At 44.2% G+C, this 57,671-nt stretch carries 53 protein-coding genes and 1 pseudogene; 35 read left to right on the top strand and 19 right to left on the bottom strand.

The genetic code is table 11. The annotated features are described in order from the left end of the window. The first annotated feature begins 5 nt into the window (after positions 1-5). The 4 genes from ABTQ23_RS00270 (at position 6) to ABTQ23_RS00255 (ending at position 3,663) form a co-directional block, all read left to right on the top strand. Positions 6-767 (top strand): DeoR/GlpR family DNA-binding transcription regulator, encoded by a 762-nt coding sequence (locus ABTQ23_RS00270; protein ID WP_408613614.1) that lies wholly within the window; start codon positions 6-8, stop codon positions 765-767. 39 nt (positions 768-806) lie between these two features. Beyond that, the gene (gene glmS / locus ABTQ23_RS00265; protein WP_408613613.1) at positions 807-2,639 is read left to right on the top strand and encodes a glutamine--fructose-6-phosphate transaminase (isomerizing); all 1,833 of its coding nucleotides are present in this window, start codon (positions 807-809) and stop codon (positions 2,637-2,639) included. A gap of 408 nt (positions 2,640-3,047) precedes the next feature. Next, entirely contained in the window at positions 3,048-3,335 is a 288-nt protein-coding gene (locus ABTQ23_RS00260; RefSeq protein WP_408613612.1) for a type II toxin-antitoxin system RelE/ParE family toxin, read from the top strand. Between the two features lie 10 nt (positions 3,336-3,345). Next, the gene (locus ABTQ23_RS00255) at positions 3,346-3,663 is read left to right on the top strand and encodes a HigA family addiction module antitoxin (protein WP_408613611.1); all 318 of its coding nucleotides are present in this window, start codon (positions 3,346-3,348) and stop codon (positions 3,661-3,663) included. Positions 3,664-3,929: 266 nt separating this feature from the next. Here the strand turns inward: ABTQ23_RS00255 and ABTQ23_RS00250 are convergent. Beyond that, a pseudogene (locus tag ABTQ23_RS00250) lies at positions 3,930-4,229 on the bottom strand (phage integrase N-terminal SAM-like domain-containing protein); the annotation flags it as partial. 269 nt (positions 4,230-4,498) lie between these two features. Here ABTQ23_RS00250 and ABTQ23_RS00245 point away from each other — a divergent pair. Together ABTQ23_RS00245 and ABTQ23_RS00240 are read left to right on the top strand one after the other, a co-directional pair. After that, a complete protein-coding gene (locus tag ABTQ23_RS00245; RefSeq protein WP_408613610.1) occupies positions 4,499-4,828 on the top strand; it encodes a hypothetical protein in 330 nt (109 codons plus the stop codon). Between the two features lie 291 nt (positions 4,829-5,119). After that, entirely contained in the window at positions 5,120-5,398 is a 279-nt protein-coding gene (locus ABTQ23_RS00240; RefSeq protein ID WP_408613609.1) for a DUF7660 family protein, read from the top strand. Positions 5,399-5,539: 141 nt separating this feature from the next. On the opposite strand, the gene ABTQ23_RS00235 is transcribed toward ABTQ23_RS00240, so the two are convergent. The 5 genes from ABTQ23_RS00235 to ABTQ23_RS00215 all read right to left on the bottom strand — a co-directional run bounded on the left by ABTQ23_RS00235 (position 5,540) and on the right by ABTQ23_RS00215 (position 9,547). Beyond that, complete coding sequence (locus tag ABTQ23_RS00235; protein WP_408613608.1) at positions 5,540-6,334, bottom strand: amino acid ABC transporter ATP-binding protein; 795 nt, start codon at positions 6,332-6,334, stop codon at positions 5,540-5,542. A gap of 2 nt (positions 6,335-6,336) precedes the next feature. After that, positions 6,337-7,005, bottom strand: coding sequence for an amino acid ABC transporter permease (locus tag ABTQ23_RS00230; protein WP_408613607.1), 669 nt, complete (start codon positions 7,003-7,005; stop codon positions 6,337-6,339). Between the two features lies 1 nt (position 7,006). Next, the gene (locus ABTQ23_RS00225) at positions 7,007-7,666 is read right to left on the bottom strand and encodes an amino acid ABC transporter permease (RefSeq protein WP_408613606.1); all 660 of its coding nucleotides are present in this window, start codon (positions 7,664-7,666) and stop codon (positions 7,007-7,009) included. A 15-nt stretch (positions 7,667-7,681) separates the two neighbouring features. Beyond that, entirely contained in the window at positions 7,682-8,623 is a 942-nt protein-coding gene (gene speB, locus ABTQ23_RS00220) for an agmatinase (protein WP_408613605.1), read from the bottom strand. A gap of 75 nt (positions 8,624-8,698) precedes the next feature. Further along, the gene (locus ABTQ23_RS00215) at positions 8,699-9,547 is read right to left on the bottom strand and encodes a transporter substrate-binding domain-containing protein (protein ID WP_408613604.1); all 849 of its coding nucleotides are present in this window, start codon (positions 9,545-9,547) and stop codon (positions 8,699-8,701) included. Between the two features lie 287 nt (positions 9,548-9,834). Here ABTQ23_RS00215 and ABTQ23_RS00210 point away from each other — a divergent pair, with 287 nt between their 5' ends. The 4 genes from ABTQ23_RS00210 to cqsA all read left to right on the top strand — a co-directional run bounded on the left by ABTQ23_RS00210 (position 9,835) and on the right by cqsA (position 14,288). Next, complete coding sequence (locus ABTQ23_RS00210) at positions 9,835-10,806, top strand: LysR substrate-binding domain-containing protein (RefSeq protein WP_408613603.1); 972 nt, start codon at positions 9,835-9,837, stop codon at positions 10,804-10,806. A 135-nt stretch (positions 10,807-10,941) separates the two neighbouring features. Beyond that, positions 10,942-11,271, top strand: a complete 330-nt coding sequence (locus ABTQ23_RS00205) for a HEAT repeat domain-containing protein (protein ID WP_408613602.1) — start codon at positions 10,942-10,944, stop codon at positions 11,269-11,271. A 154-nt stretch (positions 11,272-11,425) separates the two neighbouring features. Continuing rightward, complete coding sequence (locus ABTQ23_RS00200; RefSeq protein WP_408613601.1) at positions 11,426-12,868, top strand: sensor domain-containing diguanylate cyclase; 1,443 nt, start codon at positions 11,426-11,428, stop codon at positions 12,866-12,868. A gap of 256 nt (positions 12,869-13,124) precedes the next feature. Then, positions 13,125-14,288, top strand: coding sequence for an alpha-hydroxyketone-type quorum-sensing autoinducer synthase (cqsA, locus tag ABTQ23_RS00195; RefSeq protein ID WP_408614039.1), 1,164 nt, complete (start codon positions 13,125-13,127; stop codon positions 14,286-14,288). 27 nt (positions 14,289-14,315) lie between these two features. Here the strand turns inward: cqsA and ABTQ23_RS00190 are convergent, their stop codons facing one another. Then, positions 14,316-16,292, bottom strand: coding sequence for a hybrid sensor histidine kinase/response regulator (locus ABTQ23_RS00190; protein ID WP_408613600.1), 1,977 nt, complete (start codon positions 16,290-16,292; stop codon positions 14,316-14,318). Positions 16,293-16,615: 323 nt separating this feature from the next. Between ABTQ23_RS00190 and ABTQ23_RS00185 the strand changes: the two genes are divergently transcribed. From ABTQ23_RS00185 to dsbD, 11 genes are all read left to right on the top strand, one after another. After that, entirely contained in the window at positions 16,616-17,404 is a 789-nt protein-coding gene (locus tag ABTQ23_RS00185) for a thioredoxin domain-containing protein (protein ID WP_408613599.1), read from the top strand. Positions 17,405-17,670: 266 nt separating this feature from the next. Next, positions 17,671-19,605 (top strand): FTR1 family iron permease, encoded by a 1,935-nt coding sequence (locus ABTQ23_RS00180; RefSeq protein WP_408613598.1) that lies wholly within the window; start codon positions 17,671-17,673, stop codon positions 19,603-19,605. 24 nt (positions 19,606-19,629) lie between these two features. Then, complete coding sequence (locus tag ABTQ23_RS00175; protein ID WP_408613597.1) at positions 19,630-20,151, top strand: iron transporter; 522 nt, start codon at positions 19,630-19,632, stop codon at positions 20,149-20,151. A 58-nt stretch (positions 20,152-20,209) separates the two neighbouring features. Then, a complete protein-coding gene (locus ABTQ23_RS00170; protein ID WP_408613596.1) occupies positions 20,210-21,610 on the top strand; it encodes a Fe-S-containing protein in 1,401 nt (466 codons plus the stop codon). Between the two features lie 2 nt (positions 21,611-21,612). Beyond that, positions 21,613-22,899, top strand: a complete 1,287-nt coding sequence (locus tag ABTQ23_RS00165; protein WP_408613595.1) for an ABC transporter permease — start codon at positions 21,613-21,615, stop codon at positions 22,897-22,899. Further along, on the top strand, positions 22,886-24,022 hold the full coding sequence (locus ABTQ23_RS00160) for an ABC transporter permease (protein WP_408613593.1): 1,137 nt from the start codon (positions 22,886-22,888) through the stop codon (positions 24,020-24,022). The genes ABTQ23_RS00165 and ABTQ23_RS00160 overlap by 14 nt, the downstream gene beginning before the upstream one ends. Before the next feature lies 1 nt (position 24,023). Next, positions 24,024-24,701 (top strand): ABC transporter ATP-binding protein, encoded by a 678-nt coding sequence (locus tag ABTQ23_RS00155; protein WP_408613592.1) that lies wholly within the window; start codon positions 24,024-24,026, stop codon positions 24,699-24,701. Then, complete coding sequence (locus ABTQ23_RS00150) at positions 24,694-25,188, top strand: TlpA family protein disulfide reductase (protein ID WP_408613591.1); 495 nt, start codon at positions 24,694-24,696, stop codon at positions 25,186-25,188. Before ABTQ23_RS00155 ends, ABTQ23_RS00150 begins: the two co-directional genes overlap by 8 nt. 2 nt (positions 25,189-25,190) lie before the next feature. Beyond that, entirely contained in the window at positions 25,191-25,649 is a 459-nt protein-coding gene (locus ABTQ23_RS00145; protein WP_408613590.1) for a copper chaperone PCu(A)C, read from the top strand. A gap of 30 nt (positions 25,650-25,679) precedes the next feature. Beyond that, positions 25,680-26,456, top strand: coding sequence for an FMN-binding protein (locus tag ABTQ23_RS00140; protein WP_408613589.1), 777 nt, complete (start codon positions 25,680-25,682; stop codon positions 26,454-26,456). An 11-nt stretch (positions 26,457-26,467) separates the two neighbouring features. Then, the gene (dsbD, locus tag ABTQ23_RS00135) at positions 26,468-28,210 is read left to right on the top strand and encodes a protein-disulfide reductase DsbD (protein WP_408613588.1); all 1,743 of its coding nucleotides are present in this window, start codon (positions 26,468-26,470) and stop codon (positions 28,208-28,210) included. Here the strand turns inward: dsbD and deoC are convergent. Beyond that, positions 28,204-28,878: a deoxyribose-phosphate aldolase gene (gene deoC / locus ABTQ23_RS00130; protein WP_408613587.1), complete on the bottom strand. Its 675-nt coding sequence runs from the start codon at positions 28,876-28,878 to the stop codon at positions 28,204-28,206. The genes dsbD and deoC overlap by 7 nt on opposite strands. A gap of 193 nt (positions 28,879-29,071) precedes the next feature. On the opposite strand from deoC, the gene ABTQ23_RS00125 reads away from it, so the two are divergent. The 7 genes from ABTQ23_RS00125 to cyoE all read left to right on the top strand — a co-directional run bounded on the left by ABTQ23_RS00125 (position 29,072) and on the right by cyoE (position 35,408). Continuing rightward, positions 29,072-29,380, top strand: coding sequence for a putative quinol monooxygenase (locus ABTQ23_RS00125; protein ID WP_408613586.1), 309 nt, complete (start codon positions 29,072-29,074; stop codon positions 29,378-29,380). A gap of 52 nt (positions 29,381-29,432) precedes the next feature. After that, positions 29,433-30,086, top strand: a complete 654-nt coding sequence (gene nfsB, locus ABTQ23_RS00120; protein ID WP_408613585.1) for an oxygen-insensitive NAD(P)H nitroreductase — start codon at positions 29,433-29,435, stop codon at positions 30,084-30,086. A gap of 491 nt (positions 30,087-30,577) precedes the next feature. Beyond that, on the top strand, positions 30,578-31,543 hold the full coding sequence (gene cyoA / locus ABTQ23_RS00115) for a ubiquinol oxidase subunit II (protein ID WP_408613584.1): 966 nt from the start codon (positions 30,578-30,580) through the stop codon (positions 31,541-31,543). Continuing rightward, on the top strand, positions 31,543-33,546 hold the full coding sequence (cyoB, locus tag ABTQ23_RS00110; RefSeq protein ID WP_408614038.1) for a cytochrome o ubiquinol oxidase subunit I: 2,004 nt from the start codon (positions 31,543-31,545) through the stop codon (positions 33,544-33,546). Before cyoA ends, cyoB begins: the two co-directional genes overlap by 1 nt. Before the next feature lie 28 nt (positions 33,547-33,574). Continuing rightward, positions 33,575-34,186, top strand: coding sequence for a cytochrome o ubiquinol oxidase subunit III (gene cyoC / locus ABTQ23_RS00105; protein WP_408613583.1), 612 nt, complete (start codon positions 33,575-33,577; stop codon positions 34,184-34,186). After that, a complete protein-coding gene (gene cyoD, locus ABTQ23_RS00100) occupies positions 34,186-34,506 on the top strand; it encodes a cytochrome o ubiquinol oxidase subunit IV (protein ID WP_408613582.1) in 321 nt (106 codons plus the stop codon). The genes cyoC and cyoD overlap by 1 nt, the downstream gene beginning before the upstream one ends. 14 nt (positions 34,507-34,520) lie before the next feature. Beyond that, positions 34,521-35,408 (top strand): heme o synthase, encoded by an 888-nt coding sequence (gene cyoE / locus ABTQ23_RS00095; protein ID WP_408614037.1) that lies wholly within the window; start codon positions 34,521-34,523, stop codon positions 35,406-35,408. A 53-nt stretch (positions 35,409-35,461) separates the two neighbouring features. Here cyoE and ABTQ23_RS00090 read toward each other — a convergent pair whose 3' ends face one another. The 4 genes from ABTQ23_RS00090 to ABTQ23_RS00075 all read right to left on the bottom strand — a co-directional run bounded on the left by ABTQ23_RS00090 (position 35,462) and on the right by ABTQ23_RS00075 (position 40,662). Further along, a complete protein-coding gene (locus tag ABTQ23_RS00090) occupies positions 35,462-36,004 on the bottom strand; it encodes an MltR family transcriptional regulator (RefSeq protein ID WP_408613581.1) in 543 nt (180 codons plus the stop codon). Positions 36,005-36,028: 24 nt separating this feature from the next. Then, positions 36,029-37,180 (bottom strand): mannitol-1-phosphate 5-dehydrogenase, encoded by a 1,152-nt coding sequence (locus ABTQ23_RS00085; RefSeq protein ID WP_408613580.1) that lies wholly within the window; start codon positions 37,178-37,180, stop codon positions 36,029-36,031. An 80-nt stretch (positions 37,181-37,260) separates the two neighbouring features. Continuing rightward, positions 37,261-39,159: a PTS mannitol transporter subunit IICBA gene (locus tag ABTQ23_RS00080; protein WP_408613579.1), complete on the bottom strand. Its 1,899-nt coding sequence runs from the start codon at positions 39,157-39,159 to the stop codon at positions 37,261-37,263. An 867-nt stretch (positions 39,160-40,026) separates the two neighbouring features. Beyond that, positions 40,027-40,662 carry a TetR family transcriptional regulator gene (locus ABTQ23_RS00075; RefSeq protein ID WP_408613578.1) on the bottom strand — a complete coding sequence of 212 codons (636 nt, stop codon included), beginning with the start codon at positions 40,660-40,662 and terminating at the stop codon, positions 40,027-40,029. Between the two features lie 140 nt (positions 40,663-40,802). On the opposite strand from ABTQ23_RS00075, the gene ABTQ23_RS00070 reads away from it, so the two are divergent. The 4 genes from ABTQ23_RS00070 (at position 40,803) to ABTQ23_RS00055 (ending at position 46,707) form a co-directional block, all read left to right on the top strand. Next, positions 40,803-41,993, top strand: a complete 1,191-nt coding sequence (locus ABTQ23_RS00070; RefSeq protein WP_408614036.1) for an efflux RND transporter periplasmic adaptor subunit — start codon at positions 40,803-40,805, stop codon at positions 41,991-41,993. Between the two features lie 17 nt (positions 41,994-42,010). Continuing rightward, positions 42,011-45,133: an efflux RND transporter permease subunit gene (locus ABTQ23_RS00065; protein ID WP_408613577.1), complete on the top strand. Its 3,123-nt coding sequence runs from the start codon at positions 42,011-42,013 to the stop codon at positions 45,131-45,133. Positions 45,134-45,371: 238 nt separating this feature from the next. Beyond that, positions 45,372-46,061: a DUF2786 domain-containing protein gene (locus ABTQ23_RS00060; RefSeq protein WP_408613576.1), complete on the top strand. Its 690-nt coding sequence runs from the start codon at positions 45,372-45,374 to the stop codon at positions 46,059-46,061. An 85-nt stretch (positions 46,062-46,146) separates the two neighbouring features. Beyond that, positions 46,147-46,707: a hypothetical protein gene (locus tag ABTQ23_RS00055; RefSeq protein WP_408613575.1), complete on the top strand. Its 561-nt coding sequence runs from the start codon at positions 46,147-46,149 to the stop codon at positions 46,705-46,707. Here ABTQ23_RS00055 and ABTQ23_RS00050 read toward each other — a convergent pair whose 3' ends face one another. The 7 genes from ABTQ23_RS00050 to ABTQ23_RS00020 form a co-directional block, all read right to left on the bottom strand. After that, positions 46,708-47,175: a DUF2753 family protein gene (locus ABTQ23_RS00050; RefSeq protein WP_408613574.1), complete on the bottom strand. Its 468-nt coding sequence runs from the start codon at positions 47,173-47,175 to the stop codon at positions 46,708-46,710. Positions 47,176-47,510: 335 nt separating this feature from the next. After that, positions 47,511-49,592: a glycine--tRNA ligase subunit beta gene (gene glyS / locus ABTQ23_RS00045; protein ID WP_408613573.1), complete on the bottom strand. Its 2,082-nt coding sequence runs from the start codon at positions 49,590-49,592 to the stop codon at positions 47,511-47,513. Positions 49,593-49,601: 9 nt separating this feature from the next. After that, the gene (gene glyQ, locus ABTQ23_RS00040; protein WP_408613572.1) at positions 49,602-50,507 is read right to left on the bottom strand and encodes a glycine--tRNA ligase subunit alpha; all 906 of its coding nucleotides are present in this window, start codon (positions 50,505-50,507) and stop codon (positions 49,602-49,604) included. Between the two features lie 121 nt (positions 50,508-50,628). Continuing rightward, positions 50,629-50,880, bottom strand: a complete 252-nt coding sequence (gene tusA, locus ABTQ23_RS00035; RefSeq protein WP_408613571.1) for a sulfurtransferase TusA — start codon at positions 50,878-50,880, stop codon at positions 50,629-50,631. Between the two features lie 110 nt (positions 50,881-50,990). After that, positions 50,991-52,256: an ABC transporter substrate-binding protein gene (locus tag ABTQ23_RS00030; RefSeq protein WP_408613570.1), complete on the bottom strand. Its 1,266-nt coding sequence runs from the start codon at positions 52,254-52,256 to the stop codon at positions 50,991-50,993. A gap of 22 nt (positions 52,257-52,278) precedes the next feature. Continuing rightward, positions 52,279-53,718, bottom strand: a complete 1,440-nt coding sequence (locus ABTQ23_RS00025) for an ATP-binding protein (protein ID WP_408613569.1) — start codon at positions 53,716-53,718, stop codon at positions 52,279-52,281. Next, positions 53,708-54,424, bottom strand: coding sequence for a response regulator (locus ABTQ23_RS00020; protein ID WP_408613568.1), 717 nt, complete (start codon positions 54,422-54,424; stop codon positions 53,708-53,710). The genes ABTQ23_RS00025 and ABTQ23_RS00020 overlap by 11 nt, the downstream gene beginning before the upstream one ends. Positions 54,425-54,622: 198 nt before the next feature. On the opposite strand from ABTQ23_RS00020, the gene ABTQ23_RS00015 reads away from it, so the two are divergent. From ABTQ23_RS00015 to hemG, 3 genes are read left to right on the top strand one after another with little or no spacing between them, the layout of a single operon-like run. Further along, complete coding sequence (locus ABTQ23_RS00015) at positions 54,623-55,912, top strand: hypothetical protein (RefSeq protein WP_408613567.1); 1,290 nt, start codon at positions 54,623-54,625, stop codon at positions 55,910-55,912. 36 nt (positions 55,913-55,948) lie between these two features. Next, positions 55,949-56,575 (top strand): YigZ family protein, encoded by a 627-nt coding sequence (locus tag ABTQ23_RS00010; RefSeq protein ID WP_408613566.1) that lies wholly within the window; start codon positions 55,949-55,951, stop codon positions 56,573-56,575. A 2-nt stretch (positions 56,576-56,577) separates the two neighbouring features. Next, the gene (gene hemG / locus ABTQ23_RS00005; protein WP_408613565.1) at positions 56,578-57,096 is read left to right on the top strand and encodes a menaquinone-dependent protoporphyrinogen IX dehydrogenase; all 519 of its coding nucleotides are present in this window, start codon (positions 56,578-56,580) and stop codon (positions 57,094-57,096) included. The last annotated feature ends 575 nt before the right edge of the window (positions 57,097-57,671 follow it).

Below are 57,671 nucleotides of genomic sequence, written 5' to 3'. Positions count from 1 at the left end.
TTTTCATGGCAAAGCGTAATACTCAGCAACGACGACGTCTGATTATCGAGCAGTTAAATGCCTCGGGTGAATTAAAGGTTGATCAACTAGCTCAACAGTTTAATACATCAGAAGTCACCATTCGTAAAGACTTAGCTGAGTTAGAAGAAAATGGGTTATTGCTCCGTCGTTATGGTGGCGCGGTGCCTTTGCCAAGTGAACTGCTGATCGAAACAAACGAACAAGAAGTTTCGAAACGAAAGAAATTGATTGCAACTGCTACTGCTGGACTAATTAAAGATCACCATCGAATCATCTTGGATTCAGGCTCAACAACAGCCGCTTTAATCCCGGAATTATCAGCCAAACAAGGGTTGGTGGTGATGACCAACTCCTTGTCGATAGCCGCTGCACTGCGTGAGCTTGAAAATGAGCCCGTACTTTTGATGACCGGAGGCACTTGGGATCCGCATTCAGAAGCGTTTCAGGGCAAAGTTGCAGAGGAAGTGCTCAAGTCATATGACTTCGACCAGCTGTTTATCGGCGCCGATGGCATTGATGTTGAACGCGGCACTACCACGTTTAACGAACTGTTTGGTTTGAGCCGCGTGATGGCTGATGTTTCAAGAGAGGTCATCGTGATGGCCGAGTCCAATAAAGTGGGGCGCAAGATGCACAACCTCGAACTTTCGTGGCAGCAGATAACAACTTTGGTTACCGATCACCAAATCGCTGATGAAGACCGACAAGCCATTGAGGCTCAGGGTGTCCAGGTCATTTTAGCGTAACGAATTTAACGACAGAATTAACAGATTGAGGGTACGGATATGTGTGGAATTGTAGGGGCAGTTGCGCAGCGCGATGTCGCTGACATTCTGGTTGAAGGCTTACATCGTTTGGAATATCGCGGTTATGACTCAGCTGGTGTTGCCACCATTGATGCCAGTGGTGAGCTGCAGCGCGTTCGTTGTGTGGGCAAAGTTCAGGCACTTAAAGACGCGTTAGCCCAATCACCATTAAACGGTGGAACGGGTATTGCTCATACACGCTGGGCAACTCATGGCGAACCAAGTGAACGCAATGCTCATCCACATGTTTCATGTGGAACAATTGCGGTTGTGCACAACGGTATCATTGAAAACTATCAGCCACTTCGGCAAATGCTCAAAGACAAAGGTTATGAGTTTACCTCTGATACTGACACCGAAGTGATTGCGCATTTGATTCATGATCTGCTTAAAACTCATAGCTCGCTGCGTGAAGCTGTGCAAGTGGCTAGTTCTCAATTAGAAGGCGCCTATGGGATGGCAATCATGGATAAACGTCATCCTGAAAGCATTGTCGTTGCTCGTTCTGGTAGCCCGCTGGTGATTGGCTATGGGCTCGGTGAGAACTTTGTGGCTTCCGACCAATTGGCTCTTTTACCTGTGACTCGTCGCTTTTCTTATCTTGAAGAAGGCGATGTGGCGCAAATTACGCGTCAGTCTGTCACCATCTTTGATAAAAATGGCGAACTGGTTGAACGGGAAATTACCGAATCAAGCGCCTCTCATGACAGTGGCGATAAAGGCCAATATAAACACTTTATGGCCAAAGAAATTTTTGAACAGCCCCAAGCACTGCAACAGACTTTAGAAGGGCGCATTAAAGGCGGTAGTGTGCTCGATAGTGCCTTTGGCGCTCAAGCCGGGGAATTGTTGCCAAATATTGAACATGTGCAGATTATTGCGTGTGGTACTTCTTATAACTCAGGGATGGTTTCTCGCTATTGGTTTGAAGAGTTAGCCGGTGTTTCTTGTAATGTGGAAATTGCCTCTGAGTTTCGTTATCGCCGTTCATTTGTTCCGAAAAATAGCCTGTTAGTGACGCTTTCACAAAGTGGTGAAACAGCTGACACTTTAGCGGCCTTACGGTTAGCCAAAGATATGGGCTACATGGCATCACTGACTATCTGTAACGTTGCGGGCTCTTCATTGGTTCGTGAATCCGATATGGCTTATATGATGAATGCAGGCGTTGAAATTGGTGTCGCCTCGACCAAAGCCTTTACCGTACAGCTGGCTGCATTGTTGATGCTGGTGGTCGCTATTGGCCGTCATAAAGGACTCGATAAAGCTAAAGAGCAGGAAATTGTGCAAGGGTTGTTGAGTTTACCTGCCAAAATTGAGCAGACGCTGACCCTTGATAAAGAGATTGAACAGCTCGCCGAAGAGTTTGCCGATAAGCAACATAGCCTGTTTTTAGGTCGCGGTAGTCAGTATCCAATCGCGCTTGAAGGGGCTCTTAAAATGAAAGAGATCTCTTATATTCACGCTGAAGCCTATGCGGCAGGGGAACTTAAACACGGACCGCTGGCGCTAATTGATGCCCAGATGCCAATTATTGTTGTGGCTCCTAACAACGAATTATTGGAAAAACTGAAATCGAACATCGAAGAAGTACGTGCCCGTGGTGGTTTGTTGTATGTATTTGCCGATAAAGACGCTAACTTCAAAAGCGATGAAACCATGAAGGTTATCAATCTTCCGCATATCGATGAGCTGATTGCCCCAGTGATCTACACCGTTCCAACACAATTGTTAGCTTACTATGTTGCTTTAATTAAAGGCACCGATGTCGATCAGCCGCGCAACTTGGCAAAATCAGTTACAGTTGAATAGATATTTTCTTTCAATAAAACTATAAAAGCTCAACTACTGCTCGTTTAAATGGCGATAATCGAATAGGTTATCGCCATTTTTTAATCATCAAAGTTCAACTGTAATCGGATAATAAAGTTTGATCAAAGTTAATATAGTTTGATCATTTTTGACGTTTTATGATGATTATTTCTGACTCAATTTTGCCCCATTATTGGCTAGGCTATTTTTACTTTGCAATAGATTTGATCGCATTTTAATCTAATTTATTAATGGCAAATAATACTCATACGCTCACAGAGCCATAGATAGCAAGGTGCAGTAACATCGTCTGCATCTCATGATAATTTATGAATTTGCATATCTTGCGCACAATGAGAATGTGCGCTATTATCGTATCATTGATGCACAATAAGACTGTGCAATAGCATGGCGGTAAATTTTAAAGATAACTGGCTCGAAGCGTTCTACGAAGAGGATGCGCGACATCGTTTAATCCCTAATACTATCGAGAATGCTTTGTTTCGTAAGCTTGAAATATTAGATGCAGCAAAAGCTGAATCTGACTTGAGGGTTCCACCGGGTAACCGGTTCGAACACCTTGAGGGGAACTTGAAAGATTGGTGCTCTATACGAGTGAACAAACAGTATCGTTTGGTTTTTAAATGGGTTAACGGTGTAGCAGAAGACACCTATTTAGACCCTCATAAATATTGAGGTAAGGGTAATGCGTAGAACTAAACGTCGTCCAGTTGGTGTAGGTGAAATGCTCAAGCTTGAGTTCTTAGAGCCTATGGAAATTACATCCAAAACTTTAGCTGAAGCAATGGGTGTGCATAGAAATACAGTTAGTCACTTGATTAACGGTGGTACTTTGACTGCACCACTTGCAATTAAACTTGCGGCTGCGCTAGGCAATACCCCAGAGTTTTGGCTTAATATCCAGCACTCGGTAGATTTGTGGGATACAAGAAATCGTTATCAAGACGAAGCAAAATCAGTAAAGCCTTTGTTTTCAGTGCAAGATACTGAACTACGCACATAACAATCGGTTCAAGCCGACTGCCAACTAGAGGTATAAAGAATATTATTTTTTCAGTGCGTTGCGGTAAGTGAGTTATGGCGTTGGCAGCAACTTAACCGGGCGTTAGCCCACAGAAATTTTCATTCTAAATGACGAGTTAGAGTTAATGCTTTAACTCGGAAATGTCCAAAACGGAGCTAGATATTGATCAGACTTTATTATCACTTCACCAAGTTTGGTCGTCGTAACATCCTCAATAATGATCAAACTTTTTTATCCGACTACATCTGTTTAGTCGCATAGCAAAATCCTAAATTCCCAAGCTCATGGCACAAATGCTTTTGATACAAATAGGCTAATGCGTTAAGTGCTATTTTTTGTGTGTTGATAGCCACATTTCGTTGATTAGCAAGAAAGGTTAAAAATTGTGTAACTTCTTCCGTTCCCATTGTTTCAGGATGACGCTTGTGGTGAAAGTTAATGAATGCTTTGATCCAATACAGATAGGTTTTTTCTGTTCTAATGCTGTAACCACGCATACGCATTTCCTCCTGAAGACCTTTCAGAAATGGGCTTTTTAGACTCATGATAACTCCTAACCTTATAGTGCTGTATTTATATACAGTATTATTTGAAATTCTTGGATATCAAGGGAAATAGTGAAAAATTTTTGCGCGTTTATACATGAATAAATTCAGATTATTTATGTTTATCAACAAGTTATGAATTTTTGATTTGAGATAATAGGTTTGGAAAACGCGCATGCGCACTAATAAAATGTTATGTGCTCATTTGATTATGAGTCCAGAAAAAATTCTGTATATTATATTCATAGAAAATATTTGGATGTATACAAATGGCATTGCAACCCTTAAGAATACCTGCGGGCTGGACTGTAAGTTGGAATTCGTGGATTGACGAAGATCCTAGTGAAGATAATTTTATCTGTTTTGATGGTACCACTCTTTTTTCTGCAGATTGCAACGTGGTAGAACCTATGTTGTCGCTTGATATTGAGTATTATCCCAAAAATTTGGAAGAAGGTATGTTTTGTGCGATTTTTGTATCATACAAAATGCGTAAAGGTAAAGTAGTCGAAGAAGAACGATTGGGAAGCTATAAAACAAAGTCGCGTTTGGATATGGTCGAAAAAATCGAGAAGTTTATGCTTGAGGGCAAAATTTAAATTATTCAACATTAGTGAAAAAGCACATAACAAATCGCTGCAATTGACAAAATAACTGTCACGTATTTTGGAAACCAAAATGACGCGCCAGCTATTTTGCAACTGAGCTCAGCGTTAAACCATAGAAATTTTAATCCGAAATTCACCTGTTCAAACCGACGTTCTAACACGCTTTTGTCCAAAACTGAGCTAGATATTGATCAATGTTTATTATCAATTCACCAAATGGGGTAGTTGTAAAGAACCTCAAAAATGATCAAACTTTATTATCCGACTACAGATAGGACCGTGATGAAAGATATTAGCGATGTATTAGATGCAGTGGTCGATGAACAGAGCTTTCTTTTGTTTGTTCAATCCTTGATTGCTGATTGTAAACAGCACGAAAATCAAAGTAGCGATATGTCCAGTAGTGGCGGTTGGGCTAACAATACGATTTGTGATTTTCTTGAAGGCGCTTTGTCGTGGGCAGAGGATAGTGATTTTGGTGTGGAGCAAGATGAAGAGCTAGCAACGAATAAATGGAGACAATTTGCAGTGTTTTTATACTGCGGAAAAATTTATGAGTAATATTTAACAAGCGGTGTTCTGTCGGCTTTGATAAAGGAGATCAACACCAATGCCAACGTGTTGATCCATTTATACAAAGTAGAATGCTGAGTGTTGAGTTAACGATTTAATAAACGCACTCTTTGTACAGCTAAACCGCTATCACCAACCGCCATTGCGTTCACTCCAGGTTGCTAAAAAGCTTTTGAGTCGCTCTGATTGGGGATTGCTCATCAACGATTTTGGCTCTCCTTGCTCCTCAATATTGCCATCGGCCAGAAATATAATGCGATCGGATACTTGCGCGGCAAATCCCATCTCATGGGTGACAATCAACATGGTCATTCCCTCTTCAGCCAGCTGACGCATCACTTTAAGCACTTCACCGACCAGTTCTGGGTCAAGTGCCGAGGTCGGCTCATCAAATAGCATAATTTTGGGTTCCATCCCCAGCGCCCTGGCTATGGCAACGCGTTGCTGCTGACCGCCAGAAAGCGCTCCCGGATAGGCGTCTGCTTTGTGTGACATTCCGACTTTTTGCAAAACTTGCAGGGCTTTTTCTTTAGCCTCAGATTTGGCTAAGCCTGCCACCAGCGTGAGTGGCACCATCACATTATCTAAAACCGTTTTATGGGGCCAAAGATTAAATTGCTGAAAAACCATGCCAACATTGCGCAGGTTCTTTTGTGTGAGACGTCTGGATTGACGCTGATAGTTACCGATGTTATCACTGCCATAACCAATGAGTTGTCCTTCAATGAGAACCTCGCCCTCATCATAGACTTCTAGAAAGTTAATGCAGCGCAATAAGGTACTTTTGCCTGATCCTGAACCGCCAATAATCGATAAAACCTCGCCTTCTTCTACATTCAGATTAATGCCTTTGAGCACTAAGTTATCGCCAAAGCGTTTGCACAGGTTAGAAAGTTTAATAATAGGGGAATAAGGCTTTTTCATACTCAAGACTCTTTGGGTTGAAATAAATGACGGGTGGCATGTTTTTCAAGTTGGCGGGCAGCTTTTGCCAAGGCAAAGGTCATCAGCCAGTAACAAACGCCAAGAAACAGATAAGGTTCGGCAACAGAATAGGTTTCGGTCGACATTTTAGTGGCCGCACTCATCATTTCTGGTACGGTGATAATTGATAGCACCGCTGATTCTTTGACTAATAAAATGGTCTGGTTAAGGACGGTGGGAACAATCAGTGCCAGCATTTGTGGAATACGGATATGCCAGAATATTTGCCAAGGGGACAGTCCTAAATCAAAAGCGGCTTCAATTTCCCCCGATGGAATACTCTCAAAGCCCGCGCGGAAAATTTCCGCAAAATAGGCTGCTGTGTAAAGTCCTAACCCACCCATTCCGACTTGCACGGCACTGAATCTAAGCCCGATAAACGGCCCACCATAAAAGACCAAAAATAGCTGAACGAGCAGTGGGGTTCCACGAAATAGAGTGATATACAAACGATAAAGCGCTCGAATGATGATAAAGCGTTGCTGAGAGATAACGCACAAACATAAGCCAAATAAAAGGCCTATCACCAGTGCCCCTGAGCAGACATACAGCGTGTATAAAATGCCCCGCAGCAAAAGAGGCCAGTAGCTGACATACAGATGAAAATCCATATTAAGACTCCTGATGACGGGATAGTCGCCGCTCAACCCAATAGCCAACCGTACTGGCACTGAGGGTTAACAGCAGATAAAGTGCCCCTGCGGCCACAAAAAATTCCAGTGGTCGATAGGTGGTTGATGAGTATTGCTGGGTTACACGCATTAATTCAGACACTGAAATGGTCGAGATAAGTGATGAATTCTTAATGATATCGACCACCTCATTGACCAGTGCCGGCACGGTTTTTCGCAATACTTGTACCAGTTCGATATGATAAAAACATTGCCAGTTGGTCAGGCCAATATCCCAAGCTGCTTCAACTTGACCGCGAGGCAGCGTTTGAAATCCCCCCCGTAAGATTTCCGATTGAAATGCGCCGCTATTGAGTGATAGCGATATAATCGCTGCCAAAACAGGGGGAATATCGACTCCAAGCATCGGCAGAAAAAAGAAGATCACCCCCAGTTGAACCAGCAGCGGTGTGCCGCGAAAAACACTGATATAAAATGAGGTGATAGCGCTGATTAGCGTATTTTTCGACATGCGAGCCAGACAAGTGGTGGCTCCGATACAAAAGCCGATACCAATCGAAATCAGCGAGATCCAGCAAGTGACCCATAAACCGGCCAGCAGGTCAGCGCGATAGCTCCAGACAACACTCAGATCAAACATGTTTCACTCCTTGTGCTAAAGTCGTCTTTTTAACGACACAGCACACACGCAGAGCAACTCAAACATCATTGTGGCACCCGTTAAGGCGGTGATTCCGCTGGGGTCAAATGGCGGGGAGACTTCCACCACATCTGCGCCAATAATTGTCAGTTTATCCAGCGCACGGACCATCTGCTGGGCGTCAAACGTACATAATCCACCGATTTCAGGCGTGCCTGTGCCCGGCGCGTAGGCAGGGTCTAAGCTGTCGATATCAAAGGTGATATAGGCTGGGGTGTTCCCAACTACGCGATAAATTTCCTCGATAACCGCTTTTACCCCAAGCTCATTGAACTCTTCTATGGGAATCACGCGCATGCCGCTGTCATAACTAAATTTCCAGATATCTTTATCAGCAACCGCTCCTCGAATCCCTATTTGGATGGTTTTTTTTGGATCGATTAGGCCTTCATCTACGGCGATTTTAAAAGGTGAACCATGGTGAAAACGCGAGCCAAAATAATCATCGCCAGTGTCACAGTGAGCATCGAAATGCACTAATGCCACCGGTCCATTCTGTTTAGCAAGGCCACGTAAAATCGGCAGGCTAACGGAATGATCGCCGCCGACTGATAAAGGTAAAATGTTGGCTTGTTGCAAGCGGGTAAAGAAATCTTCGATGCTTTGATGAGCCGCGACAAGTTCAAATGGATTTTGTGGCAAGGCATCGCCAACATCAGCAATATTAACTAGCTCATAAGGAGCAACCCCCGTTGCTTGGTTTATTGTGCGACAGAGACTGGATTGATTGCGCACCTCGCGAGGTCCGTGACGAGAGCCGGGGCGGTTAGTGACGCCACCATCGTAAGGTACTCCAACAAGTGCGATATCTACATCTGTTAAATCAGGCACATAAGGCGTGCGCATAAAGGTTGGGATCCCAGAAAAACGTGGTTGTACTTTTGGGTCTTGGTCCATTGAGAAACCTCATGAAGTGATAATAAAAGCCAGCTTAGTGCCGAAGTTGTCATCGGCACTACGCGAAAATCGGTATTAGTTTTGTGGTGTTGGGATATGGCCTTGCGGCACGTTCATGGTAAAGCCGAACCATTTTTTCTGGAGTTGGGCGAGTTTGCCGCTTTTTTGCATTTTCAAAAGTTCTTTATTGAAAAACTCGACCAATGAGCGGGAGTCTGCGTCTTTGCGACCAGCCCATGCGTAATAGCTTTTATCACCAAATGGAGGTTGGATAATGGCAAATAGGTTAGGGCGTTTTTTCACAATTGGAGCAAGGTTTGGAATCGCTTGTGGCACAATATCCACGCGATGAGAAGCCAGTGCTGCGTACGCTTCGTTGTAGTCGGTAAACTCGACAATCGCTTTGACCTTTTTCCCTTGTGGGATGAGGACATCTTTCTCAAATTTTTTCACGGCGTTATATTGCTCTGAGCCGCTTTGCACCCCAATTATTTTGCCCGCCATATCTGCAGGTTTTTCAATACTGTCATCACCTTTGCGTTTTAAAATGGCAACGGAGGCATCTGCGATTGGGTTGGTAAAGGCATAATGGGCCATTCGTTTTTTGGTGATCATTAATGTCGTTGCGACAAAATCGTAACGTTTGGAATTAAGCCCGGCGAGGATCCCCTGAAACGGCAAATCGAGCTGCTTGAGCTTCACTCCGGGCAGATCTTTCATGGCTTCATCGAGAATATCTTTACCGTAACCGACGATTTTGCCATCTTTGAGCATTTCAAAAGGTTCATAACGCGCTTCGGTCGCAACGACTAACTCACCTCGAGCTTTAATTCGCGAGAGTAGGTCGGCATGCGCAAGTTGGCTAATGGTGAGGCTTAACGCAAGTGTGCAAAATAGTTTGGGCAGAAAAATTTTAACATTCATCAGTCTGGTGCTCCTTTTAAACTGGTTGAAGTGGTGCTGTTTTCATCATCAGTTCAATGTACTTTTCAGACAAACGTAATCTGCTAATTGATACGCATAAGCCTGGCTTATGCACCGTTATTGCAGCTATTTGCACCGAAATGCATCATTTATAAAACTTATCTTGGAGCACGCCACTGCCTGCCACCGATTTTGCGTGGCATATCCTTTGCTTGATATCAAACGGTTGAAAGCCTCGAAGGATACGTTTATTGCAGTTAGATTTGAGCGTTTGATACGGAGAGAATATGTCTGCCCGATTGCCCCCACTGGAAGCGCTTCGCTATTTTGAAGCCGCTGCCCGACACTTAAGCTTTACCCATGCCGCCGATGAGTTGTGTGTGACGCAAAGTGCGGTAAGTCAAAAAGTTATTCAGCTGGAACAGCGACTGGGTTATGCGCTATTTGAGCGACACATTCGCCGCTTAACACTCACCGAACAAGGTGCTTTGATCTATCCGGTGGTACAAACAGCGTTAGGTAATATTCGTGATGTGCTAAGCACAGCACAAATCGAGTATGGTCATAAGTTGACCATTTATTGCGTCCCCTCATTTGCCAGTCGTTGGTTGATGCCGCGGCTCTATGATTTTCATAGCCACTATCCTGACATTGACCTGCATATTATGTCCTCGCCAGACCAACCCGATTTTAAAGAAGAATCAATTGATATTGGCATTTGTCATGGTCATCAAGAACAACCGGATATGGTTCAAGAACTATTGTTCTGGGATTATATTTATCCGGTAGCAACTCCGCAGGTTATCCGCCGAGATCATATCAAAACCCCATTGGATCTGAGCCAGACGATTCTTTTACACGATGCTCTGCCGCTGGCGAAACTTGCAACCTCGTGGCCAAATTGGCTATCTGAGCATGGGTTGAGTCAGATTGATTGTCGCAATGGCTACCGTTTTAACCAAGCCGATCATATTGTGCGAGCGGCGTTAGATAGTCGAGGTGTTGCGCTTGGGCGCCATGTGCTGGTGGCTGCAGAAGTGAAGCGAGGCCGCCTACAACCGCTCTTTGAACACTACCAACGAGACGATGGCGTGTATCTGGTTTATCAGAAAAAACAGCAAAATGCCCAAAGCGTAAGCGCGTTTTCCAAATGGCTCAAACAACAAGCGCTGCTTTTTAACCAACAGATGAATGTCGAGCAATTGGTGACGGTTAAAGCGGCACAATCAATGACGCTATCCACTGACTATGCCAAATAGTTGATATCCTTTTTTGTATAGCTTTTAGCTTTGCTGGTTTGATGACAAGTGGGAGAAAAAACAGCTTGAAAAGCGCTTAAGACGAAAGTTATAAAGGTGGGAGATTTTCAATGAAAACGTACTGTTAGGATATTAATGACGGATATAGATTTTTATCAGGACCCGGTTAATTATTGCATTGAGGCTCTGTCGAGTGATGATAGTAATGAGCGCTACAATGCAGCTGATATTTTACGTGGTCTCGCGGGGGAAGCTGAACCTGCCCTTGTGGCAATTTGCCAACATATTGAACATGATAGCGATATTGAAGTCCGTCGGCAGTGTGTGTTTGCGCTGATTGACATCGGTGCGGCGCTCAAACAAAGAGCCAATCAATGCCTTCCCTATTTAGAAGCGGTTAAAAATGAAGATGATGCCGAGCTTTGTGAGCTTGCTCAGTTAGCGATTGCTGAAATTTGTTCCTAACCTTCAATTCCCCCTAATTGTTTTACCTGATGCGCCAACAGCTTGATGATATTCACAAAATACTTGGCTATCGGGTTTTCTATGCAGCAACCAAAGAAAATCCTTCTATAGTAAATAGATAAGCCTGTTTTGTTTGTTTCGCATAGGATGTTGAATGCTAAAGCTGCGCCAACCATCGATTAAACAGCCTAAATACATCTGGCCTTTCTGTATTTTTATCTTTCTGGCTTTTTTATTGGTGAGTTTTAGCAGCTATCGAGAATCTAAGAATCTACTGGGCCATCAGATTAGAGAAAATTTTTTACCGCTCACCAGTGATAATGTTTATTCGCATATTCAGCAGGATCTGCTCGAGCCTATTTTTATCTCAAGGTTAATGGCTCACGATACCTTTTTAAAAGATTGGACGCTTAATCCAAACCACTCTGATGCTGCCATTGTGCGCTATCTAAATGCGATAGATAGACGCTTTGGTACTAAATTAGCGTTTTATGTCGATGATAAAACGGGCAAATATTATACCCCATTGGGCATCAATGCTGATTTCAAATCTGCTGCTGATTGGTATCTACGGGTGAAAAATCTCCCTGAAAATAAGAATTATGAAATCAATATTGGTCGCGATCCAAACCAACCTTCAAATCTCGATATTTTTATTAATCATCGTGTTTTTGATTATCAGAATCAATTTATGGGCGTGGCAGGGATAGCATTATCGGCAAAGAAAATTCGCGAACTAATCAATAATTATCAGCAACGTTATAACCGAAATATCTACTTTGTCGATAGACAAGGGAATGTGACTTTGCACACAAAAAATTTCAATCGACCCAATAATTTACGAAAATATATAAAGGAACCTGGTTTAGTTAATAATATTCTATCTTCCCCTGGTGGTTATTATCAATATCATCGAGATGGTCACGTTATTGATTTGAATATTCGGTTAATTAATGAGTTTAACTGGTACCTTATTGTTGAACAAGGTGAACATAAAGTATTTCGAAATTTAATGTATATTCTTTGGTTTAATCTCTCTATTTGTATTTTTGTCACATTATTTGTTTTATTTGTTGCACGGTTAACCATTGGTCGTTACCAGAAGAATCTGCGAGAACTGGCTTCCACTGATAAATTAACAGGGCTTGCTAATCGCCAAATTTTTCAAGAGTCATTTAAAGATATTGATGAACAAAACGATTTTCCTATTTCAATATTACTGTTTGATATTGATTTCTTTAAAAAATTTAATGATACCTATGGCCATAGCTTTGGCGATGAGGTTCTTAAAGATGTGGCCGAGGTTTTACTCTCACAAGTTCGAAGCTCGGACTTGGTTTGTCGTTGGGGCGGTGAAGAATTTTTGGTGCTGTTACACCAATGTCCGCTCGAGCGTGCTATTGAGAAAGCCGAACAGATCCGCTCTCAGGTGGCGAATTTAAAATTGAGTAAAGGTAGTGAAGCTGTCTCTCTATCCATTAGTGGTGGAGCCGCTTGTCTTAAGCCTAGTGAGTCTCTTCACCAAATCGTCAATCGTGTTGATACTGCGTTATATGCCGCTAAAGAGCACGGGCGTAATCAAATTATATCGGTTTAAAATTATGTTGGTTTCCCTTTAATAAAGCGGGTTATTTATTGGTAATTAAATAGCACTTGGTCATCTTTTTATATAACTTTGCTAACTAAATTACATTGTTCAACAATTATTTGTTTGTTCATTATTATAAATATATATCCAAATAATATAAAAACGTATTTTTATTTATTTTCTCTTATTAACACAAAAATAAACAACCAGTCCATTACGATGGAATTGGCAATTATTCCAAAGTTAATGGAGAAAAATAATGAGTATTAATAAAAAAGAACTACCTTCCTTTTTAAAATCTGAATTGGATTTCTACCTAAAAGACTTAATTAAATATAATGATAAACATTTAGTCGTTGGCGGAAAACCTCATTCGGAAGATGTTGTCCTGCAATCGAATGATTATTTGGTACTAGCTAATAATCCTCAAATTAAAGAATGTTTAAAAAAATCAGTCGATAAGTCCAATGAAAGTATTCTGATGTCAGCTGTGTTTGTGCATAAAGATGACAGCAAACCAACATTTGAAAAACAGATGGCAGAATTCGCTCATTTTGACTCATGTCTTATTTTTCAATCAGGATGGAGTGCCAATACATCGCTCTTGCAGGCGATATGTTCCAAAGAGATCACCGTCTATATTGATTTCTTGGCGCATATGTCATTGTGGGAAGGGGCTCGCAGTGGTGAAGCTAAAATTTTGCCATTTTTGCATAACAATGCTCGGCATCTGGAAAAGCTGATTAAACGTAATGGTCCCGGAATTATTATTGTGGATGCGGTTTATAGTACCGTTGGGACGATTGCGCCGCTGGAAAAAATTGTTGAGTTAGCAAAAAAATATGGCTGTGCAACCGTCATTGATGAATCCCACTCACTCGGTGTTTATGGCAAACAAGGCGCTGGCATTTTAGCTGAATATGGATTGTCAGATGAAATTGATTTTATGACGGCAAGCCTTGCTAAAACATTTGCCTATCGCGCGGGTGCGGTTTGGGCCAACAACAATTTTAATGCCTGTATTCCTTATATTGGCTATCCCGCTATTTTTAGCTCAACCATGCTGCCATATGAAGTTGATGTATTAGAAGAGACTCTCAATATGATCAAATCCATGGATAAAGAGCGTGCTACGTTGTTTACTCAAGCCCAGAAATTGCGTGAAGGCTTTACCACTATGGGGATTTCGATTCAGAGTGAGTCACAGATTATATCTATCGAAACGGGGGAAGAAGACAATACCTATGAGGTGCGCAACTATTTAGAGAAAAATGGTGTGTTTGGTTCGATATTCTGTCGTCCGGCAACGTCGCCTAAACATAGTATTATCCGGTTCTCTGTGAATAGCAGTTTGACCGATGCTCAAATTGATAAAATTCTGAGTGTTTGTTATCAGGCTATTCATCAAGAACATCTCTATATTAAATAATGAGTCATTAGCCCTGGTTCGCCAGGGCTATACCCATGATTGTAATTTATTGATTAATTGAGTTTTATTGGATGGCTTAATGATGTAGTCATTCATCCCACTGGTTAGGATTTTATCGATAGTTGAGCGCTGATCATCCCCTGTATGACCAATAATCGGAATGTTATTGTATTTTTTCTGTGATGCTCTAATTTTGCGAGTTGTCTCCAAACCATCCATCAACGGCATTTCTAAATCCATAATGATGATATCGATGTTTTCGCCGTTATCTAACATCTTAATGGCATCGGCACCTTCACTGGCTTGATAGGTAATAAAGCCATTATGCTCTAAGAGTAATGAAGTGAGCTTTAATACTGATTGGTTATCATCCACAACGAGAATCTTTGATTTTTCACTGAGATGCTCTGCCTGTGACGATGGTAATGATTTTATGTGATTATCATCAGACAGAAGATTGCTTAAAATGATTTTCTGATAGTTTTCGATGAAATCACGATAGTTGATAACGTTTGCCTGATTGCTTTGCTGGTGCTCGCTCAGATAAATCACATTGTCTTTATTATTGATTTTGTTTTTCACACGAGCATCGATTTTATCCAAATCAACGATGGTTAGATCGTAGCGATAGGTATAAAAGTCCTCGCAAATCAGAGCGTTTGAGTTGATGATTTTGTACGGGAATTTACTGTTAGAGAACAAAAAGTCAGACATTAATTGGTGAGGTCGAGTATCCGTGATGTAGAGGATCTCTTTATGGCTGATGATGGTGTTTTTGAGTTTTTCAAGCTCTGGGGATGTTTCTTTGGGAAACGCCAGTTCAAACTCGGTCCATTGCCCAAACACGGATCGACAAAAAATATCGCCATGAAAAGCGCGCATAACCCGTTTGCAAAACGGCAGCCCTAAACCAAAACCGTTATTTTTACCGTTTGTGTAAAAATCATCAAAAATATATTTGAGTTCCTTTTTCTCTATACCACGGCCATTATCACGGAAAATCACTTTGTTGTATTTCTCATCCTGACTGACATGGATAGAAATATGAAAGTCATTGTTTTCTTTATAATGAAAGGCGTTTTTCATTAAGTTGTAAAAGGTGTAAATCAGTAAGCTTTCGCTGCCCAAATAGGAAAAGTCTCGTTTAACTTCTAATTGGATTGATTCTTTGTCTTCATAATGGTTGTAACCAAACGAATGAGTCACCTTATTTAAGGTTTCTTCAATCGAGTGCAACTTAAATGAAGAGGTGGAAATGCGTGTTTCATCGATTGATGTGAGCAATATTTCAATCGTATCTAGTGCATTATCGATGGTATTGACCGAATCATTAAAAATCTGTTCAAGTTTCTCTTTGTTTTGCGGCTGCTCTTTGAGTAAATCTTGTGACAAATAGAGTGAATGCTTGAGTGCGCTCAGCGGATTGCGCATCTCATGAGCAATCCCTGCACCAAAGGATTTGGTCGTTGATATTTTGTTTTCGTTGGAGTTTTTATTTTTGACGTAACACAAGGTGCCAAAGATATAAGCAAATAAAAAGATAGGGACATAAGACCATTTTACATCTGGATTGAGGTAGCCATCTTTGAGTAAAAAGGCACATAAATAAGCGAAAAAGAAGCCAGCAATAGCCTGGAACACCAAAATTTTAGTGTCGTAAATTGTCAGAATATGCAAAAACAAGGCTGCCATGAGTGACATTGCCCAGATGTCTGACCAGTTATTCATGAGCATCATGAAGCTAAAGAAGAACGGAAGCCCGATACCGATTGCGGTTACATAATAATAAGGAAGCCATTTTTTAAACGTCTCAGGCCAATAACGATGAAAGGCTAAAGGTAGAAAAATGACCGAGCAAAATGAGCGTAACAGCAGAGAATCGTAAGGCTGGGGATAGAGGTAATGCCAAATCACATAATAAACCGGATAGCCCAAAAAACCGAGCCAGCCGATCACTGTCAGATTAGATTCAGAAGTTGTATAAATTTTCTTGATGGCATTCATAAATTCAACTTCACCCAGAAAGGACAGCTTTAATCGTACGTGATTTCATGACCAAAAAATATAGCCTGATTTGATTAAAAACAAATTTATTATTAGTGTTTTTGACGAACCCGTAAAAACTAATTATACCGCGCTATAAGTGGGGTTATGAGATGTTTTCGACTATATTTATTTTAATTCAATTGACTTAATCCATTTTACTCATTGGCAATGATTTAATGTCACATTTGTGCATTTACCAACGATTGCAGTTGGTTAGGATTGCGTTGGGGAAAATGTCCCGTTAAGGTGTTTACTAATTTTTGCTATCGAGATACGGCTTCATGAAGAAAATTACAGTACTTTTTTTATCTGCGCTGGCTATTACCACGACCAGTTCTGCTGCATTTGCTCAACAGGACAGCGATTTTTCTGCCAAGCAGCGCCAAGAGATCGGTAAGATTGCGGCCGATTATCTGCGTGAGCACCCACAAATTTTGGTGCAAATTAGCCAAGAGCTGCAAAAACAGCAACAGCAGCAACAGCAACAGCAGATGGTTTCTGCCGCGGTTCAATCCAGCAGTAATTTACTGGATGTGAAAGGTATTCCGCATATTGGCCCTAAAAATGCCAAAGTGACTGTCACTGAGTTTTTCGACTATCAGTGTTATTACTGCCATCACATGGCTCCAATTGTTGAAAAGCTCATGAAAGCAAATCCGAAAGTGCAGTTTGTTTTTAGAGACTGGCCAATTTTTGCTTCTCGTTGGGAAAATTCAGGAAAAGCTGCCACGGTAGGTTTGCAGGTTTGGCATGATAAAGGTGCGGCCTCTTACATCAAATATCACAACGGGATCTTTGCCACCAACCATGATGAAGGCAAGCTCACTGAAACAGATATTAGCCAAGTTGCAAAAGCCGCTGTCGGTAAAGCCTTTAAACAGGCAAATGATGAAGCTTATAAAAAAACCATCATGAAAAATGATGCACTGGCTCGCCAGATTGGTTTTCAAGGTACACCTGGCTTTATCGTCATGCCAACCAAAGGTGCGAGTGTTCAAAATACCGCGGTCATTGGTGGTGCAGTACCGCTTCAAGCACTTCAGCAAGCCATTGATAAAGCACAAAAATAGATTTTTATTTGATGGATAGATGAGCCCTCTTAAAAGAGGGCTTTTTTATGCGCGTTTTTTGTATCAATCGGCGCCTCTTTGTGGCTTATGAATCACCATCTAACGATGGGGTAAATCTCTCCCATCACTGGATGGTACTGGCTTGATGTAGGACAAGTCCTATCAGAAAAAGATAAAATTTTTGTTGATGAATGATTCAAAAAGTAATACAAATGGAAATTATTCTCATTTGTTTTCATTTTTTAAGGGTTTCATCAATGCGGAAGATGAACTGCATCGTAGGTGCATTGGTTTTAGCATTCTTACTGATAAGCACCGAGGTGCTTGCTGCAACAGTGGACTATCAAGCGGCTGCAGATGACATTAATAGTCGATTGGATAAAGCGTTAGTTGCCTACAATCAATCCGATGCTGCCAAGGCGAAATCAATTGTCCAGATGGCCTACTTTGAGGTTTTCGAAGGGATTGAAGGCCCCATTCGCATTAATTATTCCCAGAAATATAGCTACAAACTCGAAGCAAAATTCACTGAAATTCGTAAATTGATTGCGCAAAATGCGCCTAAAGAAAAGGTCGCAGCGCAAATCGCTTGGCTCAAAGGTCAGATTGAAACTGTTCCCGGTATTTTAAAATCTGGCCATCAATTGGTGGCCGAAACGCAGAATATGAATCAGAAGGATATTCTGCCGTATTACCGTGAGCAGGTTTTAACCTTAGAAAGCTTAATGAACCAAGCTCTGGCAAGTTATCGCTTAGCACCACAAGTAGGTGATGATGCAGCGCAAGCTAAAAACCGTCAGCATGCCTACGATCTATTGCGTCAAGCGCAGTTCGATAATTATAAAAACTCTGATTTGGAAACTGCGATTCGCAGAAATGATTCGCAGGAAAAAGCGGCTCAGTACAATGACCGTTTCCAAGCACTCGAAGATCTCTCCCTTAAGCCTTTTACTTCGCAAAATCTGGTCAAATTCGGTTATCAGCTATCAACCTTGGTCTCGGATTTAAAAGATGATCTGCCTGGATTGCCAGCGATCCGTGATTCACAAAAAGAGCAAGATAGCACAACGGCAGATGTCAGTCAGAAAGACTGGTCAGCGGTGGTTATAAAAATTGATCAAGCCGTTAAACAGGCCATTTATCAGTACAGCCAAGGTCATCATAAACAAGCGATGATGGCGGTACAGGATAGCTATTTTGACTTGTTTGAAGCCAGTGGCATGGAGAACGCGGTTGGGGCTCGCGATGTTACTTTTAAATCAGAGCTAGAAGGTTACTTCACGCGATTAGTGAGCTTGATGAAAGCCGATGCCAGCTTGGATGAGTTAGCAAATCATCAAAGTGCAATGAGCCAAGCATTGCAAAAAGGCGCTGATATGCTGGGCTCTGGTAGCCAAGGCTTCTGGGCTATTTTCTTGGCAAGTTTGACCATCATTTTGCGCGAAGGGCTTGAAGCTCTGCTGATTGTCGCGGCTATCGTGGCATACCTGGTGAAAAACAATCATCAGGATAAGCTCAAAGTGATTAAAAACTCGGTGGTCGTTGGACTGGTTGCCAGCGTGATTACCGCAGCGTTGTTCCAGTGGCTGTTTACCAATGCTGGTGCCAGCCGCGAGATGCTTGAAGGCATCACCATGCTGATTGCGGTTGTCGTACTCTTTAGTATGAGTTACTGGTTATTGTCCAAAGTCGAAGCGCACAAATGGCAAAACTATCTGCAAAGTAAATTAAGCCGCTCGCTAACTTCTGGCTCGATTGCTGGCTTGTGGTTTGCCAGCTTCCTGGCGGTGTATCGAGAAGGCGCTGAAACCGTTCTGTTTTACTACGCGCTTGGTTCAGGAACCAGCTCAAGCTCCATCGCAGCACTGTTTTCTGGATTAGGTGTGGGGATTGTCCTACTTGTCGCTATTTTCTTCTTGATGCGCTACAGCGTTGTCAAATTGCCACTTAAACCATTTTTTATCTTTACCGGCTGCTTTATGTACCTGATGGCCTTTGTCTTTGCTGGTAATGGTGTGTTGGAACTTATCGAGGCCAAATTGTTTAATCCGACCTTATTTAAGGGCGGATTTGAGATCAGTTTATTGGGGATTTACCCCTATATCGAAACGGTCACGCCGCAACTTGTTTTAGTGTTCGCCGCTATTGTTGCGCTGGTGGTCATTCGTCAGCAAGGACGAAAACAAGCCATTCATAATTAAATTAATATAAGGAACGAAAGACTGATGAAAAAATGTTTACTTTCTGCACTGGTCGCTTCATCTCTGATGGCTACTTCATCTGTGGCTCTAGCAGGTGAACATCCTGCTGGGAAAACAGTAGAAATGAACGGGATGGAATTGTCGGCAGTGTATTTAGAACCAGTCACGATGGAACCACAGGGAATGATGATGGCAGCCTCTAAAGCTGACGTTCATTTAGAAGTGGATATTCACGCTCTTAAAGGTAATAAAAACGGGTTTGCGGCCGGTGAGTGGATTCCATATCTGACCGTGAATTACAAAATGAAAAACTTAGATACCGGTAAAACTCAGCAGGGTACATTCATGCCAATGATCGCATCGGATGGCCCTCACTACGGCTCTAATGTGAAAATGCTTGGTGTTGGTAACTACGAGCTGAGTTTTCATATTGATCCACCATCAAAAGGTGGGCTGTTGCGTCACACCGATAAAGAAACTGGCGTTGGTCGTTGGTATAAACCATTCGATGTTAGCTACAAATTTAAATATGTCGGTTTGAAATAAGTCATTCAAAAGCCGCTCCAGAGTTGATGGGGCGGCTGTAACTTTGTTGTGGTGACCGATGAGTTTTTATCTCAGTAATGTCCTGGCTCATTTTTTACTGTCAGGTGTTCTATTTGCCGTCCTCTACAGCCATATCGCAGACAAACAATTTAAAGCGCGTTTTTACACCGCCTTGCTTGCGATTATTGTTGGAGCAGTTGGTTATGCACTGCTGCCTTACTCGCAAGTTTATGTCCTGATTATTAACATTGCTTTAGCCGCGGTACTGCTCGCTATTTTGCTCTGTTATCTTGTTTTTCCTCGACTTGAACGTGTTTTAACGTTGTGGCTGTTTTTACAGTTAGCGCTTGCTAGCTTTATGTGGGCCAAAGAAGCCAAATTATCGATGGTCAGTGTGACCTCGGTGATTAATACCGATCTGATTTTAAATGCCAGCGCTATTGTGTTTGGCTTTATTTTAGTAGCGATAGTGCATGTCATTAGTGCCAAAGTGTTGAGCCCTCGCAGTTGGTGGTTTCGCCGAGGGTTGCTCACGGTTTTGGTACTGTTAGCTCTTTTACCTATTTCGGGTGAGATTTTACTCGCTGCGATGAAACTTGAGATAGTGGGTTTATATGGCTCTCTACTGAGTTACGTTGCCAAGGTAACCAACTTTTACTGGTTATATGCGTATGGGGTGATTGCTGCGAGCTTTGTTACGCTGGCAGGATTGTATTGGCGCCAGATGCGGCCGTTAAAGCATCAAGTTCATCAACAAAAAGCGCTTATCCCTAAACGACTTTTGTTAGCCAAATGGCGCAGTTGGCGCAATCTGGCTGGCTTTAACTTAGTCGCATTGGTTGTGGTGCTGGCAAGCTTACTTTATTGGGATGCTGTCGCGTCTCAACCACCGACACGTTCGCCGGCTTTAACCGTTAATCTGCAAAGTGATGACGCGGTGCATATTCCGATTACCGATGAACTCAAAGATGGCAAATTGCACCGTTATCGTTGGATTGCCAGCGATGGCAAAGTGGTACGCTTCTTTATCATCGATCGCTATGCCAATCAGAGCAAATTTGCTGTGGTGTTCGACGCGTGTATGTTATGTGGCGATGCAGGGTATATTCAATCTGGCGATCAGGTAATTTGCCTCGCCTGTGGGGTGCACATCTTCATTCCATCGATTGGCCATGGGGGCGGCTGTAACCCCATTCCAATTAAAAAATGGACATTGCGTGACAACCAAATCGCAGTATCGAAAAAAATGCTTGAAAGTGGTCTGCAGTATTTCTCGGATGTGGTGAAAATAGCCGTGAATGACCCAGTTAATGGCCAGTCACTCACCAACTTAGATGCGCCATTTAGCTATCAATTTGGCGGTAAAACCTACTTCTTTACCGGCAAACAGTCGTATCAAGCGTTTCGTGATGATCCATGGAAGTATGTTAAATCCAGCTCTGCCATGGGGGGAGCATAACCATGTTATGGAGAATGTTATTTCAGTCATGGCGTCACGACAGTTCGCGTAAACTGCTGGCGGTGATGACAATTTTTCTAGCTGCCGGGCTCATTTCAGCTCTTCTGGCTATCTCTATTAGTATCGGCGACAAAATGTCGGTTGAGATGAAGCGCTATGGGGCGAATATTGAAGTTTCCCCTGAAGGTCAGGTGCAGCTGCCGTATATGCTCAAAGGTTCACTGGATACGCTTAATAAAGAGGACTTGCTCAAAGAGAGCGAGCTGCCGAATATTAAAAATATTTTCTGGCGCAATAACATTATTGGTTTTGCGCCTATGGTGCGAGGGCGAGTGAATGTTGTCGGTAGCGCTAATCAGGTTGCTATTGAAGGAACGTTTTTCGATCAACATTTAAGTGTGCCAGATGAGCCGGATTATCATACTGGTCAGAAAATCATCTCAAGCTACTGGAATGTGAATGGTCAGTGGCCTCAAGATGATCAAATGCAAGCGCTACTTGGTCGTTCGTTGGCGAAAAAAACGGGCTGGAAAGTTGGTGATATTGTTCATTTAACTGGCGTGAATGGTCAGTCCAATGAAGTGACTATTACCGGCATTTTAGCCAATGGTGAAAAAGAAGAAGACTCATTGGTGATGCCGCTACACATTGCCCAGCACCTATTGGGGCTTGAAGGCAAAGTTGAGTCGATTAAAGTTTCGGCCTTAACGGTTCCTGAAAACGCGCTATCACGCAAAGCCCGCGAAGATTTGCAATCGCTTGATTCAGATGAATATGACCGTTGGTTCTGTACTGCATTTGTTTCATCCATCTCATTTCAGTTAGAAAAAGCGCTCAGTAACGCTTCGGTTCGCCCTGTTTGGCAGGTCGCGGCCTCAGAAGGGATTGTCATTGGTAAGATCCAAAGTTTGTTATTTATGGTCACTCTGGCGGCCTTTATTGCCGCGGCGATGGGGATTGCTTCATTGGTCACCAATACCATTTTGCAGCGCGCCAAAGAGATTGGCTTGATGAAATCTTTGGGGGCTCATAACTGGCAGATTTATCTGATTTTTTACTCTGAGTCCGTTTTATGTGGCTTGATAGGTGGCCTGCTTGGCTGTGGCGGCGGCTATTTGTTAGCTAAAGTGATGGGCTATACGCTGTTTCACTCTGCGATTGGTTTTCATTGGATTATCGTTCCGGTGATGCTGTTTATCGCGATTATTATTTCGGTGTGTGGGACCTATTACCCATCGCGGCGAATAGCAGCCCTTTATCCAATCGAGGTGCTTTATGGCCGCCAATAACTCTTCGATGCGCTCACTTTTAGTGATTCGCTCGTTAAAAATGCGGATGCGCCGAGTCCTGGTGGTGCTAGCCGCCTTGATGGTCGGCTCGGCCATTGTGACGGCGATGGCAGGTGTCTACTTTGATATTAACCAGAAGATGAGCCACGAGCTGCGCAACTTTGGGGCTAACTTTTTCGTCGGTCCAAGCGGTGAAAAATCATTGATGCCTTATTCTGATTACCAGAAAATTTTGGCCAAAGCGCCCAAAGATTCATTGGTGGCTGCCAGTCCTTATCTCTATGGAATGGTGCAATCAGATCTGGAAAAAGTGGTATTGATGGGCGTTGATTTTGGCTCGTTTCGCCAATTGGTTCCCTATTGGCAGGTGAAAGGCAGCTGGGTTGGGGTCTCATTTGACCAACGTAATGCGATGATCGGGCAAAAGTTGGCTAAAAAGCTGGAGCTTAAAGTTGGCTCAACGGTCAATATCATCGATGGTCAGAAAAAGCATCAATTTACCATTAAAGGCATTATCGATTCCGGTCAGGAACAAGATAACTATCTGATTGTGAATTTGAATATCGCCCAGCAGTGGTTAAATAGAGCCAATCAAATTAACTATGCCATGTTTAGCCTAGATAATGACCACGGTCAGGTGAATCAATTGGCGAAGTCGTTGAGCAAGCAGTTTCCTCATTTATCGCTGCGACCGATTTTAAAAGTTTCAGCATCTGAGGGGCAGGTGCTCGATAAAATTAAGTTGTTGATGGGCGTGGTTGCAGTTGTGATTTTGGTGCTCTGTACATTGTGCGTCAATACCACGCTGACCGCTATGATCGGCGAGCGCCGGCGCGAATTTGCGTTGCAAAAAGCACTCGGGGCGGCCCATCGCCAAATCGTGCAACAGATTTTAACCGAAACTTTGTGTATGACCGTTGTTGCCATTATCGCTGGGATCGTCATTGGCTATGTTTTGGCACAAATCCTTGGTGAGAGTGTCTTTGGTGCAACTATTGATTTGCGCGCACCTGTGCCATTTATTACCGCTAGCCTGTCATTATTGGCCGCATTCGTTGCAGCCGTTATCCCTACCATGCGGGCGATGCGTGTCGATCCTGCCAAAGTTTTAAAAGGAGAATAGCGTGTCATCATCTTATGCCATTGAAACCAAAGGCTTGTGTAAACATTTTGACCAGGTGGCGGCGCTTGATAATATCGATTTGTCGATTCGCTATGGCGAGTTTGTGGCAATCATGGGCGCCTCTGGCTCTGGTAAAACAACGTTAATGAATATTCTTAGCTGTCTAGATACGCCAACCTCTGGTGAGGTGTTTTTAGATGGTCAAGATGCTGCCAGTTTAGATGAGGATGGACGCCGTCAGTTTCGAGCCCAAACTATTGGCTTACTGTTTCAGCAGTTTCACTTAATTCCCTATTTAACCGCACTCGAGAACGTGATGCTGGCGCAGCACTATCACAGTGTGACCGATAAAAAATCAGCCGAAGCCGTTCTTGAACAGGTTGGCTTGGGACACCGTGCCCATCACTTGCCCAGTCAGCTTTCTGGTGGTGAACAGCAGCGGGTTTGTATTGCCAGAGCATTGGTTAATGAATGCCCCATTTTATTTGCCGATGAACCAACGGGTAACTTAGATGAACAAAATGAGCTGATGGTTTTGGATATCTTCAAACAGCTCCATGCGAAAAATCGCACCATTATTATGGTCACCCATAACCCGGCGTTGGGCCAATACACGGACCGGATTATTCGTCTGCAGCATGGCAAATTGATTGGCGAGGAGCTCATTGAACATGCTTGAGCTTCGCCGCTACCACTACTGGATGTTTCTTGCACTGCTATTGCTAGCAGGCTGTAAAGAACAACAGGTTGCAGCGCCCAATGCTCCGGCACCTGATCTTGCGGTTGTGAATGCCAGTGGTGATGCGGTAAAACTAAGCGATTACGCGCATCAGCCGCGGATTGTGGAATTTTGGTCAGCCACGTGTGGCGCCTGTATTTCAATGATGCGGGATTGGCAAAAGTTTGCACAAGCCCATCCTGGAAAAATTGCATTTATTGGTGTGAATGTTGATTCAGATCGAGTCAAACTTGCTGATTTTGCGAAAAAATTCGATTTGAATCTAAATTTAGTACGCGATCAACTGGGCATCACCAAAGAGCGTTATCGAATCGAAATTACACCGACGGCGTTTTTTATTGACCGACATGGCGTGATTCAGAGTATTCATATGGGCTATTCACCGCATATGGATCTGGGTCATTATGTTGCACAGTTGGAGAACTAAAGATGGCTCGATTTCGCTGTTGGATAATCGTCGCGCTGGTGGGGTTGAGCGGCTATTGCGCGATGGTTCAGGCCAAAGATGTGAGCGCACTTAGCGAAGTGGAAGTGGCTAATGCGCAGCTGTTTTTACCCAAACCGCATGTCAGCGCAACGGGTAGCCGAATGACGATTTATAATCGCAGCAGTCACAAATTGGTCATTTTTGCGGTTCATAGTCAATGGTTTAGCAAATCAATGCTACATCAAACGAGTTTTATAAACGGCCAACGACAGATGCATCCGGTTAAATCGATTTCGATAGCGCCGCATCATCAGCTGGCGTTAACGCCTAATACTACCCATCTGATGTTTATGGGGCTTAAGCGCAATCTTGCTAAGGGCGATTTGATTGTCATGACTCTTTCGACCAACTTGGGGCCGCTTAAAATCGTGGCCAAAGTCGTGCCGATGCAGCTTCGCTAACCCCGTGTTTAACACCATAAAGGAACGATCATGAAATTGCGTCAATGCGTGTGGCTGAGTTTAGCCATCGTATTATTATCAGGCTGCTTTGATAAGTCAGGTTCATCCTCGACTGATTTGGGTAAAGGGATCCATACTTCGCTGCAGCCCACTGGGAAATATAAGATTAAACATGAAGATCCACAGCGCGTCTTGTTAGAGGTTGCGGGTCTTGGCCAGCAGCATCAAAGTGCCAAGATGCTGATTCAAACTAATTTAGAACCGGTGTTAGTTGATTTTAAACAGCACAAGTTAATTGAGCAGTCTCAAGAGGTTGCTGGATTTGATCCACAAAAAGTTACCTATACTCAGATGGATCCAAAACAGAATTTGGCGCATTTGCAAAAACGCGCCGAAAGGATAAAAATTTATCTCAAACGAGGTAACAATGGCCAAGCAGACGAAGTGATTGTCCCTATTCAGGGGATGGGCTATTTTTCGATGCTTTATGGTTATGCTGCGTTTAATCTTAACAATATGAGCTTAGAGCGCATCGGTTTTTATCAGCAGGCTGAAACACCGGCTTTAGGTGGACAAATTATGAGTAATCATAAGTGGTTAAAACAGTTTGCCGGCAAGCAGGTGTTGGATAATGGCAAACCTGCATTTAAAATTGCGCCGCGCCACGGGCAGGCATCCGTGCATAGTTTCGATGCGATAAGTGGGGCAACCCATACCAGCAAAGGTGTGGCAAATCTGCTTAACTATTGGTGTGGACCCAACGGCTATGGCCCATTCTTTGCCAAGTTGAAATCACAACCAAGCTAAAGGACTTTTTAATGAGAACAGCATTTGTCAGGTTTGCTCTGATTCGATGGCTACTTGGCATCTGCTTTGCTCTGTCTATTTTCCCAGCACAGGCGCAAGTGCTCAACGTTGACCAGGCGTTTGCGCTTAAAGCAAGCTACACCCAAGGTCAGTTAAAACTAAACTGGTTGATTCAGCCGGGGTACTACCTCTATCGGGATAGAATCCATCTCATTAGTGACTCGGCGGCGCTAAAATCTGTCTATAAACCTCCTGGCGTTCAACATCACGATCCTATCTTTGGCGACACTCATATTTATACCTCGGGTGTTACGCTTGTAGCCGATATTGCGCTAAGCCAAGGTGACCCGAACACGACCATTCGACTGAGCTTTCAAGGATGCTCTGAGAGTGGTTTTTGTTATCCTCCGACCACTCGCATTATCGATATAAGTGCCGGTTCTGTCAGTGTTCATCCCGCGGCGCTAACGCCGGTGGATACTGATAGTTGGTCAGGTTCTTCTGACTCATCAGCTGACTCTTGGCAAGCGGGTCCCTGGATGCTGCTCACAAGTTTTGGCTTTGGTTTACTACTGGCTTTTACACCATGTGTGCTGCCCATGTTGCCGATTATCACCGGAATCATTATTGGCCAAAATAAACGAACCCTCTATCAGAGCGTGGCTTTGGGTTTCGTTTATGTGCAGGGGATGGCGCTCACCTACACCGTGCTGGGGGTTGTGATTGCTTATGTTGGGGTAAAGATGCAGATTTATCTGCAAAACCCTTGGGTGCTTAGCGCGATGGCTGTGGTGCTGGTGATATTAGCACTGTCGATGTTTGGCCTTTTTGAGTTGCAACTGCCGAGCGGCGCGCAAACGCGTTTGCAACGATTGCAGAACCGCTTTACGCAAGGCTCCTATTTGAGTGTTCTGTTGATGGGCGCGATTTCTGGCGTTATCTGCTCGCCTTGTGTGAGCGCCCCGACTGCGGGGATGCTCGTCTATATCGCCCAAACTGGCTCGGTGTTAATGGGCGCGTTAACGCTTTATTTGTTTGCTCTGGGGATGGGACTGCCACTGATTGCCGTCGCTTGGTTGGGTAAAAAAGTATTGCCCAAAGCGGGCATGTGGATGCTGCGAGTGCGTCAAGTCGGTGGCTTTTTACTACTTTGTGCCGCGCTTTTGTTATTTTCACGAGTGTTAACGCCGGCGCTCAGCGATCTCCTATGGCTCATTCTTGCCGGGGCGGGGATAGTTTGGTTGGGATATCTGCTCTTGGCTCGATTTATGGTGCAATATCGGTTTTTAGGCTGTGTGGTATTGGCTTTAGTGCTGATGATGACGGGCGAGCAAATCTACCACTATCGCCAAAATGTTCGCCAAGCTGAGCAACCGTTACCATTTGTTAGTGTTGACTCACTAACTCAGCTGCAAACACAATTACAAAAGGCCCAGAAAAGCGCTCAGCCAGTGCTGGTCGATTACTTTGCCAGTTGGTGTGTGGCGTGCAAAGAGTTTGAAGAAAATACCCTTAAGCAGCCACAAATCCGCCAGCAGTTAGCGAAGTTTAAATTATTGCGCGTGGATGTCAGTCGCTATCTCCCTCGCCAGCAAGATATTTTAAGCCACTATCGAGTGCTGGGACTGCCAACCCTTGATTTTTACGACTTTAGTGGTCGTTATCTAGCCCAATTGCGAGTCAGTGGCATCATGCCCACAGCGCAATTTGCCAAACGATTAGCGCAGGTTTCCCCGCCTGGGCAATTTCAATAATTGCTCGAGTCATCAGTGCTTGCTGTGACAATCGCAATGGATGCACTGGTTCCCAAGCGAGTGGCTCCGGCATCAATCATCTGTTTGGCACTTTGTTGGGTACGAACGCCGCCAGAGGCTTTCACTCCCATCGATGCAGGAACGTTTTGGCGCATTAATTGAACGGCTGCAACTGTTGCACCCGACTTACTAAAACCGGTCGAGGTTTTGACAAAGGCAACTTCAAGCTCCGTGCAAATCTGACAAGCTTTAATGATTTGCGCATCAGTAAGTAGGCAGGTTTCTAAAATCACTTTGAGTGGCGTGTCTTGGCAGCTTTGTTTAACCGCTGCAATATCCGCTTTGACATCGGTAAAGCGCTCACTTTTAAGCCAACTCACATTGATCACCATATCGATTTCATCAGCACCAGCTGCGATGGCCTGACTGGCTTCAAAGGCTTTGACCGAGCTCAAGCAGGCACCTAGAGGAAATCCCACCACTGAACACACTTTCACATCGCTTTGTTGCAATTGCTTGCTTGCCCAGGGGACATAGCCACTGTTGACACAAACCGAGTAAAAACCGTATTGACGTGCTTGTTGGCATAACGTTGTGATGTCATCAAAGGTGGCATCCATCGCCAGCAACGTATGATCGATATATTTTGCGTAATTAACAGTGGCCATAAAGAGATCCCGTAAATAAAAGAGTACGCTTGATTGATGGTATCACGGATTATAACCCCTTAAATGGTTCAACAGGCGTATCTGTTATCCAGACGATAGTATTTGCTTGTATTGGCCAATCATCTATGATGGTTACGTATCTAATTTAAGTGCTTAGATGGTCTTATTTGTTTAATGATGGAGGAAAATCGAAATGTTACTTGCCCCTAGTAATGCAATTCGAGTGATCGCTCTGGCTCATGCAAAAGAAGGTCAAAGTGATGCGCTCAAACAGGCGTTCATCCAAATTATCGATAAAGTTCGTCAAGAAGATGGTTGTCTGGGATATCAATTCCATGTCGATCAAAGCAACCCTAACCAGTTTTTAATGGACGAAATCTGGCGCGATCAAGCGGCGCTGGACAAACATGGCCAAACCGATTATTTCCTCAGCATGATTAAAGCCATCGAACCACTTGTGGCCGAACCGTTAGAGGTACGCCAGTTCTCGCCAGTTTATTAAGTATCATTGTCTCAACCATTGCTGTGATCACTATTTATATAAGGAGTTACAGATGAATCCAGTCGACTTTGCCAGTCATCGTTATACAACCAAAGCCTATGATCCTGAAAAGAAAATCCCATCCGATCAACTTGAACAACTCGTTGAAAGCCTGCGTCTTGCCCCATCTTCTGTGAACTCTCAACCTTGGCATTTTGTGCTGGCCAGTGATGCTGCTGGTAAAGCGCGTATTGCCTCTGGTGCAAGTGGTGCCGCAGCCTACAATGCGAGCAAAATTAACGATGCATCGCATGTCGTGGTGTTGTGTACCCGGACCAATATGAGCCCTGAGCATCTTGAAGCGGTGTTGGAAAAAGAACAGGCCGATGGGCGTTTTGCTAACGATGAAGCGCGTGCTAAAGGGCATGCCGCTCGCTCTGGTTATGTTCATCAACATATTTTTAAAAGCAAAGATTTGCAATCGTGGATGGAAAAACAAACCTATATCGCATTAGGTTGTCTGTTAACGAATGCGGCGATGTTGGGCATTGATGCAACGCCAATGGAAGGAATCGATTTTGCGGCTCTTGATCAAGAGCTCGGATTAAATGAGCGCGATCTCACCAGTATTGTGGTGGTTTCTTTGGGATATCACAGCGACAAAGATTTTAACGCTAAACTGCCTAAGTCTCGTTTAGCTAAAGAACAAGTATTTGATTTTATTTAATATCAATATTATCAATATTCCAAACCCAAATTTATAGCTGTCATTAATATAGCTAAATCGAATAAAAAGCGGACTTCTAAATCGGTAAAGAAGGTCGCTTTTTTTTGTTATGGTCTATAGTTGTACTGCTTACTGATTAGATAGTTAGCCTAAGTATTGGCTTTTTTTGGTGCAAAGTGTCGAAAATCTAGCCAATTTCTTGTCGATTTGGATATTCTTGCCATACTTTTTGTCATGATGATAGATCGTTATGAGGAAAATGTTATAATGTTGTTTACTAAAATGTATGTGTGTTATCCAATTTATACACTTGTTCTTGGTGTGTGAAATTAAATGTCGGTAAAATTGCTCAAACATTCACAATAACGCTTCAATTATTGCGATATCTGCTGCAATTTTCTCGGCGAGCTGGTAACTCAGTGCACAAATGGCTAAAAAGTGTTCGCTTTGCGGCCGTTGTGCAAGCTTTTATGAATCGCAAGGGTCGTATCATGAGAAGAGGAATCTTTCTTAAGCTCTACCGATTGCTGTTTGTCGGAATGATCGTTTTACTGACAGGGTGTCAGGGCGGGATTCTCGATCCAAAAGGGCAAGTAGGGATTGAGGAAAAAAATCTTATATTGACTGCTGTCGGCTTAATGTTACTGGTTGTTATCCCAGTAATTATTCTGACTTTAGTTTTTGCTTATAAGTATCGGGCATCTAATACCAAAGCTCGTTATGAACCCAAATGGGACCATTCTGTTAAAATAGAAATGTTCTGTTGGGGTATCCCCATCATCATCATCATTATCTTGGGTACCATTACCTGGATTTCGACTCATCGGCTCGATCCTTATCGACCTCTTGATGTCAAACCTGGTACGCCAACCCTTGAAGTTGAAGCTGTTTCAATGGACTGGAAATGGTTGTTTATCTATCCCAAACAAGGGATTGCAACTGTTAACCGACTGGTCATTCCTAAAGATACCCAAATTAGTTTCCGTGTGACATCTCAGTCAGTGATGAACTCATTCTTTATCCCTCAGTTGGGTAGCCAGATTTACTCGATGGCAATGATGGAAACCAAATTACATCTGATAGCAAACGAAGCTGGTACGTTTGATGGTATCTCCTCAAACTACAGTGGTGCAGGTTTCACGGGAATGAAATTTAAAGTGACTGCAACACCAACTGAAGATGAATTCAATCAGTGGGTTTCTAAAGTTCGCCAATCTAACAAAGTGTTAGATGATGCAACTTACGACCAGCTCGTTAAACCTTCAGAAAACAATCCTGTTGAATATTTTTCACATGTGAAACCGAAAATGTTTGAGCAGATTGTTCATCAGTACATGCATATGAATATGTCTAAGAAAAAAGACGCAGGTCATATGATGAAAGCGACCGATCACAGCACTCATGGTGAGATGTCTAGCGACGAATCATCAACGCTTGAATCGGCAACTAAGGAGTAATCACGATGTTCGGAAAATTGACGCTAGATTCGGTTCCATGGCATGTTCCGATTGTCATGGGAACCTTGAGTGTCGTTGCCATCCTCGGGATCGCATTGCTGGCGGCGATCACTTATTACAAAAAATGGGGAATCCTGTGGCATAACTGGTTAACGTCCGTGGACCATAAACGTATCGGCGTAATGTATATCGTTGTTGCGCTGGTGATGTTGGTGCGTGGTTTTGCCGATGCCATTATGATGCGAACCCAGTTGGCGGTAGCCACCGGGGGAAGCGAAGGGTATCTCCCTCCTCATCACTATGACCAGATCTTCTCTGCTCACGGTGTCATTATGATCATCTTCATGGCAATGCCGATGATGATTGGTCTGATGAACGTTGTGTTGCCGATTCAGATTGGTGCTCGTGATGTGGCATTCCCATTTTTGAACTCGCTGAGTTTCTACCTCTTTGTTGCTGGTGTGATTCTGGTCAACTTGTCGCTAGGTGTGGGTGAGTTTGCTAAAACTGGGTGGACGGCCTATCCGCCGCTCTCGGAGCTTACCTACAGCCCCGGGGTCGGGGTTGATTACTACATATGGGCCTTGCAGATATCCGGTATTGGGACGACGCTCACAGGGGTTAACTTCTTAGTGACTGTCATGAAGATGCGTGCTCCTGGTATGAAATTGATGCAGATGCCAATCTTTACTTGGGCATGTACTTGGGCAAACGTTCTGGTTGTTGCTTCTTTCCCAATTTTGACTGGCGCATTAGGTCTGTTGACGCTTGACCGTTATCTTGATTTCCACTTCTTCACTAACAGTGGTGGTGGTAACTCGATGATGTATATCAACCTGTTCTGGGCATGGGGGCATCCGGAAGTTTATATTCTGGTTCTACCTGCGTTCGGGGTGTTCTCAGAGGTGGTTCCAACCTTCTCTGGAAAACGGTTGTTTGGTTACACCACAATGGTTTGGGCAACAGGTGCAATTGCATTCTTAGGTTTCATTGTTTGGTTGCATCACTTCTTTACGATGGGCTCGGGGGCGAACGTAAATGCCTTCTTTGGGGTGATGACGATGATCATCGCGGTGCCGACGGGGGTCAAGCTCTTCAACTGGCTCTTTACCATGTACCGCGGACGCATTCGCTTTACAACACCAATGTACTGGACGCTCGGCTTTATGGTGACATTCACCATCGGCGGGATGACTGGTGTATTGCTGGCCGTTCCTGGCGCTGACTTCTTGTTACATAACAGCTTGTTCCTGATTGCTCACTTCCATAACACGATTATTGGTGGTGCGGTATTTGGTTACTTAGCGGGTGTTTCATACTGGTTCCCGAAAGCATTCGGTTACAAACTCAATGAAAAACTGGGTCGCCGGGCATTCTGGTTCTGGTTGGTTGGTTTCTACTTTGCCTTTATGCCGTTGTACGTGCTGGGCTTCTTGGGAATGACTCGTCGTCTGAACCACACCAACAACCCTGAATGGACACCTTGGTTGATTATCGCGTGTTTCGGTGCCTTCTTGATTCTTATTGGTATCGTGCACCAGTTGGCAATGTTCTATGTCAGCTATAGACAGCGCCATGAAAACCGTGATGAAACAGGGGATGCATGGGAGCAGGGCCGTACTCTGGAATGGTCATTATCATCGCCGCCACCGTTTTATAACTTTGCTAAATTGCCTGAAATCAACGATATCGATGAATTTGACTGGCAAAAAGAACATGGCACTGCTTATAAAAAACCAGCGAAATATGAACCCATTCATATGCCAAAAAATACACCGCATGGTGTGATGATTGGGATTGGTGCAACCATCTTTGGTTTTGCCATGATCTGGCATATCTGGTGGTTAGCCATCGTCGGCTTCTTGGGCATCGTGGGTAGCTTCCTGCTCAGAGCCTATAGCAATGATAAAGACTACTATGTGCAACCTGAAGAGATCGAAGCGATTGAATCCGCTCATCTTGAGAAAGTTAATCAGGCGGGTCTAAATCAGGCTAACGCGTAAGCTTGTTGTGAGATAGGTGAGATAAACGATGACATCACAATCAATAAATACTCATGGGCATGAAGCCCATGAGGAACATCATGATAGTGGCCGGACCGTCCAGTTAGGTTTCTGGCTCTATCTAATGACAGACTGTCTGTTGTTCGCGACAGTCTTTGCAACCTACGCGGTTCTCTATCCGAATGTGGATGGCGGCCCATCGGGCAAAGATGTTTTCGAGCTAAAATTCGTTTTAGTCGAAACTTTTGCGCTGTTGCTCAGTAGTATTACTTACGGCTTTGCGATGGTCAGTGCCCATGCCAAAAAACCTGCAGGTGTGCAATTTTGGCTGGTTATAACCTTTATTCTCGGTGCTGTGTTCATTGGCATGGAGTTATATGAGTTTCACCATCTGATCGCCGAAGGCTTTGGTCCGTCACGCAGTGCGTTCTTATCTGGTTTCTTTGCGCTGGTTGGAATGCATGGTTTGCACGTAACTGTTGGTCTGTTGTGGATGATTGCCACAATGATCGAAGTTGGACGTTGTGGACTGACTGGTCGTTCGATGACCCGCTTAAGCTGTTTAAGCTTGTTCTGGCACTTCCTTGATATCGTTTGGATCTGTGTCTTTACTGTGGTTTATCTGATGGGGGCCTTGTAATGGATCACGAACATAATTTAGATCACGGTAGCGTCAAATCATATTTAGTCGGTTTTGTGCTGGCAGTGATTTTAACGGTGATTCCGTTTTATCTAGTGATGAATCTCAGTATGTCTAAGGTGGCAACCTTATACACCATCTTTGCTTTTGCTGTGGTTCAGATAGTGGTGCATTTGAAGTACTTTTTGCATCTTAATTTCACGACCGAAACTGGCCGTTTGAATACAATTTCGTTTTTATTCAGCGCGCTGATTATCGGGCTGGTGGTTGGCCTGTCCTTGTGGATTATCTTTAGTGCCAATAACCTGATGATGTTTTAGCAGGTTTTAGTGTGTTGAAATTAAAGCGATATTTACTAGTAGTTAAGCCCGGGATTATCTTCGGTAATCTGGTGGCGACTATTGGTGGTTACTTTTTGGCTGCGCAGGGTCAGTTTGACTTGGCCTTGTTTGCTGCCACTGTGATTGGTTTATCACTGATTGTGGCATCCGGTTGTGCGTTCAATAACTATATTGACCGTGACATCGATTGCCGCATGGAGCGAACTAAAAACCGAGTAACGGTCACTGGTGTAATTTCGGTTGCTCAGACTCTTTCGCACGCCTGTGTATTAGGTGTTGCCGGATTTGTGACCTTAGCGGTTTGGACCAATTGGGTGGCGGTGGCGTTTGCTGCATTTGGCTTTGTGATCTATGTCGGGGTCTACAGCCTCTATATGAAGCGCAATTCAGTCTACGGAACGCTTATCGGTAGCCTCTCTGGTGCGGTTCCCCCAGTTGTGGGTTACTGTGCTGTCGCGGGGCAGTTTGATACTGGTGCGCTGATTCTGTTGGTGATGTTTAGCCTTTGGCAAATGCCGCATTCGTATGCCATTGCTATTTTCCGTTACAACGATTATAAGGCTGCTAATATTCCAGTGCTGCCCGTTGTACACGGCGTCCACCATGCTAAAAGCCATATTGTTGGTTACATTATTGCCTTTGCGTTTGCAGCGGTGATGCTGACATTTTCCGGCTATGTTGGTTTTGGTTATTTAGCGGTTGCGGTGGCAACCAGCGTATGGTGGTTGCACATGGCCATTAAAGGTTATCGAAAAGATAATGATGATGTGGCGTGGGCGCGGCAAGTATTCTTCGCTTCAATTTTGATTATCACGGCGTTAAGCGTTGCGATGGCGGTTGATTCACACATTGGTCCAGCCGCTGCAGCTGTCTCAATTTAATCGCGCACTATTAACTGTTTCAAAGGCCTTTATCAGCGATGGTAAGGGCTTTTTTAATGGGCTTGTAACAGGCTATTGCTTGGATGCAGCGATTGGTAGAGCGTGATGACGCTTAAGATCCAAGCCGAATGGACGACCTTTTCCTGCTGCGCTTGATAAATAGCCCGATTAGATGGGTCTATCTCTTTAAGCGGAATGATATTGGCCAGTTGTGCTCGAGAAACATCGCTCAATGCGTGAAGTTTTTTTAACTCACTTAAAAGTTCTTCATCGCTAAATCGATACTCTTGGGGATCATTGTTTAAGCGCTCACGTAAGGAGGCCATTAATTCAATGTCTAGATATACTTCTTTGGAGATAATCCCTAAGCCGAAGATAAGCTTAAGGCGAACATTTACATCGCCTAATGGCCCGGAGCTTTTCAAAAGTGGTTTGACGGCATATTTAACCGCATAGTCGTCTTTTTGAAAGACTCGCTCAACCAAGTCGGCGATGCTTTGTTCAATAAATTCCAGCGCTTTAAGTAAAAAACCTCTAACTGAGCGAGTTTGATTTAACTTCTCCAAAATCTCTGAATCATCAATCCACTCGCCCATATACTTTTACATCCAGTGCTTTAATTAGTGTTTTGCTTTAAGTTCTTCGTACGCTTTGATGATGCGTTTTGCTTCATCACTATTAGCATCAAGGCCGGTGTATTTGACCAAAGTGGCTTCAACACCTTGCGCGCTAATACTCTGTTGAAGTTCCACTGCTTGTGGGTCTTCATCATTGCTAAATAGCAATGCAGCCGCAATCACGCCAATGAGGTGATCGTTGCCAACTTTGTATTCAATGGTTCCCAACAGCGGTTTAATCAACCGGTCTGATGCACTTAATTTACGAAGTGGCTGACGTCCGACCCGGTTTACATTATCGTTCAGGTGCGGGTTAGCAAACCGCTTCAGAATTTTCTCAATATATGCCTGATGGGCACTACGATCAAAGCCATAACGTAAAATCAGTACTTCACCGCTTTCGAGCATGGTCTGTTTGACGTGCGCTTTAATTGCATCATCGTGGATAGCATCAAGAATAGTTTGATAACCGTTTAGCGCACCTAAATAAGCGGTAGCGGCGTGGCCTGTATTTAGAGTGAATAATTTACGTTCAACAAAGGCGATTAAGTTATCAGTCAGGTCCATTCCTTTGATATCAGGAATTGGCCCTTTGAATTGGGTTTTATCAACAATCCATTCTGAAAACTCTTCAACGGTTACTTCCAGTGGGTCGTCTGATTCTGCAGGCGGAACGATACGGTCAACGGCTGAATCAACAAATCCGACGAGTTTTTCAATGGTCGGTTTGATGTCATCTGAGAGATATTTAAAGACTTCTTCTTTAAGATGGCTGGTCCCTTTGACCATGTTTTCGCAGGCGATGACATTAATTGGTCCAGTGTTGCTGGCAACACGTTTAGCCAGACCCTGTGCTAATGATTTAGCGATGATATCAAGAACAGTTGGACCCACAGCTGTGGTGATAAGGTCAACTTGACCAATCACATCAATGAGTTCGTCGCTGGTTGAGTTAATCGCTGAAACTTTAGTGACAATATCGGTTGTGCTGGCAGTGCCAACTACTTTAACTGGATATTCCCCACGTTGGTTAATTGTATCGAGGAGTGGCTGATTCACATCGGCAAAAATTACTTCGATATCTGATTCGCTTAGTAATTTACCGATAAAGCCGCGGCCGATATTACCAGCTCCAAAATGTAAAGCTTTCATCATTTTTCCTCTCTAAAGGGGTTGCTATATTGCAATGCTAAAGGGGGATGAACGACTCATCCCCCCAAATATTTAGTCGCATTTTAAGCGTTGAGGATATTCAATATTTCCTGCGGGTCACTTGTTGTTGCAAGTTGGTCAATGACACCATCCTCATCCAATGCATTGGTCACTGCTGAAATCACCTGAAGATGTTCATCATTTTGTGCCGCGATGGCGATGACTAAGCGAGCGACGTCATCCTCATCTTCACCCCATTGAATGCCTTGCGGATATTGGCAGAAGACAATCCCGGTTTTGAGCACTTGAGGTTTCGCTTCGACTGTTCCGTGTGGAACCGCAATGGATTCGCCCAAATAAGTAGATACCATCGATTCACGTTCTAACATCGCTTCGATGTAATCAGGTTTGATGTAGCCACCAGCGGCTAACTGCTCACCTGCGAAACGGATAGCTTCTTCTTTGGTATTTGCGCTAAGACCTAATTTGACATCATTGAGAGTCAGCTTAAATGGTGCATCCTGACTGTCAGAGCTCTCTTCGACAGTTGCTGGTGTTTCAACGGCTGCTTCACCTCTATGCGCCTGTTTGAGTTTTTCAATCAGCTCATCGTATAGCGTGCCATCTAAGAAGTTCGTCAGTGACAGATGCTCAGCTTGTGGCGCAGTTTTATGAGCACGGTTGGTTAAATCTTTATGGGTAATGACAATGTCGACATCGCTTGGTAGATCGTTAATGGCGGTGTTCGTGACACTGATATCAAGCCCGGCACTTTTCATTTTTTTGCGCAATAATCCGGCACCCATTGCACTTGAGCCCATTCCGGCATCACAAGCAACGATGATTTTGTGCACGTTAGCATAATCGACGGCACCACCCGTTGGCGCTGTGCTTTGGCCTTTAGACTCAGCTTTCATCGCTTTGATTTTATCAGTTGCAGACGATAAGTCTTGATCTTCGCTTTGGCGCTGAGTTTTTAACAATAGTGCTGAAACCGCAAATGAAACAACGCAAGAAAGCACAACCGATAAGATTACCCCAACAAATGAGCTCTGTGGTGTCATCAATAATACGGCGATGATAGAGCCTGGTGATGCAGGTGCAACCAAACCAGCGTGGAAGGCAACCAGAGTGAATACACCAGTCATCCCACCTAAGATCATGGCAATAATCAGGCGTGGATTCATCAACACATATGGGAAGTAAATTTCGTGAATACCACCGAGGAAGTGAATGATACACGCACCTGGTGCAGACTGTTTTGCAGTTCCGCGACCAAATAATGCATATGCCAGCAACATACCGAAACCAGGACCTGGGTTTGCTTCAATTAAGAAGAAGGCTGATTGACCCAGTGAGTGAGACTGCTGAATCCCCAGTGGTACTAAAATGCCGTTACCGATTGCATTGTTCAAAAATAGAATTTTAGCTGGTTCAACAAAGATTGATGTCAGCGGCAACAGGTCGTGTTTGACTAAGATGTCGACCCCTGCGGCCAATAATGCTGAAAGATGCTCAACAACTGGGCCGACGACCATATAGCCTAAAATAGCTAAGATCATCCCGATAATACCGGCCGAGAAGTTATTGACCAGCATTTCGAAGCCAGCTTTAATTTTGCCTTCAACTAAGCGGTCAAAACTTTTAATCGCCCAGCCGCCTAATGGGCCTGCGATCATCGCGCCTAAGAACATTGGCACGTTGGTCCCAATAACAACCCCCATGGTGGCAATAGCCCCAACGACGGCGCCTCGTTCACCACCAATTAATTTACCACCGGTATAACCCAGTAACAGAGGCAACATATATGTCACCATCGGGCCTACCAGTTTGGAAAGATACTCGTTAGGGATCCAGCCTGTTTTGATAAACAGGGCGGTAATAAAGCCCCACGCAATAAAAGCCCCAATATTGGGCATAACCATATTCGACAAAAATCGGCCGAAGCTTTGAATTTTGACTTTCGCTCCTGGTGATAACATATAGAACTCCGTCTAAAGACTATTGTTGTTGTTTCATTTTTAAATGTGTCTACATTTAGCTATCGCTAAGTTAGCATGAGTTGAGATGGGTTGTGAGTCGTTATCAGAATGTTGTGATTTATCTCTTTTTTTATTCGTTAAAGTTAATATATATAGTGACGCGTATCACAATATATGCCTCTTTTTTCTTTATGAAATTCGATTATTTTAGAAAGTCAATATGATTTTTTGTGACTAAAGTACCACATTTGAAATTAACAAATAAATTTAAAATGTGATACTTATCAAAATTTTAGTATTTTTTATTTTTTTGTAAAATTTTTATGTGATGTAAATCACAATTAATAATATTGACTCAATTGTTAATAAATTTGAGTTGAGGCACAGCTATTATTATCTTAGGAGAAAGCATGGAATAAATGATTTATTTGTTAAAAATTTATTTCAATTGGCGAAATTAATTATAATCAAACAGATCATTGGTCTGTGGTTAAATAATAAGAAGTGTGCCATTTAAGCTATCTGCAATATTTTTCGCCCCTCTAAGCCTCATTATTTTGCGCTTCACTGCCTGATTATTTAAAGCTTATATAAAGTTAATAAATTGATTAAAAAACAATCTAATCATAGTTGAGTCTATTTAAACCTGCCATTTATATGGCTGCGCTGTTTAGATGCGGGGTAGTGTCTTGCGCTATAACGAAACAAAAACGAAAACTAAGTGGTAAAAGTTGCGTTATTTTTGCGTCTTTAGGCCCTTCTGAAACATCAAAAATTGTCATTATTTTGGTATGAAATGTGCGTGCAAAGCGCGTAGTATGGTGGATGACCGCATTTTGACAGCAGCGGTCATCATTATAATTTAACTTAGTGAGCGGGGTTTGCCTGGGCGAGCATCGTAAAGAGTGCCGTAATAATATCTTTGCAGTGTTCTACTTTTTGCGTTTGAACCGTCGGTTGGGCTTGGATAATTCGCAAAATACAGCCGTTTACAGTTGCTGCGATTAAGTTGGCAGAAAGATTCGGATCGAGTGTTTTGGCGAGCTGGCCTTGGGTGATTGCATTTTTAACGGAGTGTTCTAGGTCGGTTAAAAATTGTTCATATTTTAACTGCGTATGGTGGCGGATTTCTGCAATATCTTTGCTGGCATTGTCTAAGCTAAATAATATGACAAACAGTTGGCGCTGTGCCTGATTATTAGCCATGTTTTCAAACAAAGTTATAAACAGAGAACTTAACTTATTTATAGGGTCGGGCTCATCGGCGCTGATACTAGCATCGAGCAGATTGCTTAAGGGCTCACAGTATTCATCCCACAGATTAATAAAAAGTTCATTCTTGTTTTTGAAATGCCAGTAAATCGCGCCTCGTGTAACACCTGCCAGCGTCGCTATATCCGTGAGGCTTGTTTCGGTTATGCCATGCTCACAAAATAGTTTTAATGCGGTATCAAGAATAACTTGACGAGTTTTTTGGGCATCTTCTTTTGTTCTTCTCGCCATAGGGGTTCTCTTTAAAAAAATTGAAAAAATGATTTACATACATTCGTGAATGTATGTAAATTACTACAACATTGACTCATACGCCAATATAATTGGTCATAGATTTGTGGTCGGCAATGACAGGGGCTCAGATATTCATGTTGCACAAAAATATAATTGTTCGTTCTATAGGCTTGGCGCTAGCCGCTAGCCTACTTTTGACAGGATGCGGAGATAATAAATCCGAGCAGGCCAGCGCCCAGCAAGGGGCCGCGCAGGCTATCGCTGTGGATACCGTGACCATCTCGGCTAAACCTATTCAACTAACGACTGAATTATCTGGGCGGGTGAAAGCATTCCGTGTGGCTGAAGTTCGTCCACAGGTGAGTGGAATTATCCTTAAACGTTATTTTAAAGAAGGCAGTAACGTTAAAGCAGGGGAAATGCTGTATCAGATTGATCCGGCTACCTATCAGGCCGATGTTGACAATGCGCAGGCTAATTTAGCCGAAGCAAAAGCCAATGAACACAGCGCCCAGCTTAAAGCAAAACGTTACGCCAAGTTGATTAAAACCAATGCGATTAGTCAGCAGGATTATGACGATGCAGAGGCCACTTGGAAACAGCAGCAAGCTGCAATTGAAGCCGCTCAGGCAAGTTTAGAAGAAGCTAAAATTAATCTTCAACGGACTAAAATTACGGCGCCAATTTCTGGTCGTATCGGGGCTTCTGATGTCAGTGAAGGTGCATTGGTGACTGCCAACCAGTCTGGCGTGATGGCAACGATTCAGCAGCTGGATCCGGTTTATGTCGATGTTCGTCAATCGACTGAAGCGCTGCTGCGTCAAAAACGCGAAATTGCCAATGGTTCGCTGGATATCAATAATGATAATAGTGCTAACGTACATTTTATCTTAGATGATAATTCAACCTACCAGTTCCCTGGTCGTTTGCAGTTCTCTGATGTGACGGTTGACCAGACCACGGGGATGGTTAATCAGCGAATTATTGCTCGTAACCCCCAGAACTTGCTGTTACCTGGCATGTTTATTCGAGCCATTCTTAAAGAAGGGACTCGCAATAACGCGATTCTGGTACCTCAAAAAGCAGTGAGCCACAATCCTCGTGGTGAAGCAGAAGTGATGTTGGTCAATGCAGACAATCAGATCCAACCCCAAAAAATCGACACTGAACGTGCCATTGGTAACGACTGGTTAGTGAAATCAGGACTGAAAGTGGGCGATAAAGTTGTTGTTGCGGGACTGCAAAATATTCGTCAGGGCAGTAAAGTCCAACCGAATGATGTGACAGCCAACTACCAAGATAGCTCAGATCAAACTCAGAATCAGTAAGACGGAGCAGCGGATTCATGGCTAAGTTTTTTATCGACCGACCCATCTTTGCATGGGTCATCGCCTTGGTGATTATGCTCGCCGGGGCATTATCTATTTTTAACCTTCCAATTGCGCAATATCCTCAAATCGCCCCGCCTGCGGTAGAGATTAGTGCAAACTATGCAGGTGCTTCAGCTCAGACTGTGCAAAATGCGGTGACACAAGTTATCGAAGAGAACATGACCGGTCTTGATAACTTTATGTACATGTCCTCGACAAGTGACTCATCAGGGCATGTGACCATTACGGTGACGTTTAAACCGGGTACTGATGCGGATATCGCTCAGGTGCAGGTGACGAACAAGCTGGATCAGGTTAAATCAAAATTGCCGAGCATCGTTCAGCAAAACGGGATTGATGTTCAAAAAACGACGAGTAGTTTCTTGATGATTGCCGGGTTTATTTCACCTGATGGCAGCATGAATAAAAACGATTTGGCCGATTACGTCGATTCGCATGTAAAAGATACCATTAGTCGTATTAACGGGGTTGGTCAGATCCAGGTATTTGGTAGCCCATATGCGATGCGTATTTGGCTTGATCCGGTGAAATTGCATCGATTTGCGCTGACGCCATCTGATGTTGAATCGGCTATTACTGCTCAGAACGCTCAGGTTTCTTTAGGTAGTTTGGGTGGGACTCCTGCGGTGAAAGGTCAGCAGTACTCTGTGACCATTGAAGGCCGTGGGCGATTAAATACGGTTGAACAGTTCGAAAATATTTTGCTGCGTGTAAACCAAGATGGTTCAAGAGTTTACTTAAAAGACGTAGCACGGGTTGCTTTGGGTAGTGAAGACTACCAGTTCAGTTCTTACTATAACAATAAACCTGCTACCGGCATTGCGATTAAACTGGCAACAGGTGCGAATGCCCTGCAGACTTCCAAAGATGTGAAAGCAAAAATCAAAGAGCTTTCGCAGTTCTTCCCATCTGGGATGAAAGTTGTTTATCCATTTGATACCACACCATTTATTCAGATTTCTATTGAAGAAGTGGTACACACGCTGATTGAGGCGATTGTGTTGGTATTCTTTGTGATGCTGTTGTTCTTACAAAATATCCGGGCGACATTGATCCCAACGATTGCTGTGCCAGTGGTGCTGTTGGGGACTTTTGGCGTGATGAACGCGGTTGGTTTCTCAATTAACACATTGACGATGTTCGGGCTGGTACTGGCCATCGGGTTGTTGGTGGATGATGCGATTGTGGTGGTCGAAAACGTCGAGAGGATCATGACCGATGAGGGGTTGACCCCTTATGAGGCGACCAAAAAATCGATGGGGCAGATCACCAGTGCCTTGGTTGGGATTGCACTTGTGTTGTCAGCGGTATTTATTCCAATGGCATTCTTTGGTGGGTCAACCGGGGCTATTTATCGCCAGTTCTCGATTACCATTGTATCGGCGATGGCCTTGTCGGTGTTGGTTGCACTGATTCTAACGCCGGCATTGTGTGCCACTATTTTGAAAAAACCTGATGGTAAGCATGAACCTAAAAAAGGTTTCTTCGGTTGGTTTAACCGCATGTTTGATGCCTCAGCAGAGCGTTATAAAAATGGGGTTCGCCGAGTTGTTCATCAGCGTTTCCGTTATCTTTTGGTTTATGTGGTTATCGTTGCTGGTTTAGTATTTTTGTTTATGCGACTGCCAACCTCATTCTTGCCAGAAGAGGACCAAGGTGTATTGATGGCAATGGTGCAATTGCCGCCAAGTGCCTCTAAACAGCGTACAGATAAAGTCTTAAAAGACCTGACCAATTACTTTTTGACCAAAGAGAAAGATACGGTCACTTCGGTGATGGATGTCACTGGGTTTAGTTTTGCCGGTCGTGGACAGAACGTTGGGATGGCATTTATTAAGCTTAAAGATTGGGGCTTACGTGAAAATGCGCGAGGCAATATCAATGCGATTCTTGGCCGCGCGATGCGCTATTTATCCACGGTTAAAGAGGCGCGAGCATTTGTCTTTAACGTCCCAGCGATGCCATCACTGGGTACGGCAACCGGGTTTGACTTCTACCTTCAAGACCAAGGCAACCTCGGTCACGCCGCATTGATGAATGCGCGTAACCAGTTGTTAGGAATGGCTGCGAAAAACCCTCATCTGATTCGAGTTCGTCCAAATGGCTTAAGCGATGCGCCAGAGTTCGATTTAGAAATCAACTATGAAAAAGCGATGGCTCATGGGGTTTCGATCACGGACATCAATAATACGCTTTCAAGTGCATGGGCATCTGATTATACAGACGACTTTATTCGCGGTGACCGGGTGAAAAAAGTCTATGTGCAAGGCGAAGCTAAATATCGTATGAACCCTGGGGACTTAGCTCATTGGTATGTGCGTAACAAAGATGGTGAGATGGTTTCGTTCTCAACCTTTGCAAAAGGTAAATGGGGCTATGGTTCGCCTGCTTTGCAGCGCTATAACGGGGTGAGTGCGGTTGAAATTGTCGGTGAACCTGCACCAGGGTTTAGCTCTGGTGAAGCGATGAACCAAATTACCGAGATGGCTAAAAAATTACCGAAAGGAATTGGTCTGTCTTGGACGGGGCTGTCATATCAGGAACGCCAATCTGGTTCACAAGCTCCAGCGTTGTATGCAATTTCTCTGTTGGTAGTGTTCTTGTGTCTGGCCGCATTATATGAAAGTTGGAGTATCCCATTCTCGGTCATGCTGGTGGTTCCACTTGGGGTCTTTGGTGCAATTGTTGCAGCAACAATGCGTGGTTTAGATAACGATGTGTACTTCCAGGTTGGTTTGTTGACAACCATTGGTCTGTCGGCGAAAAACGCCATCTTGATTGTTGAGTTTGCAAAAGAACTTTACGACAAAGGTAACGGCTTACTTGAGTCGGTGCTGGAAGCTTGTCGTATGCGTCTGCGGCCAATTTTGATGACATCTTTGGCCTTCATTCTTGGGGTACTGCCACTTGCTATTAGCTCTGGTGCTGGGGCGGCTAGCCGTCACGATATCGGTACTGGTGTGATTGGGGGGATGATTAGTGCTACGGTCTTGGCTATCTTCTTCGTGCCATTGTTCTTTGTGGTGGTGATTCGTTACTTTACGAAATATCGTAAGGATGAAGAAAACGACCTTTAGTTCACACATCATTTTTTAATCCCAAAGAGGCCAGTTTGATACTGGCCTCTTTTAATTGTGCAAGCTTCTGTTTAGCTTAATAGGGTTTAAGGGGCTTTACAGTTATATTAAAATGGTCAAAACATAGTCGAATAATCGTTTCATGCACTGTGTGTTTTTAGATAAAACAGCAATCTGTGCTGGCGGTATAGATTATTTTTTTAGACAATAGCGGCTTATTTAAGCCCCTGGAGGTGTCATGTCAGATTTGCGGCAAAAAGCATTGCAGAAAATTGCAAAATGTCTGGAGTTAGGACAGTCTGCTAACGTGCATGAGGCTGCGCAAGCTATTCGTATGGCGGAGCGTCTGATGCATAAGCATGGCTTGGAGCAGGCGGACATCGATTTTATCCGAATGGGGATCACCCGCGCTAAGCAATTATTACCAACTCAGCCAGGGCAAAATATTCTGCGGATTATTCGTGGGATTAACGCTCGTTTTGGTGTGGAAGCGGTATTGGTCGACCATAAAGGTCTTAAGCGTTTAGAGTTCGTCGGCGATGCGGATAAGGCTGTGTTTGCCGCATTTGCCTTTGATATCCTGTATCGGGAGATGCACCAGCAGATTGGTTCGTTTCGTACCAGTTTAAGTGGCAATGGTTTGTCTCAGCATGAGCAAAATCGTCGTGTTGCGTCATTTACCGCCGGTTGGCTCGAAGGCGCGCTGGAAAAACTGCCTAATTTAGCGGGCGATCACTCCGACTCTTTAGACGATTATCTTGACCAGCAGTTTGCTAATCTCGACCGGGAAACATTTAAAGAACAGCTTAAAAAATCGATGGCGCAACTGACGCCAGATTTTGAGTCGGGCCTGAAAAAAGGCAAGCGTGTTAGCGTCAATCGCCCTGTCAGTGGTAAACAGTCTCCTCGCCAACTTTCTCAATCCTAATCTTTTTTATTTCAACTGTTCGCGGATGCTTTGGCATCGCTTTTGCAAAATTCTGTTTATCGTTGCACTGACAGAGTTTTGACGCATGATCCAATTACAGCTATCGACGGCAGTTCATCCAGCCCTGAAACATCGTGGTGTGGACTTTAGTGACCCGTTTCAGTGGTTCTGGTCCGGTCATCAATTCACCATTAACCAGCAGGAATGTTTGTTGTTAATGGAGCGCCAAAGCGGCTATGTGATGCTGTTTTTTGATTTGACGGGGCAAGATTATGCCGCCTTTTTGCGTGTTTGGCAGCGGCGGTTGCTTGCAGAGGTACTGACGGTGAGTGACTTAGATCCATTATCGCAAAGCCGATTGCAGGTCGAGCTGCTAGAGCGTTGTACTCAGCTGCATATCAGCGAACGAGCGCCGATGGTTACACCGTCAATGCAAATGGTGGTCAGCGGGGTCGAATTGCTAGCAAAGCGCTATCAGGGCCTACCTGAAAATGAATCTGAAGAATTTCGCTGGGGAGTCATTCTTAATCAGGCCCGGCGTTTTCAAGGTGAAACAGCATATCAGCGTTTTGCTGATGACTGTTTGTTATGGATGAACGATGTCTATGCGGTTGATGAACCCGCCAAGGCAGTCGTGTGGCATTAGCTATGAGTCTATATCGGCTCTTAGGTCATCCGTCTGCGTGCGTTTAATATCTTCTTCCAGCTGGTTTAATGAACGCTTAAGTGGCTCAATAGGCTGCTCAGTTTGTTCACTGATAAACTGCTTGAGAGATTTTTGAAGCGTTTGCAATACATCAATAAGTGTTGCCTGCGCTTTGAGGTTAAGCGTCTCAAAATAGCGAGTATAATGAAGTGCTTGATGAAGATAACGCAGCTGTTCCTCTTCCGATGACTGGATATACCAGAATCGAACCAGATTTAAACATGAGCGAAGATAGATCTTTAATATTTCAGCTCGCTTGGCATCTGGAGTCTGGTCGCTAATCCCTTCCATCCAGTAACGAGCCTGCTCCAGAGCTGCCAAATAGTGAACTAACGCAATGCCTGGTTGATCTTGTTGCAAAGATTGTTCACCAGCTTGCGTTCGATGATGCCAAACAGAGTAACTCATCGTATTCAACTCCTTAATCGACAGATAGTTTCGGTGTATTTCTCAGTTTTAAGGTTTAAATTTTCTCCTATTGTTTCAATAATCAATTACCTGTGGGATGACTGTTGCAGCTTCGTGCGTTAGTTGTTGATTCCTTAAGATAATGATCGTGAAATTTAATGTGCTAGCAATAGCAATAAACCTAGATAAGCCCACTAAAGGGATCATAATTATAGCATAAAATCCTGTCCCGCTTGAGCCAAAAGTATTAATCGTGACCTTACCGACAAAAATAAAAAAGGATGCCGAGGCATCCTTTTACTATTTACTATTGAGTAGCTTAATTTTTTTGAAAATTAGTTCTGAATAAGCGAGATATCAGCGACTTTCAAGAACAATTCCCGAAGTTTTGCCAACAGAGCTAAGCGGTTGGCAGCCAATTTAGGATCGTCTGCCATCACCATTACTTTCACAAAAAATTCATCGACTGGTTCTCTAAGACTTGCCAGTTCGGTCAATGCTTGTGTGTATTGGCCATTATCAAACAGCGGTGCTACTTGCTGGCTGAGCTCATCAATGCGTTTAGCCAGTTGACGCTCTTCATTGTCGACAAACAAGCTTTCATCAAGCGCTGGTGCTATCTGCGCTTCATTTTTAGCTAAAATGTTTGCGACTCGTTTGTTGGCACTTGCCAGTGCTTCAGCAGGTTCCAGTGAGCGGAAATGGCTGACCGCATTTAAGCGATTGGCAATATCCGTTGGTGCGCTTGGATGGCGTGCCAGAACTGCTTGGATAACACTGATATCAACACCTTGTTCTTGATAGAAGGCTCGTAGACGAGCATAAATAAATTCCATCAACTGTTCGACTACTTCCGCGTGTTCTTGCTCGCTAAGCTCAACCGGTTGGGTGCTCAGTGAAGCCTTAAACAGCTGGAGTAAATCAAGTGCATAGTCTTGTTCGGTGATGATGCGAATGACACCTAATGCCGCACGGCGCAGGGCAAATGGGTCTTTGTCCCCTTTCGGTGGCATTTTAATAGCGAAAATACCAGCGAGCGTATCGATTTTATCGGCAATCGCAACGGCTGCACCTTCTTTACTTTGTGGCAGTTTGTCCCCAGAAAAACGAGGTTGATAATGCTCACCAATGGCTTCGGCAACAGCGGCAGGTTCGCCATCATGGCGCGCGTAATACATGCCCATGGTGCCTTGGATGTCGGTAAATTCCATGACCATTTCACTCATCAGGTCAGTTTTACACAACAGTGCAGCGCGTTTGGCATATTCGGCATTGGCATCAATCTGTTTTGCAATAATTTCAGCCAGTGATGCGATACGGCGAGATTTATCAAGCAGTGTTCCCAGTTTTTGCTGGAAGACAACATTGCCCAATGACTCTAAGCGGTCTTCAAGTTTGATTTTACGGTCTGTGTTATAGAAAAATTCAGCATCCGCCAGACGAGGGCGAACCACTTTTTCGTTACCACGAACCACTTGAATAGGGTCTTTACTGACGATGTTGGCGATGAAGATAAACCGTGGCAGCAGCTTGCCGTCTTGGTCCAGAATAGGGAAATATTTCTGGTTATCTTTCATGGTGTAAATCAGTGCTTCAGCTGGCACTTCAAGATATTTTTCCTCAAAGCTTCCGACCATTGCAACTGGCCATTCAACCAGTGATGTGACCTCTTCAAGCAGGCCTTCATCGATATCAGCTGTGCCATTTTCACGAGCGGCTTCTGCTTCAATCTGCTCGCGAATAATTGCTTTACGGCGCTCGTAATCAACGATTACTTTACCGCGCAAATCGAGCATCTGCACATATTCATCGGCGTTGGTAAGCTGAAACTCTGCTTCACCCATAAACCGGTGGCCGCGAATGGTGCGAGCTGATTCAATCCCTAATACTTCGCCTTGGATCAGTTTTTCACCGTAGAGCATGGTGACTGTGTGAACTGGGCGAATAAACTGAGTGCTGCGAGCACCCCAACGCATCGGTTTTGGAATAGGCAGTTTGGCAAGCGCCTCGTTGATCACATTTGGAATCAACTGATTGATATGTTCGCCTTTGACTTGCGCGCGATACAATAGCCACTCACCTTTGTCGGTTTTGAGCCGTTCGGCATCAGCAACTTCAATGCCATTTGAACGTGCCCAGCCCATGGCAGCCTTGGTTGGATTACCTTCGCCATCGAATGCTGATTTGATAGCCGGACCGCGTTTCTCAACGATTTTATCAGGCGCTTGTTCAGCCAATTCGCTGACTAAAATCGCTAAGCGGCGAGGCGCGCCATACCATTTGATCTGGCCGAATGCTAAATCGGCTTCGCTAAGAGCTTTTTCAACATTGTCGGCAAATGCCTGTGCTAACTGCCGCAGCGCTTTGGGAGGCAGTTCTTCTGTGCCGATTTCAACTAATAAATTATTGGTACTCATAACTGCCTCTTAAGCTTGTTCTTTACACAGCGGAAAGCCTAGCTCTTCGCGTTTAGCGTAATAGCTTTGCGCAACGGCTTTGGCCAGAGTGCGGATCCGCAAAATATACCGCTGGCGTTCGGTGACTGAAATCGCATGGCGGGCATCAAGCAGGTTAAATGCGTGCGATGCTTTCATCACTTGTTCATAAGCTGGCAGTGGCAGGTCGGCTTCAATAAGGCGTTGACTGTCTTTTTCGCACTGATCAAATTGGCGGAATAATGCATCTACATCCGCGTGTTCAAAGTTGTAAGTTGATTGTTCGACTTCGTTTTGATGGAACACATCACCATAAGTCACTTTACCCATTGGACCATCGGTCCAAACCAAGTCATAAATGCTGTCAACTTCTTGGATGTACATCGCCAGACGTTCAAGGCCATAGGTAATTTCACCGGTGACTGGCGAGCATTCTAAACCACCAACTTGCTGGAAATAGGTAAACTGAGTCACTTCCATGCCGTTGAGCCAGATTTCCCAACCCAGTCCCCAGGCACCTAATGTAGGTGATTCCCAGTTGTCTTCAACAAATCGAATATCGTGGACTTCAGGATTAATTCCCAATTCCACCAGTGAGCCAAGATATAGTTCTTGGATATTATCCGGAGATGGTTTTAATGCGACTTGGAACTGGTAGTAATGTTGTAACCGGTTCGGGTTTTCACCATAGCGTCCATCAGTTGGACGACGGCAGGGCTGAATGTACGCACTGCTCATTGGTTCAGGGCCAATTGAGCGTAAAAATGTTTGAGGATGGAAGGTCCCTGCTCCGACTTCCATATCTAAGGGCTGAACAATAACACAGCCTTGGCGAGCCCAGTAATCCTGGAGCGCCAGAATCAATCCCTGAAATGTTTTGATATCATATTTTTGCATGTCGATTAATCGCGCGAGTTAGAAGTTCAAGCTGCTTTGAAACTAGCCAAGTATACACAGCTGATGGCAAGGGTCGATACACAGACTACGGAAAACCGTAATTTTTTAGCCAACAGCGGCTTTAATCAATGAGCCCTTTTTGGATCAAATATTCGTAGGGCTGATGTTCTGTCTGACTGGCCAGCAGCGTATGGTCCATAAACCGACAAAAACTAGGAATGTCACGTGTGGTCGACGGGTCATCAGCGATAACCTTCAGTTGCTGGCCATTGCTCAGCGACCGAATTGTCTTACGCACCATCATCACTGGCTCTGGGCACCGTAGACCGCGGGCGTCGAGTAATTGTGTGGCATCATCTGTTGATGTGGTCATGTTCGTTATCAAATTTGTTACAGCGAAAAAGGCATTGTACCGATTTGGCGTTCATTGACAATGAATTGACCGTCGGTGCGTGATTATTCTACTAGAAATTGCTCGCTCTTTTAACTAGCAGCCAGAATTGCGCGCATTAATTTTTCACTTGCCTCTTTGGGCGATGCATCTGGGGTGTTAAAAAAATTGGTGACAACATCTAAGATAGCACCTTGCACATAGCTGGTGGTGGCCATGCCATGAGCCACACTTGGCACGGCACTATGGGTTTTAAGGCTGCGTTTAAAAGCTCGTTCACTCTTCAGCGAGCAGGCATCAAATCCGGTCAGCTTTATATCGCTGCGAACTGGGATTGACCCTTTTATTTTGTTAAAGCGCGCTTGCAACTCAGGGCTCATAATTGTGTGGGCTAATCGTTGCTGGGCCTTGATATCATTTGGCTCGCTTAACTGAAACATCGCAAAACTATCCACCGAGTAGATAAATTGATGGGCCGTGCCGGGCACGGGAACGCAGCGAATATCTTTGCCCATTTTTTCGTGCGCCAGTAAAAACTCACCATTGGCCCAGTCGCCGATAATTTGCATTGCCGCCTGATTATGAATGACTTCCGCGGTTGCCCGGTTCCAGCTCTGATGGTTTTCTGGATGAACAATGTAAGGGCGCATTTTTTGTAGAAGTGCAAAAGAGTGCACCATCGCTGGGCTGGTTAGCACTTGGGGAAGGTGTTCAATAAATGCTTGTCGGTAGCCTTTAGCGCCGAGCTGAGATAGCGCAATGCTCTCAAATACCGTGGTGGTCTGCCAATCTTGATTGCCTTGTGCGAGCACCGGGTAGCCCGCTTGTTTGATTTTTTCGGCGACCGTAAAAAATTGCTCCCACGTTTTGGGAATTTCAGCGTGAGCTTTGGCAAAGATGGCACTGTTGATCCACAGCCAGTTAATTCGATGAATATTCACCGGAACAGCAACATAATGGCCATGGTATTTCATGTCTTTATTAATCAGCGCTGGAATGCGTTGATCCCAGAGCTGCGCTTTGGCAACGCCATCTAGGTTGGTCAAAAAACCAAGCGAAGCCCACTCTTGCAGCGCTGGGCCTTTAATTTGCGCAGCTGCCGGAGGGTTGCCTGATATCGCCCGCGATTTAAGTACCGTCATAGCGCTTTCGCCAGCACCGCCCGGCACAGCGAAATCTTGCCAATGTACGCCTTGGTTTTCCATCATCTGCTTAATGACTTGAACTGCTTTAGCTTCGCTGCCAGAGGTCCACCAATGCAATACTTCAACATCTTGCGAAGGAGCGCTAATGGCACTGATGGGCCAAACGGTGCTGAGCACCAGCACAACAATAAACCCTCTTAACTGGGCAATCACGGTGGTTTTCCTCTATTAACTATTAACGAATATGTGGAAGCTCTAGGATGACTTTGAGGCCCCGCGTTGGTAAGTTTTCTAAGGTGATTTCACCGCCATGGGCATGCGCGATATTGCGAGCGATGCCTAAACCAAGGCCGTTGCCGCTGGTGGTTTTATCAAGCCGTACATAAGGCGAAAAGATATCTTTGTGCAAAGTGGTCGGGATCCCTGGCCCTTGATCGATGAAATTTAACCGTAATAATGGCTCGCTATCGTCAATGACAATAGTCAGGTATTGGCCGTATTTAATGGCATTATCAACGATATTGCCAATGCAGCGTTTAATCGCCAACGGTTTGCCGCGGTAGCGTTGTATCGGCTTGCCCTCAATTGCAATGCTATCGCCGTAGCTTTCACAGATAATTTTCAACAGTGCCTGAATATCGATGTCCTGCAAATTTTCATGAATATCGGTTTCTTTCACCGTTTGCAGTGCCCCTTTGGCCATGATTTCCAGCTCGTCCAAGTCGCGATTAAATGTCGCGATGAGTTTTTCATCATCAAGCAATTCGGTTCGCAGTCGCAGTCGAGTAATTGGCGTTTTTAAATCGTGTGAAATAGAGCGAAACAGTTGCTCACGGTCATCAATATAGCGTTTGAGTTTTTCCTGCATGGTGTTAAATGCTCGGGTTGCTCGCACCAGCTCAATGCTGCCTTCTTCTTTAAGTGGCGGCTGATAGAGATTAAGCGCTAACTGTGATGCCGCGCTTGCCAACCGATTTAACGGGCGAGTCTGGCGGCGCACTAAGACAAAGGTGAAGATGCATAAAAATAAGGTGGTGAGCACTAAATTAAGTAACTGCCGCGATGGAATACTGGGTTCATCTAGCATCATGTAAGGCGCTGGCAATAGCGCTGCCAGATAAATCCACTCATGTGGTTTAAGCTCAATCTGCGTAACCAAAATGGGTGGATTAAGAGGCTCCATCGTCAGTGTGTAATGCGCCCAAGAGCGGGGCAAATCGGTCATCAAGGTATGGTTGTTGAGAACTTTTAGAGTATTAGCCGCAGAGAAATTGGTCACGATTTTATCGATGTGGCCTAGTTGCTGATGCAAAATCTCATTCACTTCAGTGATGACCATCTGTTTGCGCGAGCTTGGCTCGATGGATTCGATATTAATTTTTTCGCGGTTCAGTGAGACAAAGAATCGAGTGCCACCCATGTTGCGTAGCTGGTTAAGAACGATATGACGATAACGCAAAGGCAGCGACTCAAAAAAACGAACGGTGGAGGATAAGTTCATCGCAAGGTTTTTTGAGGTTGCTTTAAGCCCTTCATTTTCGGTCTGTTCAAATCGATAAGACCAGAACAGGTTGCTAATTCCTTGTGCCAGCGCGATGCCCAACAACAATAGAATCAGCATTCGCGATAATAGTGAGGTTGGAGTGAGAGCTTTGCGCCACTGTTTAATGTTCATAGCTGACTTGTGCAACTAATGTGTAGCCACTGCCTCGAATGGTCTTAATGATGCGTTTGCTTTTGCTGTTATCACCCAAGCGTTGTCGCAATCGACTGATTTGCACATCAATGCCGCGCTCTAACGGTAATATTTCACGTCCTCGAGTGGCATCGCTTATCATATCGCGATTGAGAATTTCATTGGGATGCTGCAAAAACAGCTGCAACAGCCGGTAATCGCCACCAGAAAGTTCCAGAGGTTTGCCGTTACTATCGATTAGGCTTTGTGTCTGGGTATCTAAGCGCCACTGATTAAAGCGAATAAAGCGAGCCGGTTGCTGCGCTTGATGGGTGACCTCAGAGCGTCTTAGCAGCGCCTTAATTCGGGCTAATAATTCACGTGGGCTAAAAGGCTTGGCAATATAATCGTCAGCGCCAAGTTCTAATCCCACGACTTTATCCATCTCATCCGAGTTGGCAGTCAGCATGATAATTGGAACGGTTGAATCTTGGCGGATTTTACGGCACAGCGTAAAGCCATCATCGCCTGGCAGCATAATATCTAAAATAATCAGATCTGGTTCTTGACCTGCCAACAACTTCAGCATCTGTTCGCCTTCGGCTGCTGTAATAACGACAAAACCTGATTTGCTCAGGTACTGCTCCAGAAGATTGAGGATCTCTTGATCATCATCGACAACTAAAATCTGCTTTTTTCGGGTCATAGTCCTTCATCACTGCCTGGTCCGTTCGGTCTTGGCAATTGTACCATGCTCGGTTGATTTGTTGAGTTTGCGAACGTTAAATCTTGAACTGTCGTCAATTATTCAGTTTGTTTGTCCAATTCATCGTAATTGCGATGAACTTATCTATAGTTATTAAAGGTGATTGAGCCAAGCACGGGTTACCAGCGGAGAGCAACGATGGACGAATCCAATGATGTGGTTTTATATCGAAGCCATATTGAACAGCTATGCCAGCGTAGCCGGGCGCTTTTGCAGGCGATGCAAGAGCAATTATTGGTGATTCATGCCGGTCATGCACTGCATCAGATTTTTGCCGAACAATCCTTGCCGTTTGTTCCAAGCGCTCTGTTTCGTCAATGGCTGGCGATTGGTGAAAGCGAACATGCCTGGATCATCACCTCACAGGATGCGCCGGCCCAGTTGTTTTTACTTCAAGAACATTTTGACCCAGCGTGGCAGCACAGTAGCTGGTGGCCACTTTTTGAAGTGACCTTGCTGCGCTCTGCCCATGAGATTGAGCGTTATTTGCCACAGCCTTTAGCCCACAGCATTTATCTCGGGCCGCATCCGGATATTGCCAAAGCATTGGGGTTTGAGCTGATTAATCCGGAGTTGGCGATTCACTATTTTCAGTATCATCGTGCGACTAAAACCGATTATGAACTTTTCTGCCTGCGTCAAGCGGGTGTTATTGCGCAGCGTGGACTGCAACAAGTGCATGATCGGTTCTATCAAGGCGCCAGTGGCTTAGATATCTATTTAGGATACCTAAAAGCAATTGGCTGCGCTTATTTAAACGACCCTGTTCAGGTAGCGTTTAATGAACAAATCGGCCAGCTTTCGCCGATGCGAATGAGCGCGCAACCATTGCCAGAAAAGGATAGCTATTCGTTATGGTTTAATGGTACTGCTGAGTTTCGTGGATATCGGGTTAAAATCGGTCGTTGCTTTGGGTTTCGCCGCGATTACTACCAGCAACTGGTTGGCTCATTAGAACAATTGTTACTCGATCTTACGGATGAGTTACGCCAAGGGCGCCCGCTTAGTGATATCAGTCGGCGCTATCGGCATCATTTAGCCAAATGGTTGGTCGAGCAAGAGCTCATACAAGGCAATATTCAGCAGTGCCTTAATAGTGGTTTGTTGGATATTGTATCTCCCCAACCTGTTTGTGAATTTGTTGGCTTGAGCATTAATGAGCCAGGAGCTCAGCTGCGTGACCCCACCGGCAGTGACATTTTGGCTCAGCCAAGCGATAAAGATGTCCGTATCCTAGGCTCAAGGCAGGTGATTGCCTTTAATGCGGGTATTTTTGTGAATCCCAATCGCCTCGAGCTTTTGAAAAAATCCTCATGGGTGGATTTGATCAATTGGCCACAAATCGATATGTTGCAGCATTATGGCGGCATTACTATGACCGATACGGGAATTGTGACCGATGATGGCATAGAGCGGATCACCGCATAAGTCGCTCTTTTTGACTTACCAACATAGAAGCGTGTCATGAGTAGTTTGTTTAATGTGCCTGTTAGCGAGGTGGAATCGTCACAAATCATCAAGAAAAGCCGTTTTATTACCCATCTGTTGCCAGTGGCTGACCGAGAACAGGCTTTTTTACAAATAGAACAGCTGCGTCAACGATATCCCGATGCTCGCCATCACTGTTGGGCGTTTATTGCTGGTGCCCCTGATGATACCCAGGTTCTAGGTTTTAGCGATGATGGAGAACCAAATGGCACCGCTGGCAAACCAATTCTCGCGCAGTTACAAGGCTCTGGTTTAGGATATGTGCTCGCTGTGGTAGTGCGCTATTTTGGCGGCATAAAACTGGGAACCGGCGGATTGGTACGTGCCTATGGCAGTAGTGTTGCGCAGGCTTTAGCAATCGTGCAGAAGACGCCTTATATTGCAAAAACCATCTTATCCATGCAATTTGGGTTTGACGCTTTAGGTGAGGTCAATCAGTTATTTACCCGCTTTAACGCCAGTCAGCAGTCAATTGAGTATAATGAAGGGGTCTGCGTTCGCGTTGAATTGCCAGCACAAAGCGCTGAGCAATTTATGCAAGCGCTAACCAATGCCTGTCGTGGTCAAATCGAATTTAATGTGCAGTTGCAAGATAAAGGATAACAATGACGATTCTAATCGGCTATTCAAGTTGTGATGGCCAAGCGCGTAAAATTGCCCAGAGTATTGCCAAAGAGCAAAGTGAAGAAGTTGAACTTCGCGACTTGTCACAGACTGAGCAATGGCCTAACCCAAGTGACTTTTCCAAAGTACTGATTGGCGCATCAATTCGTTACGGTAAATTTCGTCCAGCCGTTCATCAATATGTTGAACATTTTGCCAAAGAGCTGGCCGCTCGGCCTAATGCATTTTTTGGTGTGTGTCTAACCGCACGCAAGCCTGGTAAAGACGACCCGCAAGTGAACGTCTATATGCGTAAATTCGTGAAGATTCATCAATGGCAACCCCAATGCAAAGCAATGTTCGCAGGTGCGCTGCGCTATTCACTATATAACTGGTGGCAAACTCGGATTATCCAACTGATTATGAAAATCACTGGCGGTAGCACCGATACGAGTCGAGATATTGAATTTACCGACTGGAATAAGGTTGCTGATTTCGCGCAGCTATTTCGTAAACTTTAATGATGTTTTTAGCGCTTAAAGAGAAGTTTAAGCGCTTAACTGCTCTGGATACATTTTCCTTCTCTTTATTAGCTCTGGTATATCGCCGATTGTTGAAATCAACTTAAGTCCGATGGCGCAGTTATCATGAGATGTCCAAGCCATATGCGCGCAAATTCCAAATGTAATATTGTAAATCGCTTTAAGCTGGTGGTTTTCTCAACAAATCTGCTTTGAAATATGCCAACTTTTCGCCATGTTGCTGGCTTTGTGACCAAACACATGGTTTTCTTGTAAAAATATCGAATTTTTTACAAAAAGCACTTGCGTAAAAATGCCGTATCCCTATAATGCACCACCACTGACACGGCACACCTCACACGGGGTTGCGGTTCAAGGTTTCAAGCCGGTTTGGCTGGCTCGAAACGGAAAGCAAAAAACGAAAATAATCGTTGACAGTCTTTCCTCTGATGCGTAAGATGCGCATCCGCTTCAACGGCAAATGAGCTCAGAAGCAAACGTTCTTTAACAATTAATCAAGCAATCTGTGTGGGCACTCGCAGAAGATGATTTGCAAAAAGATTTAATCATCGACT

Source organism: Celerinatantimonas sediminis, from assembly GCF_046054195.1.
Classification (GTDB): domain Bacteria; phylum Pseudomonadota; class Gammaproteobacteria; order Enterobacterales; family Celerinatantimonadaceae; genus Celerinatantimonas.
Note: the sequence above shows the minus strand (reverse complement) of the source record. Positions and strands in the feature narration are given on the sequence as shown.

Excerpts from the sequence above, each read along its gene's own strand:
- ABTQ23_RS00270 (WP_408613614.1), top strand. The coding sequence starts at position 6 with ATGGCAAAGCGTAATACTCAGCAACGACGACGTCTGATTATCGAGCAG.
- glmS (WP_408613613.1), top strand. The coding sequence starts at position 807 with ATGTGTGGAATTGTAGGGGCAGTTGCGCAGCGCGATGTCGCTGACATT.
- ABTQ23_RS00260 (WP_408613612.1), top strand. The coding sequence starts at position 3,048 with ATGGCGGTAAATTTTAAAGATAACTGGCTCGAAGCGTTCTACGAAGAG.
- ABTQ23_RS00255 (WP_408613611.1), top strand. The coding sequence starts at position 3,346 with ATGCGTAGAACTAAACGTCGTCCAGTTGGTGTAGGTGAAATGCTCAAG.
- ABTQ23_RS00245 (WP_408613610.1), top strand. The coding sequence starts at position 4,499 with ATGGCATTGCAACCCTTAAGAATACCTGCGGGCTGGACTGTAAGTTGG.
- ABTQ23_RS00240 (WP_408613609.1), top strand. The coding sequence starts at position 5,120 with ATGAAAGATATTAGCGATGTATTAGATGCAGTGGTCGATGAACAGAGC.
- ABTQ23_RS00235 (WP_408613608.1), bottom strand. The coding sequence starts at position 6,334 with ATGAAAAAGCCTTATTCCCCTATTATTAAACTTTCTAACCTGTGCAAA.
- ABTQ23_RS00230 (WP_408613607.1), bottom strand. The coding sequence starts at position 7,005 with ATGGATTTTCATCTGTATGTCAGCTACTGGCCTCTTTTGCTGCGGGGC.
- ABTQ23_RS00225 (WP_408613606.1), bottom strand. The coding sequence starts at position 7,666 with ATGTTTGATCTGAGTGTTGTCTGGAGCTATCGCGCTGACCTGCTGGCC.
- speB (WP_408613605.1), bottom strand. The coding sequence starts at position 8,623 with ATGGACCAAGACCCAAAAGTACAACCACGTTTTTCTGGGATCCCAACC.
- ABTQ23_RS00215 (WP_408613604.1), bottom strand. The coding sequence starts at position 9,547 with ATGAATGTTAAAATTTTTCTGCCCAAACTATTTTGCACACTTGCGTTA.
- ABTQ23_RS00210 (WP_408613603.1), top strand. The coding sequence starts at position 9,835 with ATGTCTGCCCGATTGCCCCCACTGGAAGCGCTTCGCTATTTTGAAGCC.
- ABTQ23_RS00205 (WP_408613602.1), top strand. The coding sequence starts at position 10,942 with ATGACGGATATAGATTTTTATCAGGACCCGGTTAATTATTGCATTGAG.
- ABTQ23_RS00200 (WP_408613601.1), top strand. The coding sequence starts at position 11,426 with ATGCTAAAGCTGCGCCAACCATCGATTAAACAGCCTAAATACATCTGG.
- ABTQ23_RS00190 (WP_408613600.1), bottom strand. The coding sequence starts at position 16,292 with ATGAATGCCATCAAGAAAATTTATACAACTTCTGAATCTAATCTGACA.
- ABTQ23_RS00185 (WP_408613599.1), top strand. The coding sequence starts at position 16,616 with ATGAAGAAAATTACAGTACTTTTTTTATCTGCGCTGGCTATTACCACG.
- ABTQ23_RS00180 (WP_408613598.1), top strand. The coding sequence starts at position 17,671 with ATGAACTGCATCGTAGGTGCATTGGTTTTAGCATTCTTACTGATAAGC.
- ABTQ23_RS00175 (WP_408613597.1), top strand. The coding sequence starts at position 19,630 with ATGAAAAAATGTTTACTTTCTGCACTGGTCGCTTCATCTCTGATGGCT.
- ABTQ23_RS00170 (WP_408613596.1), top strand. The coding sequence starts at position 20,210 with ATGAGTTTTTATCTCAGTAATGTCCTGGCTCATTTTTTACTGTCAGGT.
- ABTQ23_RS00165 (WP_408613595.1), top strand. The coding sequence starts at position 21,613 with ATGTTATGGAGAATGTTATTTCAGTCATGGCGTCACGACAGTTCGCGT.
- ABTQ23_RS00160 (WP_408613593.1), top strand. The coding sequence starts at position 22,886 with ATGGCCGCCAATAACTCTTCGATGCGCTCACTTTTAGTGATTCGCTCG.
- ABTQ23_RS00150 (WP_408613591.1), top strand. The coding sequence starts at position 24,694 with ATGCTTGAGCTTCGCCGCTACCACTACTGGATGTTTCTTGCACTGCTA.
- ABTQ23_RS00145 (WP_408613590.1), top strand. The coding sequence starts at position 25,191 with ATGGCTCGATTTCGCTGTTGGATAATCGTCGCGCTGGTGGGGTTGAGC.
- ABTQ23_RS00140 (WP_408613589.1), top strand. The coding sequence starts at position 25,680 with ATGAAATTGCGTCAATGCGTGTGGCTGAGTTTAGCCATCGTATTATTA.
- dsbD (WP_408613588.1), top strand. The coding sequence starts at position 26,468 with ATGAGAACAGCATTTGTCAGGTTTGCTCTGATTCGATGGCTACTTGGC.
- deoC (WP_408613587.1), bottom strand. The coding sequence starts at position 28,878 with ATGGCCACTGTTAATTACGCAAAATATATCGATCATACGTTGCTGGCG.
- ABTQ23_RS00125 (WP_408613586.1), top strand. The coding sequence starts at position 29,072 with ATGTTACTTGCCCCTAGTAATGCAATTCGAGTGATCGCTCTGGCTCAT.
- nfsB (WP_408613585.1), top strand. The coding sequence starts at position 29,433 with ATGAATCCAGTCGACTTTGCCAGTCATCGTTATACAACCAAAGCCTAT.
- cyoA (WP_408613584.1), top strand. The coding sequence starts at position 30,578 with ATGAGAAGAGGAATCTTTCTTAAGCTCTACCGATTGCTGTTTGTCGGA.
- cyoC (WP_408613583.1), top strand. The coding sequence starts at position 33,575 with ATGACATCACAATCAATAAATACTCATGGGCATGAAGCCCATGAGGAA.
- cyoD (WP_408613582.1), top strand. The coding sequence starts at position 34,186 with ATGGATCACGAACATAATTTAGATCACGGTAGCGTCAAATCATATTTA.
- ABTQ23_RS00090 (WP_408613581.1), bottom strand. The coding sequence starts at position 36,004 with ATGGGCGAGTGGATTGATGATTCAGAGATTTTGGAGAAGTTAAATCAA.
- ABTQ23_RS00085 (WP_408613580.1), bottom strand. The coding sequence starts at position 37,180 with ATGATGAAAGCTTTACATTTTGGAGCTGGTAATATCGGCCGCGGCTTT.
- ABTQ23_RS00080 (WP_408613579.1), bottom strand. The coding sequence starts at position 39,159 with ATGTTATCACCAGGAGCGAAAGTCAAAATTCAAAGCTTCGGCCGATTT.
- ABTQ23_RS00075 (WP_408613578.1), bottom strand. The coding sequence starts at position 40,662 with ATGGCGAGAAGAACAAAAGAAGATGCCCAAAAAACTCGTCAAGTTATT.
- ABTQ23_RS00065 (WP_408613577.1), top strand. The coding sequence starts at position 42,011 with ATGGCTAAGTTTTTTATCGACCGACCCATCTTTGCATGGGTCATCGCC.
- ABTQ23_RS00060 (WP_408613576.1), top strand. The coding sequence starts at position 45,372 with ATGTCAGATTTGCGGCAAAAAGCATTGCAGAAAATTGCAAAATGTCTG.
- ABTQ23_RS00055 (WP_408613575.1), top strand. The coding sequence starts at position 46,147 with ATGATCCAATTACAGCTATCGACGGCAGTTCATCCAGCCCTGAAACAT.
- ABTQ23_RS00050 (WP_408613574.1), bottom strand. The coding sequence starts at position 47,175 with ATGAGTTACTCTGTTTGGCATCATCGAACGCAAGCTGGTGAACAATCT.
- glyS (WP_408613573.1), bottom strand. The coding sequence starts at position 49,592 with ATGAGTACCAATAATTTATTAGTTGAAATCGGCACAGAAGAACTGCCT.
- glyQ (WP_408613572.1), bottom strand. The coding sequence starts at position 50,507 with ATGCAAAAATATGATATCAAAACATTTCAGGGATTGATTCTGGCGCTC.
- tusA (WP_408613571.1), bottom strand. The coding sequence starts at position 50,880 with ATGACCACATCAACAGATGATGCCACACAATTACTCGACGCCCGCGGT.
- ABTQ23_RS00025 (WP_408613569.1), bottom strand. The coding sequence starts at position 53,718 with ATGAACATTAAACAGTGGCGCAAAGCTCTCACTCCAACCTCACTATTA.
- ABTQ23_RS00020 (WP_408613568.1), bottom strand. The coding sequence starts at position 54,424 with ATGACCCGAAAAAAGCAGATTTTAGTTGTCGATGATGATCAAGAGATC.
- ABTQ23_RS00015 (WP_408613567.1), top strand. The coding sequence starts at position 54,623 with ATGGACGAATCCAATGATGTGGTTTTATATCGAAGCCATATTGAACAG.
- ABTQ23_RS00010 (WP_408613566.1), top strand. The coding sequence starts at position 55,949 with ATGAGTAGTTTGTTTAATGTGCCTGTTAGCGAGGTGGAATCGTCACAA.
- hemG (WP_408613565.1), top strand. The coding sequence starts at position 56,578 with ATGACGATTCTAATCGGCTATTCAAGTTGTGATGGCCAAGCGCGTAAA.